Genomic DNA, 53,709 nt, shown 5'->3' with positions numbered 1-53,709 from the left:
TCAGTGTCGCCACGTCAATCACTCCAGTGCTCCTGCCGCAAATCGCGGCAGGCTAGGTTGATACGTGGGTCAGGTTTGAACGGAAATCAGTGTGAGAGGTGGGTCAGGTTTCGGAGGAAATCAACACAGAGCCGGGTGCGTGGGCTTCGCTTCAAGCTTGCGGGTGGTTGCAGCCTCAACCGCGCCCCATCCCGTCAAACACCGTCTTCCGCAGCTCAACCATGACCTCGGCGAGGCTGGGCGCCAACTCTTCCCAGGCGACGGCATCGAAGTGCCGGGGGCGGCGAAGCTGCGAGGTCTGGGCGCGCTGCAGCCGGCGGCCGTTGCAGCCGAAGACGATGCTGTTGCCGCAATCCCGGTCACGCAGGACGAGGACGCGGCCGTCGAATGCGCGGCTGATCCGCTCGACGTGCAGGGCGTAGTCGCAGTGGCCCATGTGCAGGTTGACGACCAGCAAGCCTTCCGGCTGCAGTGATTCGCGGCAGTCGTCGTAGAAGGCTTGCGAGCACAGGGCGGGCGGGATGCCATCGGGGTCGTAGCCGTCCACCATCAACACGTCCAGCCGATGCGGCGGCGAGCGCACGAAGTCGGCGCCGTCGCCCCGGCGCACCGCGAAGAGGCCGTCGTCCGGCGGCACGTGGAACACGTCTCGTAGCGCGATCACGTGCGGGTTGATCTCGACGACGTCGATGCGCGCCTTCGGCAGGTAGGCGCGGCAGAACTTGGCCAGCGAACCACCGCCGAGACCGACCATGCCGATGGTGTCCGGCCTGTCGTTGAACAGCAGGAAGCCCATCATCGTGCGGGTGTAGTCCAGGTCCAGCGCCAGCGGCTTGAGCGACTGCATCCGGCTCTGGATCTCACCGATCGAGAAGTGAAGCGCCTTCGTCGTCAGCGTCTCGTAGATGAAGGGCTTGACGTGGTCCTCGGCATTGGCGGTATCGGGCATGGTCAGCGAAGTTGTCGGCGATGGAGTGGGCTGCGCCGGGCGGCACGGGCAGCCACCGGCATGCCAAGCCTGCGGTGCCGTGTCCGGATTGACCCCGGCGGCAGGCCAATATTATTGGCATTCGATTCGCTCACGATTATCATGCCGTTAACATAGAAAGCACACCATGGAGCAGAAAACCGCACGGCTGACCGTCCTGATCGACCCGGACAAGAAGAAGGCCTTCGAGACGCTTTGCGCGCAGCAGGACGTCACGCCATCGCAGGTGGTCCGGCGCCTCATCCGCGATTACCTGGCGGCCCACGGCGTCGACTTCGGTGCTGCTGGCGCCAAGGCGCCGGAAGCCGGCTGACCCGCTGCCGCACGGAGCGCCGGCCTGTCAGGCCCCCACGGGCATGCAGCCTTCACGGAGATACAGGCACCTCCCGAGCACGGCCGATGTCAGCCCCTGTGCCCCAAGGCAGAACCCGGTCGGCCTGCCGGCCCGGCGAACTCGCCTGCGTCCGGCACGTGACGCGCTTCCATTCGACACACTGAACCCCTACTGAACCCCATGAGCACCCTGCCCGCCTGCCCCAAGTGCCAGTCCGCCTACACCTACGAGGACGGCGCCCAGCTCGTCTGCCCCGAGTGCGGCCACGAATGGTCGGCACAGGCAGCCGAGGCGGCTGCAGAGGAAGCCCGCGTCATCAAGGACGCCGTCGGCAATGTGCTTCAGGACGGCGACACGGTGACCGTCATCAAGGACCTGAAGATCAAGGGCTCGTCGCTGGTCGTGAAGGTGGGCACCAAGGTCAAGAACATCCGCCTGACCGACGGCGACCACGACATCGACTGCAAGATCGACGGCATCGGCGCGATGGGGTTGAAGTCGGAGTTCGTGAAGAAGGTCTGAACGGGTGAGCGGCGCCTTCGCGCGCCGCCCGGTTCAACGTCACGAGAAATCGCGCGCCTCGTCGTCCGGCGTCCACGGGATGACCTTGTCATCGGCCAGCCGGTCCACGTCCGCCAGCCCGATGGACTCAGCCACGTCGCGAGGCACCGCGTCGAACAGCGCGGTGCCTTCGATGTCCAGCTCGTGCACGCGTGCGCTCCAGCAGGACAGGTACAGCAGGCTGGAGAACGCCCGGTCGTTGCTGTCCTGCGGATCGCACTGGTGGCGGATGGCCTCGATCACCTGCTCCGGGAACAGCCAGCGCGACGCGAAGGCGGCGCCGACCTCCGGGTAGGCGTAGCCCAGGTCCGCGATCTGCGCCTCGTAGCGGTGGTCGTCGGTGACGAAGTTCGGCTGCAGGCTGGCGCGGTCGGGCATCGCCATCTTGAGGATGAGGTCGCCCGTACCGTGCAGCAGCCCGGCGGTGAATGCGATGCCGGGGTCGAGCCGCAACTCTTCGGCCAGGGACTGCGCGATCTTGGCGACGTCCAGGCTGTGGCGCCAGAAGTCGGTCATGTCCGCGCCTGGCACGCCCTTGAAGATGCCCCCCACGGCTGCCGCCTGCACGAGCTGGCGCGTGGCCTTCAGCCCGAGCCGCGCCGTGGCCGCCTCCACCGTCCCGATACGCGCACCGCCAGCGCTGTAGCGCGCGGAGTTCACCAGCCGCAGGATGCGCACCGTCAGCCCGACCTCGCTGGACAGCAGCTGATTGACCCGGCGCATGTCGGGATCATCGTTCTGCAGTTCGCCAAGAATCCGGTTGACCGCCTCCGGCAAGGAGGGGATCAATGCGTCGGTAGCGAGCAGGTCTTCGAGTTTCATGGAATACCTCGCGGGTGATGCGCAATGCTAATGCCCGCGCCTCCTCTTCAAGTAACCGCCGCCTGACACGCGAGAACCCGAGACGCACCACCCGGCTCCCTAGAATTCCAGCCCCGCCCCCTACCTGACCCCTTGCATCGGCTTGCCGCCAACGCCAAGCCGGGTCGGGCCGACCGAACAAGCCCCGGCAACCCGCACGGATGGGGCAGCGCCCGAGAGATCACGTTTGAACACCCTGGAGCAACTCCGCGCCGGCGCCCTGCGCGGCACACAACGGCTGACCCTGCGCGAGGGCCTGCGCGAACTGCCCGCCGAGGTCTACACGCTGGCCGACACGCTGGAGGTGCTGGACCTCTCCGGCAACGAACTGGAAGACCTGCCGGCCGACCTGGCCCGGCTGCACCGGCTCAAGGTCATCTTCTGCTCCAATAACCGCTTCACGCGGCTGCCCGAGGCGCTGGGCCGCTGCGAGGCGCTGGAGATGGTGGGCTTCAAGGCCAACCGGATCGACGACGTGCCGGCCGCCGCGCTGCCGCCACGGCTGCGCTGGCTGATCCTGACGGACAACCGCGTCGCCACGCTGCCCGACGCGCTGGGCCGCCGGCCGCTGCAGAAGGTGGCGCTGGCCGGCAACCGCCTGACCGCCCTGCCCGCCAGCCTTGCGGCCTGCGAAACGCTGGAGTTGCTGCGCATCTCGGCCAACCGGCTCGACGGCCTGCCCGACTGGCTGCTGACACTGCCGCGGCTGACCTGGCTCGCGCACGGCGGCAACCCGTTCAGCATGGCGCACGAAGCGTCGGCGCTGGCCAGTGCTGCCCTGCCGCGCGTGCCCTGGTCACGGCTCGCCGTGCAGGCCCTGCTCGGCGAGGGCGCGTCGGGCCACATCTACCGCGCGGTGACTGCCGATGGCGGTGCGGTCGCGCTGAAGGTCTTCAAGGGCGAGGTCACGAGCGACGGCCTGCCGTCGACGGAGCTGGCCGCCTGCCTGCAGGCCGGCTCGCACCCTCAGCTGATCCCCGCCATCGGCCGCCTGAGCGGGCACCCCGCCGGCGCGGACGGCCTGCTGATGCCGCTGGTCGGCCCCGAGTTCCGCGCGCTGGCGGAACCGCCGAGCCTCGCGTCCTGCACGCGCGACGTCTACGACGCCGCACTGCGCCTGACACCCACCGCTGCGCTGTCGATGGCCACCGGTCTGGCCGACGCACTGGCGCACCTGCACGAGCGCGGTCTCTCGCACGGCGACCTGTACGCGCACAACACGCTGCACGACGGCCACGGCCAGGCCCGGCTGGGTGACTTCGGTGCTGCATCCTTCCTCGCCAGCGTGCCGCCGCAGCAGGCGGCACGGCTGCAGGCGCTGGATGTGCGAGCGCTGGGCTGCCTGCTGGAGGAACTGGCCGGCTGTTGTGACGTGCAGGCCCCGGGGCTGCAAGCCATGCGGGCTGTCGCACAGGACTGCCTGCAACCGCAGGTCGACCGGCGGCCACGCGCCGGTGACGTGGCACAACGGCTGCGCGGCGCGGCGATGGGCTGAGCCGGCGAACCGCCGTCACCGCGCTTCAGCGTCGGCATCGCCGCGGTCCGGCATCAGCCCTCGTGGCGCGCGGCGCTAGAACATGCCGTGCAGCTCGGCAAAAGCCTGGCGCCGGTTGTCCGTCGCGTTCTGCGGGATGCCGCCGAACTTGCGCATGCCCGCGCGCAACTGCACGAAGGCGATCGGCGTGTACTCGTAGACCAGGCTGTAGCGCACCTTGTTGTCGTGCGCCACGCGGCGGTCCGGGTCGAGGTACTCGCTCGTCAACTTCAGGTTGTGGCCCTGCCGGACCAGCCAGTTGGCCTCCAGCAGCGTGGCGAGCTGGCGCCGCGTGCCTTCGGGGTAGCCGGCGTCGCTGACGAGGTCGAGCTCCGCCAGCCAGGCCACCGGGCCGGTCGCCGTGCCTGCGAACAGGCCCCAGGCCTGCCGGTCTCCCGCCGAGGACTTGACCTGGGCCGCTGCCGCGCCCACGCGACCCCAGGGCTGAATCCAGATGGCCTGTGCGGTCGTCTGGTGGCCGCTGACACCGCCCTTGTTGCCGGGGCCGCCGCTGCGCACCAGCTGGACGGACCACTCGTCGCTCTCGTGGCCCAGCTCCAGGCCCTTGTCCGGCTCGGTCATGTTGATGCCGCTGAGCTGGCGCACGAAGGCCTGGCTGTCCTGCAAGCGCCAGCCGAAGGGCAGGTAGAACTGCCCCGCCTTCGCATACCAGCCCAGGCCCGGCGTCGACAGGCGCACGTAGGCTTCCTGACGCTCCGACTTGCCGGGCGCCACCTGCTGGTCGAGGTAGGCGCCGAGGTAGTCCTTGACGAGTTGCACGTCGGCATAGAGCCTCACCTGCTCGGTGCCACCGACGCTGCTTGTGGGCTGGCCGGCGACGGCAGTGCGCGTCGTCGCGGTGCGCAGGTCGCCGCCCAGGCGCAGGCGGTCGTCCAGCAGCGAGCCGTTCCAGCCTTGCAGTGCCTCGGGCAACGCGTTGGCCGGGATGGCGCCCTGCGCGAAGGCGTTGCCCACCGCGTTGCGCAGGCCACCGCCCGTGGGGTTCACGTGGCAGGCCACGCACTTGAGACCCGTGCGGATGGCCAGGTAGGGCTCGGCGTGCACGCCGCTGAACAACAGCGCCAGGGCCAGCCCCAGCCACAGTCGCCAGGCCCTCATTGCGGGGCCCCGTTGTTGATCCACTGGCGGATGAGGGTGATGGTCGCGGCGTCGAGGTAGGGGCCGCCCAGCGGCATGCGCGCGCCCACGGCCTGGTGGCCTTCGAGCTTCTGGATGATGTAGCTGTTGTCGGCATCGCCCGGCGCCACGCGCTTGAGCGACGGCACCTCGACACTGGGCACCCCCACCAGCAGCGCAAAGCTGTTGGTGGCATCCAGCCTCAGCCCACGCGGCGCCGACGCGCCCGCGTGGCAGGCGGTGCAGATCGGCGTGAACACGTGCGACTGGATGGACGCGAAGCTCGCCGTCATCGGGCCGTTCGGGTCGCTGCCGTCACCCACCGGGCGGCCATTGCTGTCCAGGCCCGAACCGCTGCCGCCACCGCAACCGGCAGCCATCGCCACCACCACACCCGCGGCGGCCATCCATGGTTTGAAGATCCTCATCGTCATTGCCCTTTCATGGCGTTCACTGCGACATGAGTGCCGGGCTGCGGCGTGCAGGTTCAAACGCGATGAGGAATTCGCGCGACGCGCGCGCTCAGAAGGCCGTGGTCAACGTGAGCTGCAGCGTGCGCCGACGCGACGAATCCGTCCACGTGTAGGGGTCGCCACGGCTCGCGGCAACCCACGCGAGCTGCAACTCGCTACCAGTACCCAGCAACCGGGAGGCGCCCAGGCGCAGGTCCTGCCGCGTCGAGCCGGGCAGGCTGCTGTAGGGCACCACCTGCGACCCGAAGCCGCGCAGCACGCCGACATGGCCGACGGCCGACCAGCCCGAGTCCAACGGCCAGCGCGCGTTCAACTCCGCGTAGAGGCTGCGCTGGCCGACACCGTAATAGTCCGGCGACGCGTAGACACGCAGCTGCCAGCCGTCGCCGAGCAGGCCGCAGTAGGCCTCCTGGTAGTCGTAGCGCGACACGCTCTCGAAGACATGGGCGACGACGCCCGCCTCACCATCCAGCCCCGGCGCCAGCCCGAACACGCGACCGCCGTAGACCTGCAGCCAGCCGCCGCGGTGCTGCGCATCGAAGCGTGCATACCCCAACTGGCCGCCGCCATACCAGCCGCCATCGCCGTCCCAGGCCAGGCTCACCTGGGCGCTGGGCCGGTTGCCGCTGTAGGACATGCCGCGGCTGCGCGCATCGGTCTGCAGCGACAACGTGCCTCCGACGTCGGCGCCGGCCGGCAGCGCAGCACCGAAAAAGACGGCAAGAGCGGCGGTCAGCCTGGCCAGGCGCGCGGAAGGCATCAGTCGGCAGTGTGCCCCAGCCCTGCGCAGGCCGGCCCACGCGCCCCCGCCTGTCGCGCCAGCGTCGCGCAGCTGTCGATGCGGTCCTGGCCCGTGGTGACGAAGGCCGTCTTCAACAGCATGCCTCCGCTGCGCGAGCCGCCCAGTTCGCGCATGAGGGCCAGCAGGCCAGCCGCATGCGCCGCGGAAAACGACGAGCCTGACACCAATCCCCAGCCGCCACCGGGCAGCGTGCTCGGCACATCGCGGCCCGGCGCGATGAGCGTGCCCGCCGGCAGCGGCGGGCCGCTGCCAACGACCAGCACGCCGGGATGGTTGGCCGGAAACGGCCCGCCCTTCGCCGGCTGCGCCGCGACGATGCTGACGCCGCGCGCCTGGGCCTGATCCAGCAGCAGCGCCAACAGCCGGTCGTCCGGCCCGCCCAGGCTCATGTTGATGATGTCGGCGCCCTGCTGGATGGCCGCATACAAGGCCTTGGCCAGGCCGAGGCTGGTGCACAGCGTCTGCCCGCCGTCCGTCTTGGCTGCCTGCCAGCACGCCCGCAGCGCCAGCAGCCGGGCCTGCGGCGCGATGCCGGCGATGCCGGCGCCGTTGTCGGCGCGCGCCGCGATGATGCCGGCCACGGCCGTGCCGTGGTTCTCGGCCGGCGGCGGGCGGTCGTCGACGAAGTTCTGGTTGAACACGACCTGCCCGGCCAGGTCGGGATGACCGACCTCCACGCCGCTGTCCACCACCGCCACGCGCACGCCGCGGCCCGTGGCGAGCCGGTGCAGCTCGGCCAGGTGCCACTGCTGCGCCGCCGGCTGCGCGGCGTAGAGCGGCTCCTGCTCGCTGCCCTGGGCCTGGTACAGGCCCACCGGCTGGGCCCAGGCGACACGGCGGTCCTCGGCGACGGCCCGGGCCACGTCGGCCGCAGCGCGCCGGTCGCCATCAGGCACGCGCATGACGAAGCAGTCCACGCCGGCCAGCGGCATGGGCCACTCGCTGCTCATCTGCAGGCCATGCTTGTCCGCCAGGCTCTGCGCCACCTGCTGGCGCGACTGCCGCCCCACGCCGGCGCCGTAGCTGCCGGCGTAGCTGCCATCGGGGCGGTAGTGCGCCTTGGGCAGCTGCAGCATGACCAGCACCTGCCGCTGCGCCTCCTCGGCCTGCGCCACCGCGGGCCGGCCGGCGATGCAGCAGGCCAGCAGCACCAGCAGCCGCAGCCAGGTCCGCAACTGCTTCATCGCCCCGGTCCTGGTGGCGCTGGCTGCAGTGGCTCGGCCAGCTGCACGATGGGCGCCGTGCGCAACGCCGCCAGCCCGCGGGCGTCCACGCGCAGCAGCCAGGCGCCGGTCTCGGTCGGACCGGCCACGACGCTGGCGCCCTGCGCCTGCAGCAGCCTGCGCAGCGCCAGCTCGCTGGTGCCGGGCTTGAACATGACGAGGGCATCCGCCACCACCGGCGCGCTGCCGGCCGCCGACAAGCCTTCGTAGGCCGGCATGTCCTGGCGGGCCTGCAGCCACAGCCCCAGCAGCAGCGCGACAGCCCCGCCCTGCAGGCCCAGCGCCCAGGGCATCCAGCGCGGTGCGGAGCGCTTGGCCGCCACCGGCTGCATGCGGGCGTGCAACTTCGCGAGGCCCGCTTCCGCGTCGCCCGTGTCGGCATCGCCGGCCGCGTGCAGCAGCGTCTGCAGCGGCTGCTCGGCGGCCAGCTCGTTGCGGCACAGCTGGCAGTGCAGCAAATGCCGCTGCACCTGCGCGACCTCGGCCTCGCCCAGCCGGCCGCGGGCGAACCAGGGCAGCAACGCCTGCACGGCCGCGTGTTCGTCGTGTTCCATCGGGATGACCACACTCATGACAGTTCTCCATGATGACCCGCCAGGTCATCCAGCAGCAGCCGCAGGCGGCGCCGCGCATAAAACATCCGCGTCTTCACGGTTTCCTGGGGGCAGCCCACCACCTCGGCGATCTCGCCGTAAGCCATGTCGTGGAAGTAGCACAGCTCCACGACGGCCCGGTGCTCCGGTGACAGCTCGGCCATCGCCGCCCGCAACCGGCCACGCAGCTGCACGAGGGTGAACTGCTGCTCCGGCCCGGGGCCCGGGTCGGCGGCCTCGGGCATGTCGTCCTCGTCCACCGGCAGGTCGAGCCGGCCCAGTGCCTTCAGGCCCTTGCGGTAGGCGATGCCGAAGATCCACGTCGACAGCTTGCTGCGCCCGTCGAAGCTGTCGGCGCGCTGCCAGACGACCAGCATCGTGTCATTCAGCGCCTCCTCGATGGCGGCCGACTGGCGCATCAGGTGCGTCAGGAAGCGCCACAGGCGGGGGTGGTAAAGGCGGTAGAGCGTGTCGAAATCCGCGCGCCGGCCGCGCCTCACCCCCGCCAGCAGGGCCAGTTCGGCGGTTTCCGAGGCCACCCCGTGCGCCGGCGGCGGGGCGGACTCGCGCTTGTTTCGGAGGCTGGACCAGATCGACATGCCGCGTGAGTACCCTGCCAATTCCCAAAGGTTCAAACGGCATCCTAGCCAGCGCGGTATCGTGTCGCCATGAGCGAAGCTGGCGCCTTGTCCACGCCCCACCTGCCCACCCCGCCCGAGGCGTGGGGGGCCGGTCCGGCCGACGCCGAACCCCAGCTGCTGGCCAGCGGCCCCCGGGAGTGGCGCGTCAGCGGCGACTGGACGCTGCTGGCGCTGCGCGGGCGCTACGAGGAGTTCCGCCAGCGCATCGCCGCGGCGGTCGCCGACAGCGCCGACGCGCTTTGGGATCTGCGTGCCCTGAGCCGGCTCGACACCGCCGGCGCGCTGACGCTGTGGCAGGGCTGGGGCCAGAAGCCACCCGGCCGCCTGCTGTGGCTGCCGGAGCATGTGACGCTGTTCGCGCAATTCATGCAGCCCGGCACGCTGCCCAAGCGCAAGCCCGCGCTGGGCCCGGGGCTGGAACGTGCCAGCCTCAGCCTGCTGGCCTTTGCCCGCCACGGCGTGGACATCGTGGCCCTGACCGGCCGGCTGCTGCTGGACCTGGGCCGCGTGCTGCGCCACCCGTCGCTGATCGGCTGGCGCGAGATCTCTGCCAACGTCTACCGCACCGGCGCGCAGGCGCTGCCGATCACGGCGCTGGTGGGGTTTCTCGTCGGGCTGACGCTGTCCTACCTGATCTCCAAGCAGCTCAAAACCTACGGCGCTGACATCTTCGTCGTCAACATCCTGGGGCTGGCGGTGCTGCGCGAGCTGGGGCCGCTGCTGGCGGCCATCATCGTGGCGGGCCGCTCGGGCTCGGCGATGACGGCGCAGATCGGGGTCATGCGCGTCACGCAGGAGCTGGACGCGCTGTCGGTCATGGGCATCTCGCACACGGTGCGGCTGGTGCTGCCCAAGGTCGTCGCGCTGGCGATCACGCTGCCACTGGTCGCGCTGTGGACCAGCGCGCTGATGCTGATGGGCGGCATGGCCGCGGCCGGCGCGCAGCTGAAGCTGGACCCGACGCAGTTCCTGCGCCTGCTGCCCAGCGTCGTCGAGCCGGTGAACCTGTGGCTGGGCTGGACAAAGTCGGTGCTGTTCGGCGGCACCATCGCGCTGCTGGCCTGCCATTTCGGGCTGCGCGTGAAGCCCAACACCGAGAGCCTGGGCCAGAGCGTCACGCAGTCGGTCGTCACGGCCATCACGCTGGTCATCGTCGTCGATGCCATCTTCGCGGTCCTGTTTTCCAACGTCGGCGTATAGAGATGACCGCCCCCACGCCCGCTTCGCCCACGACGGACACCGTCATCGAAGTCGACAACGTGACCACCGCCTTCGACGGCCACGTCATCCATCGCCACCTCAACCTCACGGTGTACCGCGACGAGGTTGTCGCGCTCATCGGCGGTTCGGGCTCGGGCAAGACGACGCTGCTGCGACTGCTGCTGGGGCTGGAGGTGCCGCAGGCCGGCAGCGTGAAGATCTTCGGCCACCCGCTGGGCGCCTGCTCGGCCTGCGACCTGGAGCATGTGCGCTACCGCTGGGGCGTGCTGTTCCAGAGCGGTGCGCTGTTCTCGGCGCTGACCGTGTTCGACAACATCGCGCTGCCGCTGCGCGAGCTCAAGAGCGTGCCGCCGGACATGGTCAAGCCGCTGGTGCTGCTGAAGCTGGCGCAGGTGGGCCTGAAGCCGGAAGACGCGCTGAAGCGGCCGGCCGAGCTGTCGGGCGGCATGGTCAAGCGCGTGTCGCTGGCGCGGGCGCTCATCCTTGACCCGCAGCTGCTGTTCCTGGACGAACCCACCGCCGGGCTGGACCCTGACAGCGCCAAGCAGTTCGTCAAGCTGCTGCGCAAGCTGCGCCAGGAGCTGGCGCTGACCGTCGTCATGGTGACGCACGACGTCGACACGCTGTTCGCCGTCGTCGACCGCGTGGCCGTGCTGGCGGACCAGCGCATCATTGCCTGCGGCCCACTGCCCGAGGTCGCGCGGTTGCAGCATCCGTTCGTGCGCAACTTCTTCCTCGGCCACCTGGAGCGCTGCGCCGAGGAGGACGTGAAGCGCTTCCGCCTCAGCCTGGACGACACCAGCGACGAGGGTGGCGTGCCCGCGTTGTTGCGCGAGGACGCGCTGTGAGCCCCTCGCCCAGCCGCGCCTCGCTGAACGCGGGCTCGTCCGGTCGGTCCCCCACGGGGACGGCGATGCGCGCGGCATCGAGCCGCGCACACATCGCCAGAGCGGACCGGCTTGGGAGCGGCCCTGCGCTCGGTCCGCATTGAATACCGCCCGCTGACCTCACACACCTATGGAAAACAAAGCCCACGCCCTCGCCGCCGGCCTCTTCTTGCTGCTGCTGGGTATCGCGCTGGCCGCCAGCGTGTTCTGGTTCCAGGGCGACCGCACGGCGCGCGTGCACTACACCGTCGTCGCGCGCAGCGGCGTGCCCGGCCTCAACCTGAAGGCACCGGTCAAACTGCGCGGCGTGGAGGTCGGCTGGGTCGACAGCATCGGCTTCGACCCCGAGGACGCGCGCCAGATCCTCGTCGGCATCACCGTCGACGCGACATCGCCCGTGTCGACGACCACGCATGCGCAACTGGGCCTGCAGGGTGTCACGGGCCTGTCCTTCGTCAGCCTGGAAGAGGCCGACGGCAAGGCCGCGCTGACACGCGCCGCGCCCGGCAGCCGCATCGCGCTCAGGCCCACGCTGCTGGACCGCCTCGCCGAAAGCGGCCCGCTGCTGCTGGCCGGTTTTGCCGAGACGGCGGAGCGCCTCAACAAGCTGCTCAGCGACGACAACCGCCAGCAGTTGGGCCGCACCCTCGTGCGGCTGGACCAGACCGCCGCCGACACCAGCCGCCTGATGGCCGCGCTGCAGCCATCGGCCCGCCAACTGCCCGGCCTGCTCAAGGATGCCGACACCACAGCCCAGCGCGCGAGCAACGCGTTGCGCGAGATCGAGACGCTGGCCGCCGACAGCCGCGCGCTGGCGCAGGACCTCAAGGCGCGCATCGCCGTGCTGGACCGCATCGACGGCGCGGCCGTGCAACTGCAGACGACCTCCCGCAACCTGGAGCTCTCGCTGGTCGGCGACACGCCGCAGCGCACCCGCCCGCTGGTGGCCGACCTGTCCGCCGCCAGCCGCAGCGTGGAGCGTGCCGCCAACGACCTGGGCGACCAGCCGCAGAGCCTGCTGTTCGGCCGCGGCCCGCGCCCGCCCGGGCCGGGCGAGAGCGGCTTCGACGAACGACTGAAGGCGGCCACCAAATGAAGCGCCTCACCCCCGCCATCGCCGCGCTCGCCCTGAGCGCCTGCTCCCTCGCGCCGACCGCACCCAGCCGCGCCGTCTACGACCTCGGCCCCGCGCCCGCCGTCGCCGGCAGCACGCTGGCCTGGCGCATCGCCGACGTGACCGCCCCGCCCTGGCTCGCCACCGATGGCATCGCCTACCGCCTCACGTTCCAGCAGGCGCAGCGCCAGGAGCATTACCGCGACAGCCTCTGGGCCGCGCCGCCCGCCGCGCTGCTGACCCAGCGCCTGCGCGAGCAGCTCGCGGCCGTGCCCTCGTGCGCCGGGCGCCCGGCCGGCCTGCTGGCCGTCAACCTCGACGAGTTCGAGCAGGTCTTCGGCAGCACGACGAGCAGCCAGGCCGTGCTGCGCGTGCACGCCACGCTGTGGCCCGCCGGCACCGGCCCCGCGCTGCAACAGCACTGGCGCCTGGAGCGCCCCGCCGCACCCGATGCGCCGGGTGCCGTGCATGCACTGGCCCAGGCGGTGGACGACTGGCTGCCGCAGCTGGGCAGCTGGCTCTCGTCCAGTTGCCAGCAGTAGGCCACGCCGGCGATCACTTGCGGAACTTGCGCGGCAGGGTGCCGGTGGACTACCGTGCCGGTCGAGCGCCATCGACACCAGGGAGCAAGACATGGACCCGCTCCGCCCCTCGCCCGGCCCCGACGCCCGCCGCCGGCTGCTGGCCGCCGCGCTGGCGGGCCTGGCCCTGCCGCGCGCGTGGGCGCTGGAGACGCTGACGATCACCGCCGTCGGCCGTACGGGCGGCAGCGGCGTGGCCGCGAAGCTGCTGGCCGACATCTACCGCCGCGCCGGCCTGGGCCTCGTCATCGACGTGCTGCCGGCGCCACGCGCCAGCCTGATGGCCCTGAACGGCACCGCCGATGGCGAGCTGATCCGCATCGCCAGCTACGGCCAGACCTACCCGCAGCTGCTGCGCGTGGACCCGTCGTTCTACCGGGTCAGCGTGCGCGCCTACTCGCTGCCCGCGCGCGCTGCCAGCGTGCAGTCGACCGCCGACCTGAAGCACTACGCCGTGGGCTCGATCCGCGGCATGCCCTACGCGCAGGAGCTGACCGAAAACCACCCGTCCCTGACGCTGACGCAAAACGCGCTGCAGCTGTTCCGCATGCTGCTGGCCGGCCGCATCGACGTGGCCCTGTGCACGACGCTGGCGGCACAGTCGGCGCTTAACGACCTGGGCGCGAAAGCGCTGGACGAGTCGCCCGACCTCGCCCGCTTCGACCTGCACCACTACCTGCACATCCGCCGCAAGGCGCTGGCGCCACGCATCGGCGACACCATCCGCCGCATGCGCGACAGCGGCGAGCTGGGCCAGCTGACGCAGCGCTACGAGGCCGCCGCGGCGGCGGAACCACCAGCCTAGACATCCAGCTCGTAGACCGTTGCCGCCGCCCGCTCGGCCGCCGTGTGGCCGGCCAACGCGCGGTCCCACTCGGCCCCGGTGGCGCCGGTCGACGCGCTGGCGCCGCCGGTCATGTGGGTGACCTCCTCGGTGCCGGCGTCAAACTCGGCGACCTGGCTGCGGTCGGCCAGGAACAACCGCGCCACCGCACCGTCGGTCGAGCCGATGATGACGAGATAACGCGCGACGCCCCGGTGCATCTGCTGGGCGTGCCGGGACGGCACTTCGTGGCCAAAACCGTCGTTCATGGGGACCTCCTCAGGCCTTGTCGAGCGGGAGCGGTTCAGTGGCGGACCAGTCGGGCTGGGGCGCCTCGATGGTCGGGAACCGCAGGGGTTGCACGTCCACCTTGCGGGCGACCAAGCGGGCACACTGGCGCAGGCAGGCCAGCGCACTAGCCTGCAGGTCGGGCTTTGCTTCGTGACTGAAGCAGCACACGGTGCCGTAGACACTGCCGTCCGACAGCACGACGGGCGTGCTCAGGTGGGCCCCGACCTCCACGCCCACGTCCGGCAGGTCGCCGCTGGCGACGAGCGTGCGCGCGTCGGGCACCAGCTCGGGCATGCGGCCCTGCACGACGCGCTGGCAGTAGCTCTCCTCCAGCGGCGCGGCGTCGCCGGCATGGATGCCCAGCGCTTCACCACCATGCACGAAGCGGAACACCCGCTGGCCATCGACGAACTCGGAGACGAAGACCACGTCCATGCGCAGCTGCTTGCGCAGCATCAGCAGCACGTCGGTGATGCGCCGGTCCAGCGACGGATCATGGCTGTCGGCGGTGGCAACGAGCAGTTCCGAGATGCGCACCTCCAGCGTATCGAGTTCCAACGGGTCCGGCAGCGACATGGAGGCTCCTGAAACGACGAGCCCCCATCATCACCGCGCGCAGCGTCGGGCGTCGAGTAACTGCCGGTTTCCGTAGGGTTTCGGGCAGATCAGGGCTTCATCGGCGCATCGCCGGCGACAGGCAGCCCCGCGACGCGAACACGCTCGTCGACGTCCTTGCCGAGCCGGCGCGCGGCCTCGAGGTCGCTGCGGGCCGCGTCGGCCTGGCCCAGCCGCTGCTCGGCCAGCGCGCGGCCGTAGTGGGCGAACGGCAGGGCCTTCAGCTTGATGGCGGCGTCGAACGCCTCCACGGCCTTGCGTGCGTCGTCCAGCCGCAGATAGGTCCAGCCCAGGCTGTCCAGGTAGAGCGCCTCGCCGCCGTCCTTGTCCACGGCGGCCTTGCAGTCCTCCAGCGCCTGCGCCACGTCCTGGTTGAGCCGGGTGCGCAGCCAGCAACGGTCGTTGAGCACGCCGGCCAGGCGCACGTCGGTGCCATGCGCCGGCAACCAAAGCCCCCATTGCCGCAGCGCCTCGGGCGCCAGGTTCAGCCGGGCGTACAGGCCGGCCAGGCGTTCGCGCATCTGGTCGGACGGCGGCAGGCCGGCGTCCAGGGCGCCCAGGTCGGCCAGCGCGCCGTCACGCTGCCCGGCGGACACGCGCAATGCGGCACGGGTCACGCGGGCCTCGCTCAGGTCGGGCTTCAGGGTCAGCGCCTGGTCCAGGTCCAGCCGGGCCTTGGCCGCCTGACGCAACGCCAGATGCACCCGCGCCCGCGCCAGGAAGTTGTCGGCGGAGGACGGCGCCAGCTCGCAGGCGCGGTCCAGGTCTTCCAGCGCCTTCGCCAGTTCGCCGCGGGCTGCGGCAGCCTCGCCGCGCCGGGCCAGCGCGTCGGCATCGTCGGGAGCGACATCCGCCGGGCGCGCCGCGTAGCGCGGGTCGTCGGCACGGTCCGAAGCGTTGCGTGCGAACACGGGGCCACCATTCCAGGTCGCGTAGACCTTCTTCTGCAGCCGCGACACGTAGATGCGGTGCGACAGGAAGTAGTCCAGGCCGAGCAGCATGTCGTTGCGGCTGTAGTCGACCTCGTCGATCTTCACGACGTTGTCGACGATCTTCTCGCCCCCCAGCTCGAACGATGCCATCGGGCCGGTCCAGGACCGCGCCCGGCCTTCGCCGATGCCGCTGGCCCAGCCCGACTGCTTCAGATCACCCTCCTTGATGTCGGCACGCCTGGCCGAGGCCAGCCGCAACGACGTGGTCGGCGCGCCCGTGTCCATCAACGCGCGCAGTTCCACGCCGTTGATGCGCACGGCGACGCGGACTTCGTTGGCGTACTCGCGGGCGTTGCTCTCGAGTGCCGTCACGATGACCGGCGCGTCGCCGGCCCAGTCGGCGAGGTTGGTGGCCTTGCACTCGCCCTTGGGGAACACCAGCCGCACGACGCCGTGGGCCAGGTCGTACTCGGTGTCGGCCATGGACAGGAAGTTGCGGCCCAGCACGCCCTGGATGCCGGAGCCCAGCTCATTGCCACCGACGACGAAATCGACATCGGCAATCTCGCTGTCGCGGAACCCGACCTTCTCCACACGGGTCATGCGCAGGTCCTCGACCTTGCCGGTGTAACCCCGCACCACCAGCCCCCGGGGCGGGTTCTGCAGCGGCAAGCCGAGCTGCGTCGCGGTCGACGCGGGCAGCATGCTGAAGAAGGCGCCGCTGTCCAGCAGCATCGGCACCTCGGTGCCGTTGAGCGTCAATGTGGCGATGGGCCGGTGATTGACGATACGGACCGGGATCTCCAGCTGGCTCAAATGGCAATCGGCCCAGGCGGCCTGCGCGCCCACCAGCAGCGCCGCCCCCGCGGCACTCCAGCGCCAACTGCGCTTCTGACTTGCATTCATCTCTGTTCTCCCTGACGCCGCTCGTGACGGCGGCCGCACTCTACCCAAAAGCGCCCAACGGCTTGAGCGCTCCCGCAGCAGCGCCTGGGTAAACCAGAGGCCTCGCTCCGAACCGGGTAAGCTATCTTTATTGAACCACTGTTTCATTTTTAAATCGTGACTCCCACCTCCTCGGCCGCGACGCGGCCGGTGTCCATCGCGGCGCTGGGCGAATGCATGCTCGAACTGCAGGGCCAGGCCTTCGGCACCCTGCGCCAAACCTTCGGCGGCGACACGCTGAACACGGCCGTCTACCTGGCCCGCTGCGGCGGTGCCGACCTGCGCGTGCACTACGCGACGGCGCTGGGTGACGACTCCCTGAGCGCCGGCATGCTGGAGCGCTGGCAGGCCGAAGGCGTGCTGACCGGCCTTGTGCAGCGGCTGCCCGGTCGCGTGCCGGGCCTGTACCTCATCGAGCTGGACGAGGGCGGCGAGCGGCGCTTCCACTACTGGCGCGGCCAGGCGGCGGCGCGGGCGTACTTCGACACGGCCACGACGGCGCTGGAGGAGCAGGCCGACGCGCTGGACGCGCTGTACCTGTCGGGCATCAGCCTGGCCATCCTGCCTCAGGCCGGCCGCGAGCGCGTGCTGGCGCTGATGACGCGCATGCGCGCCGCCGGCAAGGTCGTCGCCTTTGACAACAACTACCGTCCGCGGCTGTGGGAGTCGGCAGTCGACGCACGCTACTGGTACGGCCGCGCGTTCGCCGCCGCCTCCGTCGCGCTGATCACGGCCGACGACCACCAGGCCCTGCACGGCCTGCCCGACCTGGCCAGCGCCGTCAGCGCGGCCCAGGCGCTGCCGGTGGACGAGATCGCCATCAAGCGCGGTGGCCTGCCGGCCATCGTCGGCGGTGCCGACAGCGAGGGCCGCTGGCAGGAGGTGGCAACCGAGACCGTGCCGCGCATCGTGGACACGACGGCCGCGGGCGACTCCTTCGCGGCCGGCTACCTGAGCCGGCGCCTGCGCGGCGCGTCGCCGACTGAAGCGGCCGCCTTTGGCAACCGCCTGGCCGCGCGCGTCATCCAGCATCCCGGCGCGCTGATTCCGCGCGACGCGATGCAGGACCTGCTCTGATCCCTCCCGAGGCTGCCACGGTGCCACTCACGCAGCTCTGCAAATGACGCCGAACCGCCGTGCATTGCTGATGGCGGGCCTGTGGCCGCTGCTGGCTGGCGCAGACACGCTGGACGCCACGCTGGCCGGCCTGCAGAAGCGCTGGCGCCCGCGCCTGGCCTGGCGGCCCGACGCCGGCTGGCGCCCCGAGGCGCTGGCCACCGCGCGCCGCCTGATGCTGCTGCCCGGCGACGACGGCAGCGCCTTCGCCACCGAAGTGCTGGCCGAGCAGGACCGCGGCAGCCACACGGCCCTGCAGCTGACGCTGCGCGGCGCGCTCGGCGACCGCGTGCCGGCGCTCTACCTGCGCCCGAACGGCCCGGGGCCTCACCCGGCCGTGCTCGTGCTCCACGACCATGGCGCGCGCTTCGACATCGGCAAGGAAAAGCTCGTCCGGCCGCTGCAGCCCAACCCGTCGGCCGATGCCTGGGCCCGGCGCTACTTCGAGGGCGTCTTCGTCGGAGACACCCTCGTCGACGCCGGCTTTGCCGTGCTGGCCATCGACGCGCTGGGCTGGGGCGAGCGCAGCCGCCCGGGCTTTGCCAAGGACGACCAGCAGGCGCTGGCCAACCACCTGCTGCAACTGGGCCAGGGCTGGGCCGGCGTCATCGCCAGCGACGACCTGCGCTCGCACCACTGGCTGCGCGAGCGACCGGAGATCGACGCGAAACGCGTCGCCGTGCTGGGCTTCTCGATGGGCGCCTTCCGCGCCTGGCAGCTCGCAGCCGTCTGCGACGACGTCAGCGCCTGCGTCGCCGCCCACTGGATGTGCACGCGCGACGGCCTGCTGCGCGACGGCGAGCACACGCTGCAGGGCCAGTCGGCCTTCAGCATGGTGCACCCGGGGCTGGCGGCCGAGCTGGACCACCCAGACGTGGCCGCGCTCATCGCGCCACGGCCGCTGCTGCTGTTCGGGTCGCCGGACGACAAGCTGTTCCCCTGGGACGCGACGCAGGCCGCCTGGACGCGGCTGGCCCGCGCCTGGGACGGCCGCCCGGCTGCCTTCAAGACACAGGCCACGCCGGGCGGGCACCGCTTCGACCTCGCCCAGCAGCGCGCGGCGACGGCGTGGCTGAAGCAGCAGGCCGGCTGAGCGCAGCACGGCTTCTTTGGCATAGTCGCGCCGCAAAGGAAGGATCGCCGTGTCGACAGGCGGGCCATGGCAAGGCATGCGGCAGCAACGCTCCAGACTCAGGGTGACATCGTGGTTCCTCGGCACCGCGGCCATCGTCGTGCCGGGCGCCTTCCTGCAATACCAGCTCGGCCGTTTCGACGACTGGGCCAAGACCCAGGCCGGCGGCGTCTGCGGCACGCCCCTCGCGGCCATCTGTCTGCTGGCCGGGCTGCTTTGCGTCGCGCTGTCGCTCTCGGCATCCGTGCTCAACGGCATCCACCTCTACCGCTCGACGGCACCGTCCGCCGGGCGCCGGGCAGAACTCGCGCTGGTGCTGGCCCCGGCCCTGCTGATCGGCGTGTCGCTGGTCACGATGACGGTGCTCTGACCCGCCGCACCGGCCAAGCCAACGCCAGAGACCACACGTGAACTGCAGGCCCCGGCGTCGAGAGGGATGGAGATCACGACGGCGTGCCGTGCAAACAGAGCAGTGGTGCGCATCGCTTCTCGAGCAACATCCCTCACGATGAAAGCAACGTTGACGGCGCTTCTGCTGCACGCCCTCGCCGCGCCCACTCTCGCTGCCGACAGCCAATGCTTCGGCACCACCAGCCACGGCCACATCGAAGGCAGCGTCGCGCTGCCGGTCAGTGGCCCCAACTTCTCGCCCTACAGCCGCCTGGGCGTGTCGCTGGGCCGCACGCATGTGCACGCCAAGGTGGCCGAGATCGTCGCCGACGCCTACGCGGAGCTGGCCCGGCAGACACCCGACGTTCACTACGTCTACGGCGAGACGGGCTGGCCGTCGGGCGGGCGCTTCAAGCCACACCGCTCGCATCAGAACGGGTTGTCGGTGGACTTCTTCGTGCCGGTGCGCAACGGCAGCGGCCAGTCCGTGCCGCTGCCGACGGACGTCGGCGACCGGTTCGGCTACGACATCGAGTTCGACAATCAGGCCCGCTGGGACGACTACCGCGTCGACTTCGCCGCACTCGCCGAGCACCTCTACCAACTGCACCGTGCCGCCGCGGCACGCGGCTTGGGCATCAAGCAGGTCATCTTCGACAGGCCCTACCTGCCGCAGCTGTTCGCGACGCCCCGCGGCGCCTGGCTGCAGCAGCACGTCACGTTCATGAAGGCCCGGCCCTGGGTGCGGCACGACGAGCACTACCACGTGGACTTCGCTATTCCCTGCAAGCCATGAATCCTCCGGCAGGTTGAGGATGCCCGGCCCCGCGAGCGGACGAGGCGGGGCTTGCGCTGGTGGTGTTCCCGCCCGCGCGGCGCCACACTGCGACCCATCCGCCTGCCGACGCCCACCATGAACGAACTGCTCGCCGCCTACCGCTACACGTCCAACAACTATGGCCAGATCGAAGGCAGCCGGCTGTGCGGCTGCTGCAACTGCGTGGAGATCTTCCGGCCCGACGAGATCGTCGGCTGGACGGGGCTGACGATGGACAACATGACCGACCCCAGGGCCGTCAACGAGCAGACCGCCATGTGCCCACGCTGCGGCTCCGAGGCCGTGCTGGGCGACGGCTGCGGCTTCCCGATCAACGCCAACTTCCTGGCGCGCATGAACGAGGCCTGGTTCCAGCGCACGATGATCCGCCGGCCGGCCGGCAAGACCTGAGGCCGCGCCAGAATCGGCGACGTCAACGCCGGAGTCCGCCATGATCGTGACCGTCTTCCGTTCCCGCCTGCGCGACGAGGGCCGCGAGGCCTACTTCGAGCTCGCGCCCCGGATGGGCGAGCTGGCCCGCACGATGCCAGGCTACAAGTCGCACAAGGTCTTCGTCGCCGAGGACGGCGAGCGGCTGACGCTGGTCGAGTTCGACAGCGCCGAGGCGCAGCGCGGCTGGTCCACGCAGCTGGACCATGTCGCCGCCAAGAAGCAGGGCCGGCAGGACTTCTACGCCGAGTACCGCCTGCAGGTCTGCGAGGTGATCCGCGAGTCGCGCTTCCAGGCGGACGACGCGGCCACGAACCACCCGTGAACACGTCCGCGACGCGGCGCCTGACCATCAGGCAGCCGCGCTTCGGCTGCGGCCATTTGCGCCCCTAACCTCCGGGGTTGCCGGTCCGCGGTGCCGCCGCATACTGCCGGCATGGCCCTCCAACACGCCTCACCCGGTCAAGCCATCGACATCCAGCCTGCCGCCACCGAGGCGGGCGATGCCAGGACCGTAGCCCTGTTCAAGTCGCGCGACCTCGAGGTCATGCGCCTCGTGCTGCCGGCCGGCAAGGGGCTGCCCCCGCACAAGGTGGCGCGGGAGATCACCATCCAGTGCGTCAGCGGCGCGCTGGCCGTGACGACGCCCGCAGGCCGCCATGAACTGCAGGCCGGCCAGTTGCTGTACCTGGACCGCGAGGCCATGCACAACGTGCTCGCGCTGCAGGACGCCGTGGCCCTGGTCACGGTCGCGCTGCCGGGCTGAGCCCCCAGGGCCGGAGGGCGGCGGGCGGGGTCAGCACCCCGCGCTCGCGCCCGCTTCAAGCACGCGTCAAGGGGCGGGCACCCAGCCGCCGGGTGCGCCGGTGGCGATGGTCGAGTTCTGGAACACCTCGGCCCGCGTCGACAAGCCGGTGGCGGAGCCGAGCAGCTTGGCCAACGCCAGGCTGGTAGCCACGCTGTTGACCTTGACCGAGGCCACGCCCAGCCGGGCGCTGACGTCCAGCGGCGCGCCGCTCGCATCCATGCTGCCGAACTCGCGCCAGCCGGCCGTGTCGGTCACGGCGCCATCCGTCGTGCCGGACCACGGCGGCGGGTTGCTGCCGCAGCTGCCGGTGCCCACGCCGGTCTTGCTCGTGCCCGTGCCCACGCACCAGCCCACCGGCAGGATGTGCGATCCCATCCTGGTGTTCGCGAACGCGACGTTGTCGACGTAGGTGGTGGACGTGGTGCCGCCACTGCGGGCCAGGTAGGCCTGGCTCACCGCAGGGTCGGCGGTCAGCGTGCTGTTCAGGAACACGAAGCCCTTGTCGCCCGCCGTGGCGCGCGACTGCACCACGTAGCCGGGCGAACTGCTGGCCGGATCAGGGACGGAGCGGATCTCGCTCTCCTCGAACAGGCTGGCCATCACGTTGCCCCAGATGAAGTCCACGTTGCCGGCGATCAGCGACTGGTAGAACCAGTTGTAGCCCTTGAGCTGCAGCGTGTCCTGCTGGCTGTAGAAGGCCATCTGCTTGGCCACCAGGCGCGCCGCCGCGGCGGTGGTGCTGGTGTTGAAGTAGATCGTCTCGGCCTGGTTGTCCCACGACGAGCTGCGCTCGTGCGGGTTCTTCAGCGTGAAGTTCTGCAGCGTCAGCAGGTCGGCCGTCTCGATGAGGAAGGACGCCCGGCCGCCGCCCAGCACGCGGTGGCCCAGCGTCTTGCCCGACGTGCTGAGCGCCGTGGCGGCCGAGGCCGCACTGGCGCCACTGCCCGAGTTCAGCGACTCGAAGTTCTCGTCGCCCACCACCACGCCGTCGCGGCTCTCGCCGACGATGCTGAGGTTGGACACCTTGCGCAGGACGTTGAACTCCGGGTAGTTGCCATTGGCCACGGAGATGACCTTGGGCGTCGCCACCGTGTTGCAGCCGTAGCTGGACGGGCTGTTGGTGGAGCAGTACTTCATGACCCAGTTCAGCGCGCCCTGCAGCGTGCGGAAGTTGGCCGTGGTGCCGTTGTCGTCCACGCTGAGCTGCGTGTAGCTGGTGGGCGCGGCGCGGGTCGTGAACTTCCAGCCATCGGCCTTGGTGATGCCCGCGAAGGCGGCGCCCTTGATGGTGCCGGACAGCACCGAGGCGTCCATCGTCACGTAGTAGGCGGTGCCGAAGTCGAGCTTGTTGTTGTGCAGCTTGACCGTGGCCGTGCTACCGGTGACCGACACGGGGCGGTACCAGACGTAGCGCGCAAAGGTCGCGCCGTCGGGCATGGCGCCCAGGCCCAGCGCGTCGATCTCGAGGTTGGTGCGGGCCAGCACGGTCTGCGTGTCGGTGGAGGACGGCGCGCTGCTGACGTCGATGCTGTCGACCAGCACGTCGTCGCTGGCGCGGTAGACGTTGATGCGGCCCGTCGTGCCGATCAGCGGCGCGGCGTCGAACGACAGTGCCAGCCGCGTGTCGGTGTACGCACCGGTCTCGTTGGCGGCGGGCACCTTGGTGCCGGCGACGTCGCCGACGTTGCCACTGCCGCTGATCTGCGTCGTCAGCTTGCCAGCACCGGCCTGGGCCAGCGCATTGGCCTTGACGAGGGCAGCCGGGCGCGGCTTGAAAACGTAGCCCGGCACGAAGGCCGTGCCGGGAGCCACGCTGCAGCTGCCCAGCGCGGCGCCGTTCAGCATGGAGCCGCTGTCCTGGAAAACGCCGGTGTGATCGGAGCTGGGATAGGTCACGACGCTGTCGCAGCCCGCGGCGCCGTCCACGGCGAAGACGTTGGCCTGCGACAGGATGTTGGACGCCTTGCCCGCGCCGATGCTGTAGAGATGCGGGTAGGGGGTGGCCGTCTTGCTGCCGACGAAGTAATTGTTGAAGACATGGACCTGGCCGAAGCGCACGCGCGGCACGCGCTGGGTCACGCCGTCGAAGACGTTGTTGGCGATCGTCACGCGCAGCTTGCCGGCATCGCTGGTGAGGCTGTCGGAGCCACCGATCAGCATGGTCTTGTCGTGCGCCGTGAGGACGTTGTAGGAGACCGTGATGAGGTCCGCGCCCTTGGTGATGTCGATGGCGCCGTCGTGGCACTGCTTGGTCTTGCCGTTTTCGATGGGCAGCGTGTCGTCGGTGACGGGCGCGTCCGTGATGGTGTTGCGGTCGATCCAGACCTGCGTGGCGGAGACGATGCCGATGGCGTCGTACTGCGAGTTCCAGTTGCCGGTGGCGCCGTCGGTCGGGTCCCAGATGGGGCCGACGTCGCAGGGCGCGACGAGGTGCAGGTTGCGCACGATGACCTGGCTGACGCTGCTGATGTCGATCCACGCGTTGACGAAGCCCGCGCCGGGGCCTTCGCCGATCAGCGTGGTGTTGCTGGTCAGGCGCACGCGCGCCCTCACCTTCTGGTCGGCCGTGCTTGCGAACGGCGTGCCTTCGGTCATGTCGATGGTCCCGGCCACCTTGATGATCTTGGGCGCCGTGCCGCCGTTGGCCAGCGCGTTCAGCAGCTCGGCGCGGTTGTGCACGGTGTAGATGTGGTCGGGCGTGGCGGCGCTGCCGCCGGTGGTGCCGGCACCCCAGCCGTCGGTGGGGGCGGTCTGCAGCGCGGCGTCCAGGCCCCAGGCCGGCAGGCTGGCGGCCAGCAGCGCGGCGATGCAGCTCAGGCGTTGGGCGGTCCTCATGCGGCAACCCTCCGGTTGCGGCGCAGGGCCAGCGCGCCCAGGCCGGCGCCCAGCAGCGCGAGGGTGCCGGGCTCGGGAACGGCCGCGGCGGCGCCCAGCTGCGCGGTGAAGCTGCCGAAGCTGTCGGTGAAGCTGAGGTTGTTCAGCGTCAGGCTGATGCTGTGGTCATCGATGAGATTCAGGCTGACGTCGCCGCCGTTGATGCCGCTCAGGTCCAGCCCCACGAAGCTGGACAGCGAGGGGCTCAGGCCCGCAAAGCTGAAGGTGAACATGTAGCTGCCCGGCAGGCCGGTGTCGCCGCTGTTGTTCCAGACCTGCAGCAGGCCGCTGCTGAGGAAGTCGAGGCCGACGGCGAAGTCGCCGGTCAGGAACTCGACGTCGCCGAAGCCGTCACTCAGCTTCGTGACGTTGCTGCCGTCGTCCAGGCCGACCAGCGTCGTGCTGGCGCCGCTGACCTGGCCTGTGATGACAGTGCCGACGGGCACGGTGGCGGCCAGTGCAGCGGTGCTGCCCAGCCATGCGGCGGCGATGACCGCCAGGGTCTTGAAGGTCTTCATCAGTTGTCTCCGTTGTTGATGCATGGCCGCTCTGGGAGGCGGCTCGACTTCTGTGGCGCAGACCTGCAGGGTCCCGCAAGCAAAAAAGGGCACAGACGACAGGTCTGTGCCCTTTGCTGTCTAGGCCATGCGCGGCTTAGAACTTGTAGCGTGCGCCGACGACGTACTCGCGGCCGGTGTAGTTGTTGACCACGACGTTGTTCATCGCGCGGGAGATGAACTGGTCGTTGGGCTGGTTGGTCAGGTTGGTCGCCTCGAAGGTGACTTCCAACTGGCTGTTGATCTTGTAGCCCAGCGACATGTCGACGTTGAGCGTCTTGTTCTTGCCCTGCTCCAGCTGGTTGTTGGTCAGCAGCACGGTCTGCAGGAAGGCCGCACGCGCCGAGGTCGAGACGCGGCCGCTGAAGGTGCCGTCGTCGTAGTAGATCGACGCATTCCACGAACGCGGTGACAGGTTGATCAGGTCCTCGGTGATGTAGGTCGTCGTCGTGGCGGTCGCCGAAGACGGGTACTTCATCTTGGACTTGACCTGCGTGTAGTTCGCCAGCAGGCCGAAGTTCTTGCCCCAGCTCGGCAGGAAGCTGAACGGCTGCTGGACGTTGATCTCGAAGCCCTGCAGCTTGCCGCCGTCGGTGTTGACCGGCGCGCTGACGGTGAAGATCTCGTCGCCCGTGAAGTTGGCCGGCAGCAACGACAGCGGCAGGCCCGTGTCCTTGTAGGCGACGTTGCGGCCGTTGGTCACGACGAAGCTCTTGATGTTCTTCTGGAACAGGCCCAGGCCGATGAAGCCGTCCTTGGAGTGGTACCACTCGCCGCTGAGGTCGAAGGTGGTCGCGCGGTACGGGTCCAGCGCCGGGTTGCCACCGGTGTAGCTGAGCGTGCCGACGGTGGAAATCGTGCCGCCCGGGTTCAGGCTGGGCAGCGGCGGGCGCGACATGACCTTGGCCGCGGCCGCACGCACCATCACGTCCTTGGTCAGGTTGACGGCCACGTTGGCGGCGGGCAGCCAGTCGTTGTACTGGCGCGTGGACGTGACGGGGCTGCCGCCGCCGGTGGCCAGGTAGCCGGAGGCGACCAGGGACGTCTTCACGTAGCGCGTGCCGACGTTGCCGCGCACCGGCAGGCCGCCCAGGCGGGTGTCGAAGTCGGCCATCAGCCAGGTGCCCGTGTCGGTCTCGGTGATGGCGCGGTTGTTGCCGCGGGCATTGCCGTTGGTGATGGACGACAGCGTGAAGTCACCGGAGCCACCGGCCTGGCCGGTCTTCAGGCAGTTGCAGTAGATGTCGTAGGCGCTGGTGATGGCGTCCAGGTTCGGGATGACCCAGGAGGTGACGGAGCCGGCCGGCAGGCCCTCGCCCTTGCCGAAGCCCGTCAGCGTCTTCACGAGGCTCAGCGGCAGCGTGCCCGAGGGCAGCGTGTTCATCGTCTCGACGGCACGACGCGATTCGTAGCTGGTGAAGCTGAACTGCTTGTAGCTCACGCCGCCCTTCAGCGTCAGCGCGTCGGGGATGATTTCCCAGGCGACGTCGGCGGTCGCCACATCCTCGCGGTTGGTCGCGCCGTTCGGGCGGATGCGGATCTCGCTGGGCGTGAAGTTGGTGATGCCGGTGGCACCGACCGGCACGCCGTAGATGCCCAGGCCACCGTTCACGTCGCTCGGGTTCAGCGTTCCATAGGTGATCAGCGGCTTGCGGTCGCTGTAGCCCTTGCTGGCGCGGGCGTCATAGACGTAGCCGTTGACGTTGGGAGCGTCCAGCGTCGTCGTCGTCTGGATGGGGTTGCGGAAGCGCGACGTGGCACGGCCGCCCTTGAGCGTCACCTTGATGGCGTCGGTGACGTCCTGCTCCACCGTCAGCATCGGCTGCGTGAACTCGGTGCTGAGGTGGTCGAAGCGCGACTCGGAGCGGATGTCCACGCCGTTGAACTTGCCGTAGGTCATCTGGCCGCTGGGCGCGAACTCGGCTTCCACGACGCTGGTCTGCGGCTTGCCGCCCTGGGCCAGCGTGCGGCTGAAGGAGATCGCCTCCAGGAAGTCTTCCTGACGGGTCGCGTCGAGCTTGCTGTAGAGCATGTCGAACGTCATCAGCGTCGTGTCCGACGGGCGGACCTGGATGGAGCCGGTCAGGCCCGTGCGGTCCTGGTCGTGCGTCAGGCGGCCGTAGCGCGGCAGGCGCGGATGGAAATTGGTGGCCAGCGACGCGGCGGTGTAGGCGTCGGTGGCGGCCTGCGAGGCCGGCAGGCGGGCCACGCCCTGAGCGGCCGGGCCGCAGGTGGTGGCCGTGGACGTGCTGGGGTTGGCCGTCACGCCGATGGGGGCACACCAGCCGCCGCTGGACGTGCCGTTGTCCCAGCGCACGGTGCTGAAGCCTTCTTCGTAGACCTGGCGCTTCGAGTACGCGCCCGACAGCAGCACGCCGATCTTCTTGTCGGCAAAGGTGTTGGAAATCAGGAACGACGCCTTGGGCGTGGCCTTGCCGCGGATGTCGTTGTAGGTGCCCTTCACGGTCGCCGTGGCGACGAACTTCTTCAGGTCGAACGGACGGGCGGTCTGCAGGTCCACCGTCGCACCCAGCGAGCCCTCGTCGACGTCGGACGAGCTGCTCTTGCGCACGGTCAGCGAGCTGAACAGGTCGGCGGCGAACACGTTGTAGTCGAACGCGCGGGTGCGGTTGGCACCGCCCGAGCTGTCGGTACCGCCGGTGGTGGCCAACGCCTCGATGCCGTTGATGCGGGTGCGGGTGAAGTCACCCCCCAGGCCGCGCACGGTGATGTTGCGGCCTTCGCCGGCGTCGCGGTCGATGACCACGCCCGGCACGCGCTGCAACGACTCGGCGAGGTTGGTGTCCGGGAACTTGCCCATGTCCTCGGCCTTGATGACATCGACGATGCCCTTGTCCTGACGCTTGGCGTTCAGCGCGCTTTCCAGCGAGGCCCGGATGCCGGTGACGGTGACGGTCTCGAGCTGGTTGGTCGGGGCTGCCTCCTGTGCCCAGACCGGGGCGGCAACGAGGGTGACGGCCAGGGCCACCGGGCGCAGCGCCAGGCGGTGGGACGGACGGAATGCGGGCATGAAGAGTCTCCTGGTGCAAGGCCGCCTGGGCGCGTCAAGCGCTGGCTGCTCTGGGGTCTTGGGTAGGGTGGTTACCCGGGCGCACGCAGGGCACCCGTCGATTCTGAATGCCGGCTTCGCTGCAGTGCGAGTGCCGGGGTTGCGTTGACAGCGACAGGTCGCCGTCAACGCAGAGGGAACGCTGGCCCACCGGAATCACGCCGTCATCCGGCGCGAGGCAGTTGCTCACGCTTCTGCTTTTTTCGGTGGCTTGTGGACGATGATAGGGGGAAGATGACAAAATCGAAACAGTGGTTCACTAAATAGAAACCATGATTCCGCAACACTTCTCGCCTGTCCTAAGCTTCGTTCACCCGAAATTTGGAACCGCGTTTCAACTCTAACGATCTATCGCGGCAACTCCATCGGAACGACCCCTAGTCCGCACCCATCAAGGCGGCAGTCGCCCGTTAGGCCAGCTTCATCCCTCGCAACCGGTGCCCCCGCACCTCGGACAAAAGACATGGTTCTCCAGAATTTCAATCTCGCCGGCAAGACGGCCATCGTGACGGGCTGCAACACCGGCCTCGGCCAGGGCATGGCCCTCGCGCTCGCGCAGGCCGGCGCCGACGTCGTCGGTGTCAACGTCTCCGAACCCGACGAGACCAAGGCCGGCGTCGAGGCCCTGGGCCGCAAGTTCCTGGACCTGCGCGCCAACCTCGGCGACGTCAGCTGCATCCCCGATCTGGTCGCTCAGGCCAAGGCGCTGAATGGCGAAGTGCACATCCTCGTCAACAACGCCGGCATCATTCGCCGCGAAGACGCCATCAAGTTCACCGAGGCCGACTGGGACGACGTGATGGACCTGAACCTGAAGTCGGTGTTCTTCCTGTCGCAGGCCGTGGCCAAGGTCTTCATGGCCCAGGGCAAGGGCGGCAAGATCATCAACATCGCATCGATGCTCAGCTTCCAGGGCGGCGTGCGCGTGCCGTCGTACACGGCCAGCAAGAGCGGCGTCATGGGCATCACGCGCCTGATGGCCAACGAATGGGCCTCGCACGGCATCAACGTGAACGCCATCGCCCCGGGCTACATGGCCACCAACAACACCGCCGCGCTGCGCGCCGACGAACAGCGCAACAGCGCCATCCTCGAGCGCATCCCGGCCGGCCGCTGGGGCAAGCCCGAGGACCTGGCCGGCCCCGTCGTGTTCCTGGCCTCGCCGGCGTCCGACTACGTCAACGGCTACACCGTCGCCGTCGACGGCGGCTGGCTGGCCAGGTAAGAAGCCCCTCGCCCAGCGAGGGGACGGCGATGCATGCCGGTTCGACCGGCATGCACATCGCCAGATGGACCAGTTCGGGTGCGGCCCAGCGCTCGGCCCGCACAATTCCTGCGCCGTTCTGCCGCGCATGCGGAATGACCGGTGCGAACGAGGATCACGCCATGAAGTCCACCGAACGCAAGTTTGAATTCGTCACCCGCGAGGACCCCGACACCGGCGCCCGCGTCACCCGTCTCACGCCTCCGGACGTGACTTGCCATCGCAACTACTTCTACCAGAAGTGCTTCACGAACGACGGCTCCAAGCTGATGTTCGGCGGCGAGTTCGGCCCCGAGCCCAGCCCGAACTGGAACCTGCACCTGCTGGACCTGCCGTCGCAGACGGCCATCCAGCTCACCGAGGGCGCAAGCGAGAACACCTTCGGCGCCTTCATGAGCCCCGATGACCGCTTCGTCTACTTCGTGCGCGGCGACCGCAACCTGATCCGCCTGGAACTGGCGACGCTGAAAGAGGAAGTCGCCTACGTCGTGCCCGACGGCTGGGTGGGCTACGGCACCTGGGTCAGCAACAGCGCGTGTACCAAGATGGTCGGCATCGAGATCGCCGCGGCCGACTGGTTCCCGCTGAACACCTGGCAGAAGTTCAACGAGATGTTCCACAAGAAGCCGCTGTGCCGCCTGTTCAGCGTCGACCTGGCCTCGGGCAAGCGCACCGTCATCCTGGAACAGCGCGGCTGGCTGGGCCACCCGCAGTACCGCCCGTTCGACGACAACACCGTCGCCTACTGCCACGAGGGCCCGCACGACCTCATCGACGCGCGCATGTGGTTCATCAACGAGGACGGCACCAACCGCCGCTGCGGCAAGGAACACCTGAACGGCGAGAGCTGCACACATGAGTTCTGGGTGCCGGACGGCAGCGCGATGATCTACGTCAGCTACCAGCACGACTCGCCGGACCGCTCGATCTACAGCCTCGACCCCGTCACACTGGAGAACAAGCTGCTGACCGCCATGCCGCCTTGCTCGCACCTGATGAGCAACCACGATGGCACGCTCATCGTCGGCGACGGCTGCGGCAAGGCCAGCAGCGGCGACAACGAGATGCTGGTCGGCGACCCCTACCTGCACCTGTTCGACCTGAAGACCGGCACGACGCGCCCCATCGCCCGCCACGACAGCGGCTGGGACGTCTACAAGGACAGCCGCCAGGTCACGCACCCGCATCCCAGCTTCACGCCGGACAACAAGCAGGTGCTGTTCAGCTGCGACAAGGAGCGTGCGAACGGCGTCGAGCCGGCCCTCTACCTGGCCGACCTGTGAGGCTGGCGCTGGCGCTGTCGGCATGGCTGGCCGTGACGGCGGCGCACGGGCAGGCACGCCCTCAGCTGTCGGCCGAGCAGGCCGCCGCGCACACCGCGGCGGCCTACCTCGGTGACTGGACACCCGCGCCGCTGGCCGACCTGGCCGCCACGCCGCCGGACTTTGTCGTCCAGCCCGGCGAATCCGTGCAGGCCGCCGTCAACAAGGTTCCTGGCCACGGCAGCAGGCGCTGGGTCATCCAGATCCAGCCCGGCACCTACCGTGGCCCGATCTGCATCAAGGACAAGGCGCCGCTCGCGCTGGTCGGCACGCCGCTGGACGCCGCCGCCGTCGTGCTGGTGGACAACCGCTTCTCCGGCAAGCCCAAGGGCGAGCGCGAGGCCGCCCACCCCTGCATTCCCGAGCTGGGCAAGCCCACCATCGGCACCAGCGGCAGCACGACGATGCTGGTGCAGAGCGACGACGTGCAGCTGATCTCGCTGACCGTCGCCAACGACGCGATGGACGGCGTGCGCCGCGGCGAGGCCTACCCGCCCGGCGTCGGCGAGAGTGGCGGCGCACAGGCCGTCGCGCTGACGCTGGCCGGCGACCGCATCCAGCTCGACAACGTGCGCCTGCTGGGCCACCAGGACACGCTGTTCGCCAGGCGCCCCGGCCCGAACGAACCCGCCCGCCAGCTGATCCGCCACAGCCTCATCGCCGGCGACGTGGACTTCATCTTCGGCAACGCGGTGCTGGTCATCGAGCACTCCACGATCCTGACCCGCGCCAACCGCCGCACGCCCGGCCACGGCGGCATCATCCTCGCGCCCAGCACGGCGCCAGACGTGAACCAGGGCTTCCTCGTCACGCGCAGCCGCCTCGTCGGCGAGCCCGGCATCGCCCCCGGCGCCACGTCCCTCGGCCGCGCCTGGGATGCCGGCGTGAAGGCGGGCACCTGGCAGGCCGGCTCCAGCCCCAACGGTCTGGCGGTCGTGCGCGACAGCGAGATCGGCGCCCACGTCGGCCCCTGGAACGCCAGCACGTCGCGCCGCCTCTTCGACGCCGCGACGAACCGCCTCAGCGAGTTCAACAACCGTCCATGACCCTGCACCGCCGTCACGTTCTCGCCCTCGCGGGCGTCCCCGTCCTGGGCGCCTGCGCCAGCACAGCGCCAGCGCCAGTCGAGCAGCCGCTGGGCTGGGCCGGCGTCGGCGCCACGACGGGCGGCGCGCGTGCCATCCCCGAACACATCTTCGACGTGCACGACCGCGCCGGCCTGGACGCCGCGCTGCGCGTGGGCGACAAGCCCAAGATCATCCGCGTGCACAAGTTCATCAACCTGTGCCCGTGGGGCCCGGAGGCCTTCGCCGACCCGGGCTTCGACTTCGACGCCTTCGACCGCGCCTACGACCCGGCCACCTGGGGCCGCGACGACCCGCACGGCACGCTGGAAGCCGCCCGCAGGCGCTCGGCCAAACGCCACGCCGCGGTGGCCCAGGTGCGGCTGCCGTCCAACACGACGCTGATCGGCGTGGCGCCCGGCGCCGGCTTCGAGCGCGGCGGCTTCATGCTGGACAAGGTCAGCAACATCGTCATCCGCCACCTGCGCTTCTCCGACGCCTACGACTACTTCCCCGAATGGCAGCCGCGCGACAACGGCCACGGCGAGTGGAACTCGGAGTACGACAACGTCTCGCTGCGCACCGCCGACCGCGTGTGGGTGGACCACTGCCATTTCGACGACGGCAAGCGCCCCGACAAGCTCGAACCCATCCGCCTGGGCCAGCGCGTGCAGCACCACGACGGGCTGCTGGACATCACCAACGAGAGCGACCTCATCACCGTGTCCTGGTGCCGCTTCCAGTCCCACGACAAGACCATGCTGATCGGCAGCGGCGACGGCAAGACCGGCGACGACGGCCGGCTGCGCGTGACGCTGCACCACAACCATTTCCACGGCTGCAAGGAGCGCACGCCGCGCGTGCGCTTCGGCCGTGTGCACGTCGTCAGCAACCTGTTCAGCGCCGACACGGCCGAGGACTTCGGCTACTCGCTGGGCGTCGGCATGCAGTCACGCCTGTTCAGCGAGCACAACCGCTGGGAGTTGCCCGCCGGCATCACGCCCGACCGGCTGATCCGCCGCCTCAAGGGCAACGCCTTCTTCGACCGCGACAGCCGCCTCAACGGCCAGCCGGTCGACATCCTGGCCGCCTGGCGCGCCGCCCACCCGGACGAGAGCCTGGTCGGCGAGCTCGACTGGCGCCCCGAAGATGCCTACGACGCCGCCGCGCTGCGACCGCTCAATCCCGATCATCTTGCTGAGCAAATCCGCGCAGGTGCGGGACCCCGCCCGGCCTGAGGGACAATCTCGTTTCTCATATCGCGGAACAAGCACCCGAAAGAATCAAAACGATGGATGAAGACATTGGTGATTCAAAGCAACCCGAATCGGTTGCAGCGGTGCTCAAGGTGTTCGCCATCCTGAACGCCCTGGGTGAGCGCAGTGACATCGGCATCACCGACCTGTCGGTGCGGCTGGCCATGCCCAAGGCGACGGTCTACCGCTTCCTGCAGACGATGAAGAGCCTGGGCTACGTGCGCCAGGAGTCCGACAGCGAGCGCTACGGACTGGCCATGCGCATGTTCGAGATCGGTGCCAAGGCCCTGCCCTCGCCGGACCTCGTCGAACTCGCCAAGCACCCCATGCAGATGCTGGCCGACGCTACCGGCGAGACGGTCCACCTGGGCAGCCTCATCGACAGCGAGATCATCTACATCCACAAGGTCGACTCGCGCCACATGCTGGGCATGTACTCGCGCGTCGGCCGCCGAGCACCGCTGCACTGCACGGCCATCGGCAAGGTGCTGATGGCCTGGGAGCACCCCGAACGCCGCGACCGCATCCTCGACGGCGCCGAGTTCAAGCGCTTCCGCGACAAGACCATCACCGACCGCGACGCCTTCCTGGCCGAGCTGGCCCAGGTCAAGAGCCAGGGCTTCGGCGAGGACCGCGAGGAGTTCGACGACCACATCCGCTGCCTGGGCGTGCCCATCTTCGACCGGCTCGGCCAGCCCATCGCCGGCATGAGCGTGTCCTTCCCGACCTTCCGCTTCGATGCCGAGAAGGCACCGGAGTACGTGCGCCTGCTGCAGGCCGCCAGCCGCGACATCTCCGCGAAGCTGGGCTGCACGAACTACCCGATCAAGACGGCGGCCTGACCCGGCGCGGCCGGCGCCTGCCAGCGCCCGGGGTACGAAAAGCACGACCGTGCTTTTCTGTCGCCCACGAGACGGGGCACGCCGCATGCCCCATGCTTCAATGCCCTCCGCTGGCCGGGACAGACCCGGCCTGGAGACCCGCATGAGCAACACCAACCGCCAGATCGTCCTCGCCTCGCGCCCCAAGGGCGAGGTCACGCCAGACAACTTCCGCCTCGTCGAAGCCGCCCTCAGCCCCCTGGCCGACGGCCAGGTGCGCGTGCGCAACCACTTCCTGAGCCTGGACCCGTACATGCGCGGCCGCATGAACGACAGCAAGAGCTACGCCGCGTCGCAGGCCATCGACGAAGTCATGATCGGCGGCACCGTCGGTGAAGTCGTCGAGTCGAAGAACAGCCACTTCGCCGTCGGCGACAAGGTCGTCGGCATGGGCGGCTGGCAGGAGTTCCAGACCGTCGATGCGAACCAGCGCGGCGTGCTGCAGAAGGTAGACACGACGCACATCCCCCTGTCCGCCTACCTCGGCGCCGTCGGCATGCCGGGCGTGACGGCCTGGTACGGCCTCGTGAAGATCATCAATCCCAAGGCCGGCGAGACGGTCGTCGTCAGCGCCGCCAGCGGCGCCGTCGGCTCGGCGGTGGGCCAGCTCGCCAAGGCGCGCGGCGCCCGCGCGGTGGGCATCGCCGGCGGCACCGACAAGTGCGCCTATGTCGTCAATGAACTGGGCTTCGATGCCTGCATCGACTACAAGCAGCATGCCGACGTGCGCTCGCTGTCTGCCGCGCTGAAGGTCGAGTGCCCCAACGGCATCGACGGCTACTTCGAGAACGTCGGCGGCTACATCCTCGACGCCGTGCTGCTGCGCGCCAACGCGTTCAGCCGCGTGGCCATGTGCGGCATGATTTCCGGCTACGACGGCCAGCCCATCCCGATGGCCGCGCCGCAGCTCATCCTGGTCAATCGCATGAAGGTCGAAGGCTTCATCGTGTCCGAGCACATGGACGTCTGGCCCGACGCGCTGAAGGAGCTGGGTGGACTCGTCGCCACCGGCAAGCTCAAGTACCGCGAGTCCGTCGCCCAGGGCCTGGCTGCTGCGCCCGAGGCTTTCATGGGCCTGCTGAAGGGCAGGAACTTCGGCAAGCAGCTGGTGAAACTGATCTGATGCGCTGGACCTGCGTCCCGTTCGCCGAGCTGGGCGTGCAGCAGCTCTACGACGCGCTGGCCTTGCGCTCCCAGGTCTTCGTCGTCGAGCAGAACTGCGTGTTCCTCGACATCGACGGCCTGGACCCGCAGACGCTGCACCTGCTGGGCCACGGCGACGACGGCGCGCTCAACGCCTACGCGCGGCTGATCCCGCCCGGCGTGAAGGCGCCCGACGCCCTCATCGGCCGCGTCGTCACGTCGCCCGCCGCACGCGGCGGCGGCACGGGCCGCGCCCTGATGGCCGAGGCCGTCGCGCGGTGCGAACGCCTCTGGCCCGGCCACGCGATCGCTCTGCACGCGCAGGCCCACCTCGAACGCTTCTACGCCAGCTTCGGCTTCGTGCCGGCCGGCGAGCCCTACATCGAAGACGGCATCCCGCACATCGAGATGCGCAAGGAGACATGACATGACCCAGAAGACCGCCATCATCACCGGCGCCGGCTCCGGCTTCGGCCTGGAGACCGCCCGCCTCGCCGCGAGACGAGGCATGAACCTCGTCCTCGTCGACGTGCAGGCCGACGCGCTGGAGAAGGCCGCCGCCGAGTTCACGACCGTCGAGGTGCTGTCCCGCGTCGTCGACGTCGCCAAGGCCGACCAGATGGAGGCGCTCGCTGCCGCCGTGCAGGAACGCTTCGGCGCGCCGCACTTCGTCTTCAACAACGCCGGCGTCGGCTCGGGCGGCCTGGTGTGGGAGAACGCCGTCACCGACTGGGACTGGGTCATGGGCGTCAACGTGATGGGCGTCGTGCACGGCGTGCGGCTGTTCACGCCGATGATGCTGGCCGCTGCGAAGGTTGACCCCGCCTACCAGGGCCACATCGTCAACACCGCCTCCATGGCCGGACTGCTGGTGCCACCGATGTCCGGCGTCTACAACGTCAGCAAGGCCGCCGTTGTGGCGCTAACCGAGACGCTGCACCATGACCTGCGCATGGTCACGGAGCAGGTCCACGCCTCGCTGCTGTGCCCCTTCTACGTGCCGACCGGCATCAACCAGAGCCAGCGCAACCGGCCCGGCGACCTGCCCGGTGCCCAGCCCACGCAGAGCCAGTTGGTCTCGCAGGCTCAGACCGACAAAGCCGTGACCTCCGGCAAGCTGACCGCGGCGGATGTGGCGGCCATGGTGTTCGACGCCATCGACAACGACCGCTTCTGGATCTTCAGCCACCCCAAGGCGCTGGCCGGCCTGCAGACGCGGATGGAAGACGCGATGCTGCATCGCAACCCCACCGATCCCTACGCCGCGCGGCCCGAGATCGGCGAGGCGCTGAAGGCCAAGCTGCGCGCTGAGTAAGCGGCTGGGACAATCGGGGCATGAGTTCCCCGATTTCCATCGCCGTCATCGGCGGCGGCCCCGCCGGCCTGATGGCCGCCGAGGTGCTGGCCGCTGCGGGCCAGGCCGTCACCGTCTTCGACGCCAAGCCCAGCGTCGGCCGCAAGTTCCTGCTGGCCGGCAAGGGCGGCCTCAACCTCACGCACTCCGAGCCTCTCGAGCCCTTCGTCGGCCGCTTCGGCGCGCGCGCCGCGCAGATAGCCCCGCTGCTACGTGGCTTCGATGTCGACGCGCTGCGCGCCTGGGCGGCTGCGCTGGGCGTCGACACCTTCGTCGGCACGTCGGGCCGCGTTTTCCCCAAGGATCTGAAGGCCGCACCGCTGCTGCGCGCCTGGCTGCAGCGCCTGCGCGCGGCTGGCGTCAAGTTCGCGATGCGTCACCGCTGGACCGGCTGGACCGACGACGGCGCACTGCGCTTCGACACGCCCGACGGCGAACGCCTCGTCACGCCCCGGGCCACGCTGCTGGCGCTGGGCGGCGCGTCCTGGCCGCAACTCGGCTCGGACGGCGCCTGGGCACCCTGGCTGGCCGCGCGTGGCGTGGACGTCGCACCGCTGCAGCCGGCCAACTGCGGCTTCGACGTCGGCCCCACGGCGGCCCACGCCGGCGGGCCGGGCTGGAGCGAGCGCTTCGCGACCGAGTTCGCCGGCCAGCCCGTCAAACCGGTGGCGCTGGAGACGGCCGGCTTCGCCGCCCGCCCCGGCGAGTTCGTCATCACGGCCAGCGGCATCGAGGGCTCGCTGGTCTACGCCGCCAGCGCCGCGCTGCGCGAGCAGATCGCGCGTGACGGCAGCGCCAAGCTGCACCTGGATCTGCTGCCGCAGCTGACACCCGAGCGCGTGCTGGCCGACGTGAAGCACCCACGCGGCAGCCGCTCGCTGTCATCGCACCTGAAGAGCCGCCTGCACCTGAGCCCGCTGAAGCTGGGCCTGCTGCACGAACTGCTGACCCGCGAGCAGATGCTCGACGCGCCCACACTGGCCGCAGCGCTCAAGCACCTGCCGCTGACGCTGCACGCCGCCCGCCCGGTGGCCGAAGCCATCAGCACCGCCGGCGGCGTGCGCTTCGAGGCGCTGACCGACGGCCTGATGCTGCGCGCGCTGCCCGGCGTCTTCGTTGCCGGCGAGATGCTGGACTGGGAGGCTCCGACCGGCGGCTATCTGCTGACGGCCTGCTTCGCCAGCGGCCGCGCGGCCGCGCAAGGCCTGCTCGCCACGCTCTGACGGCCCGACCGCGTCAGCGCGGACCGCTGGTCCGCGCGACCTGGTCTTCGAGCTGGCTCACGTCCTTGCCCAGTTCAGCCAGGTAGCGGTCGCGCTCCTCGCTGCTCCACTCGGCATCCGAGAACGCCTTCAGCGCGTAGCTGGCGCTACGGTAGACGACGCCCTCGCGGCGCGCCAGCATCGCGCGGTCCGGGAAGCGATCGGGCAGCAGCAAGAAGCCCTGCAGGTCGCGCAGCCGCAGCGGCATCGTCGGCGCGCCGTCGCGCAGCAGCTTGCCGAACACGCGCAGCCGCGCCACCTGGGCACCGGTTCCCAGTTCGTCGTTGAACGTGACCAGCGCGAACGGCTGCCCCTGCGCGTCGTCGACGCGGGCGGTGACGACGTAGCGGCCGGACTGCTTCACGTTCAGGCCGACGAGGAAGTCCAGCGAGCCGTCGGCCACGCGGTCCGTGATCACGCCCCACTCGGCGGGCACCGCCGGCTGGTAGACGACGTCGAAGTTGACGACACCCTGGCGCCCGTCCTGGTTCAGCGTGACCTGCAGCCGCAGCGTGCCGGCGAAGTCGGCGAAAGCCGTCTGCGAGGGCTGGAACTGCGCGCTGTAGACGCCATCACCGGAGCTCGTGAAATCCAGCGCCAGCTGCGGCCGGCCGGCGGCCTGTCGCGGGTCGGGCAGGTCGAAAGCCACGGCGCGCGTGACCAGCAGCGGCAGCGTCTGGCCACCATCGTCCTGCGCGCTGACGCTGACCTTGACGACCTCGTCGCCGCTCATGAAGACACGGTCCTGCTGGGTCAGGATGTGCACGCCCGGCACGGCGGCCTTGGTGCCGGGGAAGCGCAGCGGTAGGCGCTCGCGTATGGGCGCGAATGGCCGCACCTGGTCCGGGTGCTCGGCGATGGGCCGCGACTCATGCGGATAGCGCGTCTGCTCGCGGTAGGTGGCCAGCGTCACCTTGGCGCGCTCCAGACGCTGCAGCAGCGCCTCGCGCTGCGCCAGGCGCGCGCCTATGGCGGCGTCGGTGAGCGGCGACCCTTGAGGTCGCAAGGCGGCAGCTTGCGGCTTCGTCACGGGCAGCGCCTGATGCGCGGGGCGGCTGTCCGCAACCGGCTCCGGCAGTGCCGCCGCGCGCGGCCAGGCCCACCAGGCGAGCAGGCCGGCCAGCACGATCCCGGCCAGCCAGAGCGTGGCCTTCACTGCGCGTTGGTGACCATGTCGGCCCTCACCAGGCCCACGGTGCCCTGCCAGTTGCCGTTGGTGTAGTGGTTGTAGGCCTCTTTGTCGTCACGGAAGACGACCGAGTGGTTGCTCCACTTGGCCGTGCCGCCCTCGTTCACCGCGGTGCCCATCGTCAGGTCGTTGCAGAACCAGTCGCTGGGGTTGCAGTAGGCGCCACCGCCCGAGCCCGACACGCCACCGGCCGAGTGGTAGGCCACGGCCTCGTCGTCCTGGCCCGGCAGGATGAAGGAGTACAGCGTGCCCTTGGCGCCGGCGTACATGTAGAACATCTTGGCGCGCGTGTTGTTGTGGTCGTACATCGCGCGGGCCGTGCCGGTCTTGAGGTCGCTGACCAGCGGCTCGCTGAGTGCCCAGTCACCCGCGTTGGCCAGTTCGCTGCCGCCACCGGCGCCGGCGGCCACGTCCACCCACTTGATGTTCCAGCCCGTCTGCGTCGAGCCGTCGCTGTTGGCGCAGCTGCCGTCGCTGCCGGGCGTGGCGTTCTTCTTGTAGCGCGTGCTGCCGCCGTACAGCGACAGCGTGTAGCCGATCATCAGGTCGCCCGCGCTGTGAGCGGCGACGTAGCACCAGTTGCTGCCGGTGCAGTAGCAGTCCAGCGCGTTGCGGATCAGGTAGTTCTGGTCCGAGATGTGGTTGTAGCCGTCCCAGTTGACGGCCTTCTTGTTGACGCCGGCGGCCGTCGAGGACGGCCCCCAGTACGTGAAGTCGGCGTAGTTGCCGGCCACACCGCCACCGGTGCGGCCGTTGATCCACAGCGAGTAGTTCGTCGCCCAGGCGGCGCCGGCCAGCAGGGCCGCGCCAAGCACCATCAGAAACCGGCGAGAAAGCATGTTCCGCATCGTTGTCTCCTGTTGTTGTCTGGTACTGCGCCGCGGACTGTATTGAGCAGCCGCCGCTGGCAAACCCTCGGTAACCCGCAGAAACGCCGCGGACGCTCGGGATGCAGGCGACAGGAAAACCCGTGTGGAAAAATGATGGGCTTTTTCGCCTGCGTCGAGCCCCGCTTTGAGCCAATTGATCGTTTCCCAGATTGCCGCTGAACTGAAGGTCAGGCCCGCCCAGGTGCAGGCCGCCGTGGAGTTGCTGGACGGTGGCGCCACCGTGCCCTTCATCGCCCGCTACCGCAAAGAGGCCACCGACGGCCTGGACGACATCCAGCTGCGCGAGCTGGACGCGCGCCTGGCCTACCTGCGCGAGCTGGCCGACCGCCGCGAGGCCGTGCTGAAGTCCATCGCCGAGCAGGGCAAGCTGACGCCCGAGCTCGAAGCCGCCATCAAGGCCGCGCCGACCAAGCAGGAGCTGGAAGACCTCTACCTGCCCTACAAGGTCAAGCGCCGCACCAAGGGCCTGATCGCCCGCGAGGCCGGCCTGGAGCCGCTGGCCGACGCGCTGTTCGCCGACCCGTCTCTGGACCCGCAGGCGGAAGCCGCCAAGTTCCTCAACGCCGAGGCCGGCTTTGCGGACACCTTCGCCGTGCTGGACGGCGTGCGCGACCTGCTCAGCGAGCGCTGGGCCGAGGACGCCGTGCTGGTGGGCAAGCTGCGCGAATGGCTGTGGGAGGAAGGCCTGTTCCAGTCCAAGCTGATGGACGGCAAGAACGGCGAGCTGCCCGACAACGCCAAGTTCCGCGACTATTTCGACTACGCCGAGCCCATCAAGACCGTGCCGTCGCACCGCGCGCTGGCCGTGTTCCGCGGCCGCACACAGGAGCTGCTGGACGCCAAGCTGGTGCTGGACGAAGAGCCCGTCGCCGGCCAGCCCGGCCTGGCCGAGGGCCGCATCGCGTCGCACCTGGGCTGGCGCCACGCCAACCGCCCCAGCGACGCACTGATCCGCAAGACCGTTGGCTGGACCTGGAAGGTCAAGCTGAGCCTGAGCCTGGAGCGCGACCTGTTCGCCCGCCTGCGCGAGGCCGCCGAGGCGACCGCCATCAAGGTCTTCGCCGAGAACCTGCGCGACCTGCTGCTGGCAGCACCCGCCGGCAAGCGCGTCGTCATGGGACTGGACCCGGGCATCCGCACCGGCGTCAAGGTGGCCGTGGTGTCCGACACCGGCCGTGTGCTGGACACGGCCACCGTCTACCCGCACGAGCCGCGTCGCGACTGGGACGGCTCGCTGCACACGCTGGCCAAGCTGTGCGCGACGCATGGCGTCAACCTCATCGCCATCGGCAACGGCACCGCCAGCCGCGAGACCGACAAGCTGGCCGGCGAGCTCATCAAGAAGCTGCAGGCGCTGGACGCCAACGTGCAGATCGAGCGTGTCGTCGTCAGCGAGGCCGGCGCGTCGGTCTACTCGGCCAGCGAGTTTGCCTCCAAGGAGCTGCCGGACCTCGACGTGTCGCTGCGCGGCGCCGTGTCCATCGCCCGCCGCCTGCAGGACCCGCTGGCCGAGCTGGTCAAGATCGACCCCAAGAGCATCGGCGTCGGCCAGTACCAGCATGACGTGAACCAGAGCGAGATGGCCCGCGCGCTGGACGCCGTCGTCGAGGACTGCGTGAACAAGGTCGGCGTGGACCTCAACACCGCCTCGCAGGCGCTGCTGGCTCGCGTGTCGGGGCTGTCGGCCTCGGTCGCCAGCAGCATCGTGCGCTGGCGCGACGCCAACGGCGCCTTCCGCAACCGCCAGCAGCTGCTGGACGTGACGGGCCTGGGCCCCAAGACCTTCGAGCAGTCGGCCGGCTTCCTGCGCATCCGCGGTGGCGACAACCCGCTGGACTTCAGCGGCGTGCACCCCGAGACCTACCCCATCGTCGAGAAGGCCCTGGGCCTGCTGAAGCGCCCGGCCGAGGAGATCATCGGCCGCAGCGAGGTGCTGCGCGCCCTCAAGCCCGAGTTGCTGGCGGACGAGCGCTTCGGCCTCATCACCGTGAAGGACGTGCTGGCCGAGCTGGAGAAGCCCGGCCGCGACCCGCGCCCGGACTTCAAGGTCGCCCGCTTCAACGACGGCGTCGAGGACGTGAAGGACCTGCAGCCGGGCATGCTGCTCGAAGGCACGGTCAGCAACGTCGCGCAGTTCGGCGCCTTCGTCGACCTCGGCGTGCACCAGGATGGGCTTATCCACGTCAGCCAGCTGAGCAACAAGTTCGTCAACGACGCCCGCGAGGTCGTGAAGACCGGCGACATCGTCAAGGTCAAGGTGCTGGAGGTGGATCTGGCCCGCCAGCGCATCTCGCTGACGATGAAGCTAGATGCGCAGGCGCCGCGCGGCCCGAAGCAGGACAACAGCTACCGGCCTGCGGCCCGCAACGAGCGCGGCCCGCGCGAATCGCAAGCACCCGCAGGTGGCAATGCGATGGCAGCGGCCTTCGCGAAGCTCAAACGCTGACCTTCGTTATCCGCAAGGCGCGCTGTCAACATGCGCGCCGCGCGGCACGTTGCCGTCGATTGACGTACCGCAAACCGCATCCGGTCGCAGCAGGGCTGTGGCCACTCGATGTGCTGGTTATGGTGCGCGCCGCCCAAGAATCCTCGGAGACCCGATTGAAAACCCCCGCCCTCGCCTCGCTGCTTCTGCTCTGCCCCGCCCTGGTGCTGGCCCAGCAGGAGGTCGACCGCGCCGCCACGCAGCCCACGCAGAACAACCAGCTCGAGCGCGTGTCCGTCACGCGCACGCAGACCGACACCGACCTGCGCCGCCGCGAGCCCATCGCCAAGCAGCTCTACGGTCGCGAGGAACTGGACAAGTACGGCGACACGCAGCTGTCCGACGTGCTCAAGCGCCTGCCCGGCATCAACGTCTCCGGTGGCCAGCTGCGCATGCGCGGCCTGGGTGGCGCCTACACGCAGATCCTCGTCAACGGCGAGCCGGCGCCCCCGGGATTCAGCCTCGACAACCTGAACCCCGCCCAGGTCGAGCGCCTGGAGGTGACCAAGGCCCCGACGGCCGACCAGAGCGCCCAGGCCATCGCCGGCACGCTGAACATCATCCTGAAGGACGCGCCACGCGTCGTGCAGAAGGACCTGCGCATCGGCACGACGTACTCGAGCGAAAAGCCCGTCATCAACGCCGGCTTCACCTATGGCGACCGCATCGTCGGCGGCCTGGGCTTCGTGCTGCCGATCTCGGTCTACCAATGGAACTTCGTCAACGAAACCGACAGCGACCGGCTGCGTGACGCCGGCGCCACCCACCTGACCAGCAACGGCTGGGACCGCGCCCACGGCCGCGGCTTCAACATGTCGCCGCGCCTGAACTGGAAGCTGGGCGACGACGAGACGCTGACGCTGCAGGGCTTCTTCGTGACCAATCAGTTCCGCAACGAGGGCGAGAACACGACGGAGATCCTGCAGTCCACGCCCGGCCAGAGCGTGCTGCCGCCCAGCGTGCTGGACAGCACCCACAACCGCGGCACCTTCTCGGCGCAGCGCGTCAACCTGCAATACAACAACCGCTTCGGCGAAGACCGCCGCATCGAGTTGCGCGCCGGCGTGGGTAGCGGCGGCGCGGACTTCAACTACGACTTCTACGGCCGCAACCAGGCCGGCACGCCCGTGATCGAACGCGTGACCGCGGGCGACAACAGCAACCGCAACGCCACGCTGTCCGGCAAGTACAGCCAGTACGCCGGCGAAGCGCACACGGTGACGGTGGGCGGCGAGCTGGAGCGCCGCACGCGCGACGAGACCCGCAGCACCGTGGAAACGGATCTGGTCACCAACACGACCAAGCCCCTGCTGCCCGGCGTTGAAGGGCTGCCCTTCAACGCCGTCATCACCCGCACCGCCGCCTACGCGCAGGACGAGTGGGAGATCAACAAGCAGTGGTCGGCCTACTTCGGCGTGCGCCAGGAGCAGATCAAGACCGTCAGCGAAGGGGCTGGCAGCGAGTTCAACAGCACCAGCAAGGTCACGACGCCGCTGCTGCACCTGAACTTCAAGCCCGACCCCAAGGGCCGCGACCTCATCCGCGGCAGCCTGACGCGCAGCTACAAGGCGCCGGACGTGCAGCAACTCATCGCCCGCCCGACGATCAACACCGACTACCCGGTCACCGGCCCCAACGTGGTCGTCAACACCGAGTCCACGCCCGACCGCATCGGCAACCCCAACCTCAAGCCCGAGCTGGCGACCGGCCTGGACCTCGCCTACGAAAGCTACCTGCCCGCCGGTGGCCTGGTGTCGATCGGCGTGTTCCACCGCAGCATCACCAACCTGATCCGCACCGACCGCCCCCGCCTGCAGGCGGTGAGCTGGGCCCCCACGCAGCGTTGGGTCATCACGCAGGTCAACCTCAGCAAGGCCACGACGCAAGGTCTGGAACTGGAGGTCAAGGGCCGCGCGGCCGAGCTGTTCCCGAGCCTGTTCGAGCCCACCACGGCGCTCAGCCTGCGCGCCTCGCTGAACTTCTACCGCTCCTCGGTCGGCGACATCCCCGGCCCCAACAACCGGCTGGAAGGCCAGCAACCCTGGCAGTTCAACTTCGGTGCCGACTACCGCATGAAGAGTCTGCCGATCAGCATGGGCTTCAGCGCGCAGATCGCCCCGAACTTCGATGTGCAGCAAAGCGCGCTGACGAGCCAAGAGTCGCTGGCATCGCGCTCGCTGGACGCCTTCGCGGCCATGCAGCTCAGCAAGGAAGACAGCGTGCGGCTCAGCGTCAACGGTCTGCTCCAGCCCAAGCAGGGCACGCTGGTGACCTATGCCAGCCTGCCCGACTACAACCTCAACGAGCGCAAGCCCGTGGCGTGGTGGGCGATGAACTGGGAACACAAGTTCTGATCCCGGCTATCTTCTCGGCATGAACTTGGGTGCACTGCAGGTCTACGCCGGTCCGGCCGCCCAGGCGCGGCTGGCCGAGCGGGGCCTGCGCGCTGAGGACGTCGGACTGATCCCGGCCGCAGCCGGCGGCCCGAAAGGGCTGATCCTCAACGGCCTGGATCGCTTCGTCTTCGGCGACTGGCTGGCGCCGAGCCGCCACCCCATCCACCTCGTCGGCGCCAGCATCGGCGCCTGGCGCATGGCGACCGCCGCCCTCGCGCATCGCGAAGTCGCCACCGCGTTCAACGCGATGGCCGAGGCCTACGTGACGCAGGAATACGACGTGCTGCCCGGCGAGAAGCGCCCGCGGCCCGAAGGCGTCAGCCAGCGCTTCGGCGAGATCCTGGCGGAGATCTTCGAAGGCCGCGAGGCCGACGTGCTGGCGCACCCACGCTACCGGCTGCACGTCGTCACGTCGCGCGGCCAGAACAAGGGTCTGGGCCTGCTGGCGCGCGAAGGCCGGCTGCGCACGCCGCTGGGCTACCTCGGCGCATTCGCGGCCAACGCCGTGTCGCGTCCGCTGCTGGGCCGCTTCCTGGAGCGCGTCGTCTTCTCCGACCCGCGCGACCGCCTGCCGCTGAAGCTCAACGATTTCACGACGCGCGAGGTGCATCTGTCGCGCGCCAACCTCCGTGGCGCGCTGCTCGCGAGCTGCTCCATCCCGTTCTGGCTGCGCGCGCAGCAGGACCTCCCCGGCGCGCCGCGCGGCGCGTACTGGGACGGCGGCATCACCGACTACCACCTGCACCTGGACTACCGCGCGCTGCAGGCCTCGGGCGCACCGCTGGTGCTGTACCCGCACTTCCAGCGCCAGGTCGTCCCCGGCTGGCTGGACAAGGCGCTCAAGCACCGCCACCGCTCGACTGCCTTCCTCGACAACGTCGTGCTGCTGTGCCCGTCGCCGGCGTGGATCGCCCAACTGCCGGGCGCGAAGCTGCCGGACCGCAACGACTTCATGACGCTGGACGCCGACGAGCGCCGCCGCCGCTGGCACGTGGCTGTGGCCGAGAGTCAGCGACTCGCCGACGAATTCGCCTCGTTGGCGCAGCGCGACTCGATTTCGGCGTTGCCGCTTTAGAATCGCCGCTCCCTCCCCTCACAAGAGCGAGAAAGGCACCCTGGTTATGACACCGCGAACTACGACCACCTTCACAGGTACCTAGTCGGCCGCGGCTCGTCACGCCAGTCCTTTTCGGACTTCACCAATCAAGCGCGGCAAGTGGCCGCGCTTTTTTGTTTCTCGCTCCCGGAGCACCCCATGATTTCCATCCAACTCCCCGACGGCTCCCGCCGTGAGTACCCCGCCGCGCTGACGGTCGGCGATGTCGCCGCCAGCATCGGCACGGGCCTGGCCAAGGCCGCCCTCGGCGGCAAGGTCGACGGCAAGGTCGTCGACCTGAGCTACGTCATCGACAAGGACGCCAGCGTCGCCATCGTCACCGACAAGGACGCCGATGGCCTGGAGCTGATTCGCCACTCGACGGCCCACCTGCTGGCCTACGCCGTCAAGTCGCTCTACCCCGAGGCCCAGGTCACCATCGGCCCGGTCATCGAGAACGGCTTCTATTACGACTTCGCGTACAAGCGCCCCTTCACGCCGGAAGACCTGGCCGCCATCGAGTCCAAGATGACCGAGCTGGCCAGAAAGGACGAGAAGGTCGTCCGCCGCGTGCTGCCGCGCGACGAGGCCGTGGCCCACTTCAAGACCCAGGGCGAGGCCTACAAGGCCGAGATCATCGAAAGCATCCCGGCCGACCAGGACGTGTCGCTGTACGCCGAAGGCGCCTTCGAAGACCTGTGCCGCGGCCCGCACGTGCCCAGCACGGGCAAGCTCAAGCACTTCAAGCTGATGAAAGTGGCCGGCGCCTACTGGCGCGGCGACCACCGCAACGAGCAGCTGCAGCGCATCTACGGCACGGCCTGGGCGACCAAGGACGACCTGCAGAAGTACCTGACGATGCTGGAGGAAGCCGAGAAGCGCGACCACCGCAAGCTCGGCAAGGAACTGGACCTGTTCCACATCGACGAGCATGCACCCGGCGTCGTCTTCTGGCACCCCAAGGGCTGGACGGTGTGGCAGGAGGTCGAGCAGTACATGCGCCGCGTCTACCGCGACAACGGCTACCAGGAGGTCAAGGGCCCGCAGTTGCTGGACAAGACGCTGTGGGAAGCCACGGGCCACTGGGACAAGTACCGCGAGAACATGTTCACGACGGAGTCGGAGAAGCGCGACTACGCGCTGAAACCGATGAACTGCCCGGGCCACATCCTGATCTTCAAGCAGGGCGTCAAGAGCTATCGCGACCTGCCGCTGCGCTTCGGCGAGTTCGGCCAGTGCCACCGCAACGAACCCACGGGCGGCCTGCACGGCATCATGCGCGTGCGCGGCTTCACGCAGGACGACGGCCATATCTTCTGCACGGAAGACCAGATCCAGGGCGAAGTCACTGCCTTCACTGCACTGCTGCAGAAGGTCTACAAGGACTTCGGGTTTACCGAGATCATCTACAAGCTGTCGACGCGCCCCGAAAAGCGCATCGGCAGCGAAGAGAGCTGGGACAAAGCAGAGCATGCGCTAGCCGAAGGCCTGCGCGCGTCCGGCTGCGAGTTCACCTACCTGCCCGGCGAAGGCGCCTTCTACGGTCCCAAGATCGAATACACGCTGAAGGACGCGCTCGGACGCGAATGGCAGTGCGGCACGATCCAGGTCGACCCCAACATGCCTGAGCGCCTGGATGCGGCCTTCGTCGACGAGGATGGCGAGCACAAGCGCCCCCTGATGCTGCACCGCGCCATCGTCGGCAGCCTGGAGCGTTTCATCGGCATCCTGATCGAACAGCACGCCGGCGCGCTGCCCACCTGGCTGGCTCCGACGCAGGTTGTCGTCGCCAATATCACGGATGCGCAGGCCGATTACGTGGGTGAAATTGTGAAATCGCTGCAAAAACAAGGGCTTAGGGCCTCGGCCGATTTGCGCAACGAGAAGATCACCTATAAAATCCGCCAGCATTCCATGCAAAAGCTGCCGTACATCCTCGTCGTGGGTGACAAGGAAAAGGCGAATGGCAGCGTTGCGGTACGCGCCCGTGGCAACCAGGACCTCGGCGTGATGCCCCTGCAGGACTTCCTCAACCGGATCTCCGCAGACATCACCAACAAGGTCTGAAAGAGCCGTCCGGGCGCTATTTGTTTTGTTTGGGCCCCTCGCCTTGGGGCCCGTTGAAAGGTCCACACCATCGCTACGTTTGCCGACCGTCGCGCGATTCCGGAGCGCAAGCACCGTCTGAACCGCGAAATCATGGCTCCCGAAGTCCGTCTGAACGGTCCCGAGAATGAACCCATCGGGATCGTCAGCATCCAGGAAGCCCTGCGTATGGCGGGCGACTTGGACGTGGACCTGGTCGAGATCTCTGCCACCGCCAATCCGCCGGTCTGCCGGTTGATGGACTACGGCAAGTTCAAGTACCAGGAACAAAAGCGCGCTGCCGAAGCCAAGTCCAAGCAGAAGATCATCGAAATCAAGGAAGTCAAGTTCCGTCCGGGCACGGACGAAGGCGACTACCAGATCAAGATGCGCAATCTGCGCCGCTTCATTGCCGAAGACGGTGACAAGGGCAAGGTCACGCTGCGCTACCGGGGCCGCGAAATCACGCACCAGGACATCGGCATGCGCCTGCTGGAGCGGATTCGCGACGAACTGGCTGACGTGGCGATCGTCGAGAACATGCCGAAGCTCGAAGGTCGGCAGATGATCATGGTCCTGGCGCCCAAAAAGCGCTGAGATCAACACAGGTTTAACCGGCAGGTTTGGTCACCTGCCGGTTCACAAGTCTCCTGAGGCCAACAAGCGTGATGGGCTCACCGTCACCGCCCCAGGGACACACTTAAAAGGAGCATTCACATGCCCAAGATGAAGACCAAGAGCAGCGCGAAAAAGCGTTTTCGCGTTCGTCCGGGTGGCACCGTCAAGCGCGGTCAGGCGTTCAAGCGCCACATCCTGACCAAGAAGACCACGAAGAACAAGCGTCACCTGCGCGGCGCTGTGAACGTGCACGAAACCAACATGGGCCACATGGCTCAGATGTTGCCTTTCGCCGGCCTGTAATCCACCACCAAGACTAGAAGGAGAAACATATGCCTCGCGTCAAACGTGGTGTTACCGCTCGCGCCCGTCACAAGAAGGTCCTGGCCCTGGCCAAGGGCTTCCGCGGTCGTCGTAAGAACGTCTTCCGCATCGCCAAGCAGGCGGTGATGAAGGCGGGCCAATACGCCTACCGTGACCGCCGCACCAAGAAGCGCGTGTTCCGTCAACTGTGGATCGCCCGTATCAACGCCGCCTCGCGTGGCCTGGGTCTGTCCTACAGCAAGTTCGTGGCGGGTCTGAAGAAGGCCCAGATCGAGATCGACCGCAAGGTCCTCGCCGATCTGGCCGTCAATGACCCGGCTGGTTTCGCCAGCATCTTCGCCAAGGTGAAGGCCGCGCTCGCCTGATTGCGGTCCATCCCGACTTGCGTCGGGATACGCAAACTTTCGGGGCCGGTCACGTTGTGACCGGCCCTTTTTGTCTTCGACGCAAGGGCTTCGCCCTTGTCATTCCGAATTCCGAATGTCTGATCTCGACGCATTGCTGGAGTCCGCCAAGGCTGACTTCGCCGCCGCTCCCACGCCTGCCGAGCTTGAAAACGCCAAGGCCAAGTACATCGGCAAGTCCGGCCGCGTGACCGAACTGATGAAGGGCCTGGGTGCGCTGAGCATCGAGGAGAAAAAGACGCGCGGCGCAGAGATCAACCAGCTCAAGGTCGGCATCGAAACCGCCCTGACCGCCCGCCGTGACGCGCTGGCCGCCGCCGAGTTGGAGAAGCAGCTGAAGGCCGAGGCGCTGGATGTGACCCTGCCCGGCCGCAGCCGTGGCACCGGTGGCCTGCACCCGATCACGCGCGCGATGGAGCGCATCGAAGCCATCTTCGGCTCCATGGGCTTCGACGTCGCCGACGGCCCCGAGATCGAGACCGACTGGTACAGCTTCTCGGCGCTGAACAACCCCGAGAACCACCCCGCCCGCTCGATGCAGGACACGTTCTACGTCGACATGAAAGACGAGAACGGCAGTTGGCTGAATCTGCGTCCGCACACCAGCCCGATGCAGATCCGCTACGCCCAGGCCCACGCCAAGCGTTATGCAGGGCAGGACACGATGCCCGAGATCCGCGTCATCGCGCCGGGCCGCACCTACCGCGTCGACAGCGATGCGACCCACTCGCCGATGTTCCATCAGGTCGAGGGCCTGTGGGTCGGCGAGAACATTTCGTTCAAGGACCTGAAGGCGGTCTACCTGAACTTCATCACCGCCTTCTTCGAGACCGACCAGCTGCAGCTGCGCTTCCGGCCCAGCTACTTCCCATTCACCGAGCCCAGCGCCGAGATCGACATCATGTTCGAGAGCGGCCCGCTGAAGGGCCGCTGGCTGGAAGTCTCCGGCTCGGGCCAGGTGCACCCGCAGGTGATCCGCAACATGGGCCTCGACCCCGAGCGCTACATCGGCTTCGCGTTCGGCTCCGGCATCGACCGCCTGGCCATGCTGCGCTATGGCGTCAACGACCTGCGCGCCTTCTTCGACGGCGACCTGCGCTTCCTCGCCCAGTTCAAGTAATTCGAGAAGAACAAGACCATGCAATTCCCCGAGTCCTGGCTGCGCGAGTTCTGTAATCCGCCGCTCAACACCCAACAGCTCGCCGAGCTGCTGACCATGTCCGGTATGGAAGTCGAAGAGCTGCGCCCTGTCGCGCCGCCCTTCCACGGCATCGTCGTCGCCGAAATCCTCGAAGCCGAGCAGCACCCCAATGCCGACAAGCTGCGCGTCTGCAAGGTCAACGCCGGCGCTGCGTTCAACAATGGGGAACCGCTGCAGATCGTCTGCGGCGCACCCAACGCCCGCGTCGGCATCAAGGTGCCGCTGGCCACCGTCGGCGCGGAGCTGCCGCCCGGTGAAGACGGCAAGCCCTTCAAGATTGGCGTCGGCAAACTGCGCGGCGTCGAGAGCTTCGGCATGCTGTGCTCGGCCCGCGAGCTCAAGCTCAGCGAAGACCACGGCGGCCTGCTGGAGCTCGCTGCAGACGCAGTCATCGGCGAAGACATCCGCAAGCACCTGAACCTCGACGACACGCTGTTCACACTGAAGCTGACACCCAATCTGGGCCACGGCCTGAGCGTGTTTGGCGTCGCGCGCGAGGTGTCTGCACTGACTGGATCGCCGCTGTTGAAGGCTGAGTTCCGGGCCGTGAAGCCGACGCTGGACGACATGCTGCCCGTGCGCATTGAAGCCACCGACCTGTGCGGCCGTTTCTCTGGCCGCATCGTCAAGGGCATCGACACCGCCGCGAAGACGCCCGCCTGGATGGTCCAGCGCCTGGAGCGCTGCGGCCAGCGCTCGGTGACGGCCCTGGTCGACATCTCGAACTACGTGATGTTCGAGTACGGCCGCCCGTCGCACATCTTCGACCTGGACAAGATCAGCGGCGAGCTGGTCGTGCGCTGGGGCAAGGCCGGTGAACAGCTCAAGCTGCTGAACGGCAACACCATCACCGTTGACGACAAGGTCGGCGTCATCGCCGATGCGCGCGAGGTCGAGTCCCTCGCCGGCATCATGGGCGGCGACCACACCGCCGTGTCCGACGGCACGAAGAACGTCTACGTCGAAGCCGCCTTCTGGTGGCCCGAGGCCGTCATGGGCCGCGGCCGCCGCTACAACTTCTCGACCGACGCCGGCCATCGCTTCGAGCGCGGGGTGGACCCATCCCACACCGTCGAGCACATCGAGCGCATCACGCAGCTCATCCTCGACATCTGTGGCACCCCCGACACCCAGGTCGGCCCGATGGACGACCAGTCGCCCAACGTGCCGGTGCGCAAGCCCGTGGCCCTGCGCGTCGCCCGCGCCGCCAAGGTCATCGGCATGCCGGTCATGCAGGCCGACTGCGAACGCGTCTTCACGCGCCTGGGCCTGCCGTTCACCACAGCCGACGGCGTTATCACGGTGACGCCGCCGAGCTGGCGCTTCGACATCCAGATCGAGGAAGACCTCATCGAGGAAGTCATCCGTGTGATGGGCTACCCGACGCTGCCATCCACCGCTCCGCTCGCCCCCATCGTCGGCCGCACGGGTTCGGAATCACGCCAGGCCAAGCACGCACTGCGTCGCGCGGTCGCCGCACGCGACTACTTCGAGACCATCAACTTCAGCTTCGTCGAAGAGCGCTGGGAGCGCGAACTGGCCGGCGTCACCGACCCGATCAAGCTGCTGAATCCCATCGCGGCGCCGCTGTCGGTCATGCGCACCAGCCTGATCGGCAGCCTGGTGCAGGTGTTGCGCCACAACCAGGCGCGTCGCGCAACGCGCGTGCGCGTGTTCGAACTGGGCCGCGTGTTCAAGCGCGACGCCTCGGTCGCCAACGGCCCGCTGTCGGTTGCCGGCATCGAGCAGCCGCTGCGACTGGGCGGCCTCGCCTGGGGCCCAGCCGATCAGCAGCAATGGAGCCAGAAGGACCGTGCCGTCGACTTCTTCGACGTCAAGGGCGACCTTGAAGCGCTGTTCGCGCCGCAGACGCTGAGCTTCGAAGCCACCGAGCACCCGGCCCTGCACCCGGGCCGCAGCGCGCGCGTCAGCCTGAACGGCGCCGTCATCGGCGTCATCGGCGAACTGCACCCACGCTGGCGCCAGGCCTACGAGATCAGCGGTGGCGCGCCCATCGTGTTCGAGTTGGAACTGGAGGCCGCCCTGACCCGCACGCTGCCGCAAGGCCGCCCGCTGCCCCGCCAACAGGCCGTGCAGCGCGACTTGGCCCTGGTCGTGAAGGACAGCGTCAGCCACGACGCGCTGATGGCCGCCATCTCGGCCACCGGCGGCGCGCTGCTGCGCTCAGCCAAGCTGTTCGACGTCTTCAAGCCCGCGGCCGGTGCCACGACCGACCTGCAGGCCGACGAGCGCAGCCTGGCCGTGCGCCTGGAGTTGCTGGATGACGAAGCCACGCTGACCGACGAACGCATCGAGGCCGCCGTTGCCGCCATCGTCGCCGCGGCAACCAGCCAACTCGGCGCCCGCCTGCGCGGCTGACCGGAGAACGAGAACCCATGGACGCCAACGACACCAAGAAAGACGCGGCTGCCGTCGTCATCGGCAGCCTCGAGACGCCCACGCTGACCAAGGCCGAACTGGCTGAACTGCTGTTCGACAAGCTCGGCCTGAACAAGCGCGAGTCCAAGGACATGGTCGAGGCCTTCTTCGACATCCTGCATGACAGCCTCGTCAAGGGTCAGGACGTGAAGCTATCGGGCTTCGGCAACTTCAACATCCGCCGCAAGGCGCCGCGCCCGGGTCGCAACCCACGGACCGGCGAATCGATCCCCATCAAGGCCCGAAATGTCGTGACTTTTCACGCCAGCCACAAACTCAAGGGGGCAGTGCAAGGCGATACGCCTGCCGGGGAAGACTTCGAGTAGAGTCTGCCCTCCCCTCGCGAACTTGTTGATTTGCAATGGAAAAGGCGCTTCCCGCCATACCCGCCAAACGTTACTTCACCATTGGTGAGGTGAGCGATCTTTGCGGCGTGAAGCCCTATGTGCTGCGCTACTGGGAACAGGAGTTCAGCCAGCTCAAGCCCATGAAGCGGCGCGGCAACCGTCGCTACTACCAGCATCACGAGGTACTGCTCATCCGCCGCATCCGCGATCTGCTCTACGACCAGGGCTTCACGATCAGCGGGGCACGCAATCAGCTCAGCGAAGGCCTGCCCCCTGCCTCGGCGCAGAACTTCCGCGACGAGGCCGAAGCAGCCCAGGCGCTGGACGCATTGGACGATGGCGCACCGGACGATGAGGGTGATCTCGTTGTCCCCACAGAATTGGCACACGTGCCGGCGGCACGCGGCCAGGTTTCGCACGCGCAGCCGCTGAAGGCTGCCGAGGCATCCATCACGCTGCCGGTCCTGGCCGTCGAGCCGATCACGTCACTGGAGCAGATTCGCACCGAGTTGCTGGCGATTCGCGCCAGCCTGCTCTGAAAGTTTGTTCGATTTCGCCGGGAGAAGGCGGAATCCTGGGTTATACTTTCTGGCTCAGTCGGGGCGTAGCGCAGCCTGGTAGCGCACTTGCATGGGGTGCAAGGGGTCGCGAGTTCGAATCCCGCCGTCCCGACCATTTTTTTCCTTATAGAACAACGGCTTAGCAGCTTCGGCAGCTAAGCCGTTTTTCTTTGCCCGCTTCAGAATGTCGTTCATGGGGATACCCATGGGGATACCGGCGAAAAGCTGCCTTGGTGTTGGCGCCGATCTAAATTTGACCCACCCTGCCGATTGAACTTTGACCCAGGGCTTGGGGCCGGCATCGGCTGACGCCGGCTGTGGACAACTGTAGCGCTGAGCTCGGTCAGCCCGCCTCGTCG

General features: G+C 68.8%; 51 protein-coding genes and 1 tRNA gene. 36 read left to right on the top strand and 16 right to left on the bottom strand.

Translation table 11 applies throughout. The annotated features are described in order from the left end of the window. Nucleotides 1-175 precede the first annotated feature (175 nt). Nucleotides 176-949 (bottom strand): spermine/spermidine synthase domain-containing protein, encoded by a 774-nt coding sequence (locus ACG04R_RS27625; protein ID WP_394417741.1) that lies wholly within the window; start codon nucleotides 947-949, stop codon nucleotides 176-178. Between the two features lie 166 nt (nucleotides 950-1,115). Between ACG04R_RS27625 and ACG04R_RS27620 the strand changes: the two genes are divergently transcribed. Then, nucleotides 1,116-1,301 (top strand): ribbon-helix-helix protein, CopG family, encoded by a 186-nt coding sequence (locus tag ACG04R_RS27620; protein ID WP_394417738.1) that lies wholly within the window; start codon nucleotides 1,116-1,118, stop codon nucleotides 1,299-1,301. Between the two features lie 201 nt (nucleotides 1,302-1,502). Beyond that, nucleotides 1,503-1,844, top strand: a complete 342-nt coding sequence (locus ACG04R_RS27615) for a zinc ribbon domain-containing protein YjdM (RefSeq protein ID WP_394417735.1) — start codon at nucleotides 1,503-1,505, stop codon at nucleotides 1,842-1,844. Nucleotides 1,845-1,883: 39 nt separating this feature from the next. On the opposite strand, the gene ACG04R_RS27610 is transcribed toward ACG04R_RS27615, so the two are convergent. Beyond that, nucleotides 1,884-2,705: an HDOD domain-containing protein gene (locus tag ACG04R_RS27610; RefSeq protein WP_394417732.1), complete on the bottom strand. Its 822-nt coding sequence runs from the start codon at nucleotides 2,703-2,705 to the stop codon at nucleotides 1,884-1,886. 226 nt (nucleotides 2,706-2,931) lie between these two features. Here ACG04R_RS27610 and ACG04R_RS27605 point away from each other — a divergent pair, with 226 nt between their 5' ends. Beyond that, complete coding sequence (locus ACG04R_RS27605; protein WP_394417729.1) at nucleotides 2,932-4,239, top strand: leucine-rich repeat-containing protein kinase family protein; 1,308 nt, start codon at nucleotides 2,932-2,934, stop codon at nucleotides 4,237-4,239. 75 nt (nucleotides 4,240-4,314) lie between these two features. On the opposite strand, the gene ACG04R_RS27600 is transcribed toward ACG04R_RS27605, so the two are convergent. The 6 genes from ACG04R_RS27600 to ACG04R_RS27575 all read right to left on the bottom strand — a co-directional run bounded on the left by ACG04R_RS27600 (nucleotide 4,315) and on the right by ACG04R_RS27575 (nucleotide 9,105). Then, nucleotides 4,315-5,397, bottom strand: coding sequence for a hypothetical protein (locus ACG04R_RS27600; protein ID WP_394417726.1), 1,083 nt, complete (start codon nucleotides 5,395-5,397; stop codon nucleotides 4,315-4,317). Next, entirely contained in the window at nucleotides 5,394-5,843 is a 450-nt protein-coding gene (locus tag ACG04R_RS27595) for a hypothetical protein (protein ID WP_394417723.1), read from the bottom strand. The genes ACG04R_RS27600 and ACG04R_RS27595 overlap by 4 nt, the downstream gene beginning before the upstream one ends. A gap of 94 nt (nucleotides 5,844-5,937) precedes the next feature. Beyond that, nucleotides 5,938-6,648 (bottom strand): TorF family putative porin, encoded by a 711-nt coding sequence (locus ACG04R_RS27590; RefSeq protein WP_394417720.1) that lies wholly within the window; start codon nucleotides 6,646-6,648, stop codon nucleotides 5,938-5,940. Continuing rightward, nucleotides 6,648-7,874 carry a S8 family peptidase gene (locus ACG04R_RS27585; RefSeq protein ID WP_394417717.1) on the bottom strand — a complete coding sequence of 409 codons (1,227 nt, stop codon included), beginning with the start codon at nucleotides 7,872-7,874 and terminating at the stop codon, nucleotides 6,648-6,650. Before ACG04R_RS27585 ends, ACG04R_RS27590 begins: the two co-directional genes overlap by 1 nt. Further along, nucleotides 7,871-8,485 (bottom strand): zf-HC2 domain-containing protein, encoded by a 615-nt coding sequence (locus ACG04R_RS27580; protein WP_394417714.1) that lies wholly within the window; start codon nucleotides 8,483-8,485, stop codon nucleotides 7,871-7,873. The genes ACG04R_RS27585 and ACG04R_RS27580 overlap by 4 nt, the downstream gene beginning before the upstream one ends. After that, on the bottom strand, nucleotides 8,482-9,105 hold the full coding sequence (locus ACG04R_RS27575; RefSeq protein WP_394417711.1) for an RNA polymerase sigma factor: 624 nt from the start codon (nucleotides 9,103-9,105) through the stop codon (nucleotides 8,482-8,484). Before ACG04R_RS27575 ends, ACG04R_RS27580 begins: the two co-directional genes overlap by 4 nt. Before the next feature lie 87 nt (nucleotides 9,106-9,192). Here ACG04R_RS27575 and ACG04R_RS27570 point away from each other — a divergent pair, with 87 nt between their 5' ends. From ACG04R_RS27570 to ACG04R_RS27550, 5 genes are all read left to right on the top strand, one after another. After that, nucleotides 9,193-10,347, top strand: a complete 1,155-nt coding sequence (locus tag ACG04R_RS27570) for an MlaE family ABC transporter permease (protein ID WP_394417708.1) — start codon at nucleotides 9,193-9,195, stop codon at nucleotides 10,345-10,347. A 2-nt stretch (nucleotides 10,348-10,349) separates the two neighbouring features. Further along, a complete protein-coding gene (locus ACG04R_RS27565; RefSeq protein WP_394417705.1) occupies nucleotides 10,350-11,216 on the top strand; it encodes an ABC transporter ATP-binding protein in 867 nt (288 codons plus the stop codon). A 169-nt stretch (nucleotides 11,217-11,385) separates the two neighbouring features. After that, complete coding sequence (locus tag ACG04R_RS27560) at nucleotides 11,386-12,351, top strand: MlaD family protein (RefSeq protein ID WP_394417702.1); 966 nt, start codon at nucleotides 11,386-11,388, stop codon at nucleotides 12,349-12,351. Next, nucleotides 12,348-12,911 (top strand): ABC-type transport auxiliary lipoprotein family protein, encoded by a 564-nt coding sequence (locus ACG04R_RS27555; protein ID WP_394417699.1) that lies wholly within the window; start codon nucleotides 12,348-12,350, stop codon nucleotides 12,909-12,911. Before ACG04R_RS27560 ends, ACG04R_RS27555 begins: the two co-directional genes overlap by 4 nt. A 91-nt stretch (nucleotides 12,912-13,002) precedes the next feature. Beyond that, nucleotides 13,003-13,755, top strand: a complete 753-nt coding sequence (locus ACG04R_RS27550) for a substrate-binding periplasmic protein (protein ID WP_394417695.1) — start codon at nucleotides 13,003-13,005, stop codon at nucleotides 13,753-13,755. Here the strand turns inward: ACG04R_RS27550 and ACG04R_RS27545 are convergent. The 3 genes from ACG04R_RS27545 to ACG04R_RS27535 all read right to left on the bottom strand — a co-directional run bounded on the left by ACG04R_RS27545 (nucleotide 13,752) and on the right by ACG04R_RS27535 (nucleotide 16,517). Next, entirely contained in the window at nucleotides 13,752-14,042 is a 291-nt protein-coding gene (locus tag ACG04R_RS27545; RefSeq protein ID WP_394417693.1) for a hypothetical protein, read from the bottom strand. The two genes, ACG04R_RS27550 and ACG04R_RS27545, sit on opposite strands and share 4 nt — an antisense overlap. A 10-nt stretch (nucleotides 14,043-14,052) precedes the next feature. Next, nucleotides 14,053-14,640 (bottom strand): GAF domain-containing protein, encoded by a 588-nt coding sequence (locus ACG04R_RS27540; protein ID WP_394417690.1) that lies wholly within the window; start codon nucleotides 14,638-14,640, stop codon nucleotides 14,053-14,055. An 89-nt stretch (nucleotides 14,641-14,729) separates the two neighbouring features. Then, a complete protein-coding gene (locus ACG04R_RS27535; protein WP_394417687.1) occupies nucleotides 14,730-16,517 on the bottom strand; it encodes an aspartyl protease family protein in 1,788 nt (595 codons plus the stop codon). Nucleotides 16,518-16,673: 156 nt separating this feature from the next. Here ACG04R_RS27535 and ACG04R_RS27530 point away from each other — a divergent pair, with 156 nt between their 5' ends. The 7 genes from ACG04R_RS27530 (at nucleotide 16,674) to ACG04R_RS27500 (ending at nucleotide 21,227) form a co-directional block, all read left to right on the top strand. Further along, nucleotides 16,674-17,633: a sugar kinase gene (locus tag ACG04R_RS27530; RefSeq protein WP_394417684.1), complete on the top strand. Its 960-nt coding sequence runs from the start codon at nucleotides 16,674-16,676 to the stop codon at nucleotides 17,631-17,633. Nucleotides 17,634-17,676: 43 nt separating this feature from the next. After that, entirely contained in the window at nucleotides 17,677-18,765 is a 1,089-nt protein-coding gene (locus ACG04R_RS27525; protein WP_394417681.1) for an alpha/beta hydrolase family protein, read from the top strand. A 103-nt stretch (nucleotides 18,766-18,868) separates the two neighbouring features. Next, nucleotides 18,869-19,174, top strand: coding sequence for a hypothetical protein (locus tag ACG04R_RS27520; RefSeq protein WP_394417678.1), 306 nt, complete (start codon nucleotides 18,869-18,871; stop codon nucleotides 19,172-19,174). Nucleotides 19,175-19,312: 138 nt separating this feature from the next. After that, a complete protein-coding gene (locus tag ACG04R_RS27515; RefSeq protein WP_394417675.1) occupies nucleotides 19,313-19,990 on the top strand; it encodes a penicillin-insensitive murein endopeptidase in 678 nt (225 codons plus the stop codon). Nucleotides 19,991-20,107: 117 nt separating this feature from the next. After that, the gene (locus ACG04R_RS27510; RefSeq protein WP_394417672.1) at nucleotides 20,108-20,422 is read left to right on the top strand and encodes a hypothetical protein; all 315 of its coding nucleotides are present in this window, start codon (nucleotides 20,108-20,110) and stop codon (nucleotides 20,420-20,422) included. A gap of 40 nt (nucleotides 20,423-20,462) precedes the next feature. Further along, nucleotides 20,463-20,786, top strand: coding sequence for an antibiotic biosynthesis monooxygenase family protein (locus ACG04R_RS27505; RefSeq protein WP_394417669.1), 324 nt, complete (start codon nucleotides 20,463-20,465; stop codon nucleotides 20,784-20,786). Nucleotides 20,787-20,897: 111 nt separating this feature from the next. Further along, nucleotides 20,898-21,227 carry a cupin domain-containing protein gene (locus tag ACG04R_RS27500; RefSeq protein WP_394417666.1) on the top strand — a complete coding sequence of 110 codons (330 nt, stop codon included), beginning with the start codon at nucleotides 20,898-20,900 and terminating at the stop codon, nucleotides 21,225-21,227. 66 nt (nucleotides 21,228-21,293) lie between these two features. On the opposite strand, the gene ACG04R_RS27495 is transcribed toward ACG04R_RS27500, so the two are convergent. The 3 genes from ACG04R_RS27495 to ACG04R_RS27485 all read right to left on the bottom strand — a co-directional run bounded on the left by ACG04R_RS27495 (nucleotide 21,294) and on the right by ACG04R_RS27485 (nucleotide 27,731). Further along, a complete protein-coding gene (locus ACG04R_RS27495) occupies nucleotides 21,294-24,104 on the bottom strand; it encodes a pectinesterase family protein (protein ID WP_394417663.1) in 2,811 nt (936 codons plus the stop codon). After that, on the bottom strand, nucleotides 24,101-24,661 hold the full coding sequence (locus tag ACG04R_RS27490; protein ID WP_394417660.1) for a PEP-CTERM sorting domain-containing protein: 561 nt from the start codon (nucleotides 24,659-24,661) through the stop codon (nucleotides 24,101-24,103). Before ACG04R_RS27490 ends, ACG04R_RS27495 begins: the two co-directional genes overlap by 4 nt. A gap of 136 nt (nucleotides 24,662-24,797) precedes the next feature. Beyond that, the gene (locus ACG04R_RS27485; protein ID WP_394417657.1) at nucleotides 24,798-27,731 is read right to left on the bottom strand and encodes a TonB-dependent receptor; all 2,934 of its coding nucleotides are present in this window, start codon (nucleotides 27,729-27,731) and stop codon (nucleotides 24,798-24,800) included. A gap of 502 nt (nucleotides 27,732-28,233) precedes the next feature. On the opposite strand from ACG04R_RS27485, the gene kduD reads away from it, so the two are divergent. From kduD to ACG04R_RS27440, 9 genes are all read left to right on the top strand, one after another. Beyond that, nucleotides 28,234-28,995, top strand: coding sequence for a 2-dehydro-3-deoxy-D-gluconate 5-dehydrogenase KduD (kduD, locus tag ACG04R_RS27480; RefSeq protein ID WP_394417654.1), 762 nt, complete (start codon nucleotides 28,234-28,236; stop codon nucleotides 28,993-28,995). 161 nt (nucleotides 28,996-29,156) lie between these two features. Beyond that, the gene (locus ACG04R_RS27475; protein WP_394417652.1) at nucleotides 29,157-30,317 is read left to right on the top strand and encodes an oligogalacturonate lyase family protein; all 1,161 of its coding nucleotides are present in this window, start codon (nucleotides 29,157-29,159) and stop codon (nucleotides 30,315-30,317) included. Further along, nucleotides 30,314-31,402: a pectinesterase family protein gene (locus tag ACG04R_RS27470; RefSeq protein ID WP_394417649.1), complete on the top strand. Its 1,089-nt coding sequence runs from the start codon at nucleotides 30,314-30,316 to the stop codon at nucleotides 31,400-31,402. Before ACG04R_RS27475 ends, ACG04R_RS27470 begins: the two co-directional genes overlap by 4 nt. Beyond that, nucleotides 31,399-32,658, top strand: a complete 1,260-nt coding sequence (locus ACG04R_RS27465; protein ID WP_394417646.1) for a pectate lyase family protein — start codon at nucleotides 31,399-31,401, stop codon at nucleotides 32,656-32,658. The genes ACG04R_RS27470 and ACG04R_RS27465 overlap by 4 nt, the downstream gene beginning before the upstream one ends. Nucleotides 32,659-32,711: 53 nt before the next feature. Beyond that, nucleotides 32,712-33,518: a DNA-binding transcriptional regulator KdgR gene (kdgR, locus tag ACG04R_RS27460; RefSeq protein WP_394417643.1), complete on the top strand. Its 807-nt coding sequence runs from the start codon at nucleotides 32,712-32,714 to the stop codon at nucleotides 33,516-33,518. 142 nt (nucleotides 33,519-33,660) lie between these two features. After that, nucleotides 33,661-34,680 (top strand): NADP-dependent oxidoreductase, encoded by a 1,020-nt coding sequence (locus tag ACG04R_RS27455; protein ID WP_394417640.1) that lies wholly within the window; start codon nucleotides 33,661-33,663, stop codon nucleotides 34,678-34,680. Further along, nucleotides 34,680-35,126 (top strand): GNAT family N-acetyltransferase, encoded by a 447-nt coding sequence (locus ACG04R_RS27450; protein ID WP_394417637.1) that lies wholly within the window; start codon nucleotides 34,680-34,682, stop codon nucleotides 35,124-35,126. Before ACG04R_RS27455 ends, ACG04R_RS27450 begins: the two co-directional genes overlap by 1 nt. Before the next feature lies 1 nt (nucleotide 35,127). After that, the gene (locus ACG04R_RS27445; protein ID WP_394417634.1) at nucleotides 35,128-36,015 is read left to right on the top strand and encodes an SDR family oxidoreductase; all 888 of its coding nucleotides are present in this window, start codon (nucleotides 35,128-35,130) and stop codon (nucleotides 36,013-36,015) included. 20 nt (nucleotides 36,016-36,035) lie between these two features. Continuing rightward, complete coding sequence (locus tag ACG04R_RS27440) at nucleotides 36,036-37,277, top strand: BaiN/RdsA family NAD(P)/FAD-dependent oxidoreductase (protein ID WP_394417631.1); 1,242 nt, start codon at nucleotides 36,036-36,038, stop codon at nucleotides 37,275-37,277. Nucleotides 37,278-37,290: 13 nt separating this feature from the next. On the opposite strand, the gene ACG04R_RS27435 is transcribed toward ACG04R_RS27440, so the two are convergent. Continuing rightward, nucleotides 37,291-38,472, bottom strand: coding sequence for a hypothetical protein (locus ACG04R_RS27435; RefSeq protein WP_394417629.1), 1,182 nt, complete (start codon nucleotides 38,470-38,472; stop codon nucleotides 37,291-37,293). After that, on the bottom strand, nucleotides 38,469-39,353 hold the full coding sequence (locus ACG04R_RS27430) for a hypothetical protein (RefSeq protein WP_394417626.1): 885 nt from the start codon (nucleotides 39,351-39,353) through the stop codon (nucleotides 38,469-38,471). The genes ACG04R_RS27435 and ACG04R_RS27430 overlap by 4 nt, the downstream gene beginning before the upstream one ends. A gap of 166 nt (nucleotides 39,354-39,519) precedes the next feature. Here ACG04R_RS27430 and ACG04R_RS27425 point away from each other — a divergent pair, with 166 nt between their 5' ends. The 12 genes from ACG04R_RS27425 to ACG04R_RS27370 all read left to right on the top strand — a co-directional run bounded on the left by ACG04R_RS27425 (nucleotide 39,520) and on the right by ACG04R_RS27370 (nucleotide 53,465). Beyond that, nucleotides 39,520-41,841, top strand: a complete 2,322-nt coding sequence (locus tag ACG04R_RS27425; RefSeq protein ID WP_394417623.1) for a Tex family protein — start codon at nucleotides 39,520-39,522, stop codon at nucleotides 41,839-41,841. 155 nt (nucleotides 41,842-41,996) lie between these two features. After that, entirely contained in the window at nucleotides 41,997-44,234 is a 2,238-nt protein-coding gene (locus ACG04R_RS27420; protein WP_394417620.1) for a TonB-dependent receptor plug domain-containing protein, read from the top strand. Between the two features lie 25 nt (nucleotides 44,235-44,259). Continuing rightward, a complete protein-coding gene (locus ACG04R_RS27415; RefSeq protein ID WP_394417747.1) occupies nucleotides 44,260-45,351 on the top strand; it encodes a patatin-like phospholipase family protein in 1,092 nt (363 codons plus the stop codon). Nucleotides 45,352-45,531: 180 nt separating this feature from the next. Further along, nucleotides 45,532-47,439, top strand: a complete 1,908-nt coding sequence (gene thrS / locus ACG04R_RS27410; protein WP_394417617.1) for a threonine--tRNA ligase — start codon at nucleotides 45,532-45,534, stop codon at nucleotides 47,437-47,439. A 69-nt stretch (nucleotides 47,440-47,508) separates the two neighbouring features. Next, complete coding sequence (gene infC / locus ACG04R_RS27405) at nucleotides 47,509-48,054, top strand: translation initiation factor IF-3 (protein WP_394417744.1); 546 nt, start codon at nucleotides 47,509-47,511, stop codon at nucleotides 48,052-48,054. 120 nt (nucleotides 48,055-48,174) lie between these two features. Continuing rightward, nucleotides 48,175-48,378: a 50S ribosomal protein L35 gene (rpmI, locus tag ACG04R_RS27400; RefSeq protein WP_009517525.1), complete on the top strand. Its 204-nt coding sequence runs from the start codon at nucleotides 48,175-48,177 to the stop codon at nucleotides 48,376-48,378. 29 nt (nucleotides 48,379-48,407) lie between these two features. Further along, a complete protein-coding gene (rplT, locus tag ACG04R_RS27395) occupies nucleotides 48,408-48,764 on the top strand; it encodes a 50S ribosomal protein L20 (RefSeq protein WP_025564000.1) in 357 nt (118 codons plus the stop codon). A gap of 115 nt (nucleotides 48,765-48,879) precedes the next feature. Beyond that, the gene (gene pheS / locus ACG04R_RS27390) at nucleotides 48,880-49,923 is read left to right on the top strand and encodes a phenylalanine--tRNA ligase subunit alpha (RefSeq protein ID WP_394417612.1); all 1,044 of its coding nucleotides are present in this window, start codon (nucleotides 48,880-48,882) and stop codon (nucleotides 49,921-49,923) included. A gap of 18 nt (nucleotides 49,924-49,941) precedes the next feature. After that, entirely contained in the window at nucleotides 49,942-52,383 is a 2,442-nt protein-coding gene (pheT, locus tag ACG04R_RS27385) for a phenylalanine--tRNA ligase subunit beta (protein ID WP_394417609.1), read from the top strand. A 17-nt stretch (nucleotides 52,384-52,400) separates the two neighbouring features. Further along, nucleotides 52,401-52,769 (top strand): integration host factor subunit alpha, encoded by a 369-nt coding sequence (locus ACG04R_RS27380; RefSeq protein WP_394417606.1) that lies wholly within the window; start codon nucleotides 52,401-52,403, stop codon nucleotides 52,767-52,769. Between the two features lie 35 nt (nucleotides 52,770-52,804). Further along, the gene (locus ACG04R_RS27375) at nucleotides 52,805-53,329 is read left to right on the top strand and encodes a MerR family transcriptional regulator (protein WP_394417603.1); all 525 of its coding nucleotides are present in this window, start codon (nucleotides 52,805-52,807) and stop codon (nucleotides 53,327-53,329) included. Between the two features lie 59 nt (nucleotides 53,330-53,388). Continuing rightward, nucleotides 53,389-53,465, top strand: a tRNA-Pro gene (locus tag ACG04R_RS27370). The last annotated feature ends 244 nt before the right edge of the window (nucleotides 53,466-53,709 follow it).

This window comes from Pelomonas candidula (genome assembly GCF_043555985.1).
GTDB lineage: Bacteria > Pseudomonadota > Gammaproteobacteria > Burkholderiales > Burkholderiaceae_C > Pelomonas > Pelomonas candidula.
This window is presented reverse-complemented; position numbering and strand designations above follow the sequence as displayed.

Bases quoted from the DNA above. Each gene is read 5' to 3' on its own strand.
- ACG04R_RS27625 (WP_394417741.1), bottom strand. From the start codon at position 949: ATGCCCGATACCGCCAATGCCGAGGACCACGTCAAGCCCTTCATCTAC.
- ACG04R_RS27620 (WP_394417738.1), top strand. From the start codon at position 1,116: ATGGAGCAGAAAACCGCACGGCTGACCGTCCTGATCGACCCGGACAAG.
- ACG04R_RS27615 (WP_394417735.1), top strand. From the start codon at position 1,503: ATGAGCACCCTGCCCGCCTGCCCCAAGTGCCAGTCCGCCTACACCTAC.
- ACG04R_RS27610 (WP_394417732.1), bottom strand. From the start codon at position 2,705: ATGAAACTCGAAGACCTGCTCGCTACCGACGCATTGATCCCCTCCTTG.
- ACG04R_RS27600 (WP_394417726.1), bottom strand. From the start codon at position 5,397: ATGAGGGCCTGGCGACTGTGGCTGGGGCTGGCCCTGGCGCTGTTGTTC.
- ACG04R_RS27595 (WP_394417723.1), bottom strand. From the start codon at position 5,843: ATGAGGATCTTCAAACCATGGATGGCCGCCGCGGGTGTGGTGGTGGCG.
- ACG04R_RS27590 (WP_394417720.1), bottom strand. From the start codon at position 6,648: ATGCCTTCCGCGCGCCTGGCCAGGCTGACCGCCGCTCTTGCCGTCTTT.
- ACG04R_RS27585 (WP_394417717.1), bottom strand. From the start codon at position 7,874: ATGAAGCAGTTGCGGACCTGGCTGCGGCTGCTGGTGCTGCTGGCCTGC.
- ACG04R_RS27580 (WP_394417714.1), bottom strand. From the start codon at position 8,485: ATGAGTGTGGTCATCCCGATGGAACACGACGAACACGCGGCCGTGCAG.
- ACG04R_RS27575 (WP_394417711.1), bottom strand. From the start codon at position 9,105: ATGTCGATCTGGTCCAGCCTCCGAAACAAGCGCGAGTCCGCCCCGCCG.
- ACG04R_RS27565 (WP_394417705.1), top strand. From the start codon at position 10,350: ATGACCGCCCCCACGCCCGCTTCGCCCACGACGGACACCGTCATCGAA.
- ACG04R_RS27560 (WP_394417702.1), top strand. From the start codon at position 11,386: ATGGAAAACAAAGCCCACGCCCTCGCCGCCGGCCTCTTCTTGCTGCTG.
- ACG04R_RS27555 (WP_394417699.1), top strand. From the start codon at position 12,348: ATGAAGCGCCTCACCCCCGCCATCGCCGCGCTCGCCCTGAGCGCCTGC.
- ACG04R_RS27550 (WP_394417695.1), top strand. From the start codon at position 13,003: ATGGACCCGCTCCGCCCCTCGCCCGGCCCCGACGCCCGCCGCCGGCTG.
- ACG04R_RS27545 (WP_394417693.1), bottom strand. From the start codon at position 14,042: ATGAACGACGGTTTTGGCCACGAAGTGCCGTCCCGGCACGCCCAGCAG.
- ACG04R_RS27540 (WP_394417690.1), bottom strand. From the start codon at position 14,640: ATGTCGCTGCCGGACCCGTTGGAACTCGATACGCTGGAGGTGCGCATC.
- ACG04R_RS27535 (WP_394417687.1), bottom strand. From the start codon at position 16,517: ATGAATGCAAGTCAGAAGCGCAGTTGGCGCTGGAGTGCCGCGGGGGCG.
- ACG04R_RS27525 (WP_394417681.1), top strand. From the start codon at position 17,677: ATGACGCCGAACCGCCGTGCATTGCTGATGGCGGGCCTGTGGCCGCTG.
- ACG04R_RS27515 (WP_394417675.1), top strand. From the start codon at position 19,313: ATGAAAGCAACGTTGACGGCGCTTCTGCTGCACGCCCTCGCCGCGCCC.
- ACG04R_RS27510 (WP_394417672.1), top strand. From the start codon at position 20,108: ATGAACGAACTGCTCGCCGCCTACCGCTACACGTCCAACAACTATGGC.
- ACG04R_RS27505 (WP_394417669.1), top strand. From the start codon at position 20,463: ATGATCGTGACCGTCTTCCGTTCCCGCCTGCGCGACGAGGGCCGCGAG.
- ACG04R_RS27500 (WP_394417666.1), top strand. From the start codon at position 20,898: ATGGCCCTCCAACACGCCTCACCCGGTCAAGCCATCGACATCCAGCCT.
- ACG04R_RS27495 (WP_394417663.1), bottom strand. From the start codon at position 24,104: ATGAGGACCGCCCAACGCCTGAGCTGCATCGCCGCGCTGCTGGCCGCC.
- ACG04R_RS27490 (WP_394417660.1), bottom strand. From the start codon at position 24,661: ATGAAGACCTTCAAGACCCTGGCGGTCATCGCCGCCGCATGGCTGGGC.
- ACG04R_RS27485 (WP_394417657.1), bottom strand. From the start codon at position 27,731: ATGCCCGCATTCCGTCCGTCCCACCGCCTGGCGCTGCGCCCGGTGGCC.
- kduD (WP_394417654.1), top strand. From the start codon at position 28,234: ATGGTTCTCCAGAATTTCAATCTCGCCGGCAAGACGGCCATCGTGACG.
- ACG04R_RS27475 (WP_394417652.1), top strand. From the start codon at position 29,157: ATGAAGTCCACCGAACGCAAGTTTGAATTCGTCACCCGCGAGGACCCC.
- ACG04R_RS27465 (WP_394417646.1), top strand. From the start codon at position 31,399: ATGACCCTGCACCGCCGTCACGTTCTCGCCCTCGCGGGCGTCCCCGTC.
- kdgR (WP_394417643.1), top strand. From the start codon at position 32,712: ATGGATGAAGACATTGGTGATTCAAAGCAACCCGAATCGGTTGCAGCG.
- ACG04R_RS27455 (WP_394417640.1), top strand. From the start codon at position 33,661: ATGAGCAACACCAACCGCCAGATCGTCCTCGCCTCGCGCCCCAAGGGC.
- ACG04R_RS27450 (WP_394417637.1), top strand. From the start codon at position 34,680: ATGCGCTGGACCTGCGTCCCGTTCGCCGAGCTGGGCGTGCAGCAGCTC.
- ACG04R_RS27445 (WP_394417634.1), top strand. From the start codon at position 35,128: ATGACCCAGAAGACCGCCATCATCACCGGCGCCGGCTCCGGCTTCGGC.
- ACG04R_RS27440 (WP_394417631.1), top strand. From the start codon at position 36,036: ATGAGTTCCCCGATTTCCATCGCCGTCATCGGCGGCGGCCCCGCCGGC.
- ACG04R_RS27430 (WP_394417626.1), bottom strand. From the start codon at position 39,353: ATGCGGAACATGCTTTCTCGCCGGTTTCTGATGGTGCTTGGCGCGGCC.
- thrS (WP_394417617.1), top strand. From the start codon at position 45,532: ATGATTTCCATCCAACTCCCCGACGGCTCCCGCCGTGAGTACCCCGCC.
- rpmI (WP_009517525.1), top strand. From the start codon at position 48,175: ATGCCCAAGATGAAGACCAAGAGCAGCGCGAAAAAGCGTTTTCGCGTT.
- rplT (WP_025564000.1), top strand. From the start codon at position 48,408: ATGCCTCGCGTCAAACGTGGTGTTACCGCTCGCGCCCGTCACAAGAAG.
- pheS (WP_394417612.1), top strand. From the start codon at position 48,880: ATGTCTGATCTCGACGCATTGCTGGAGTCCGCCAAGGCTGACTTCGCC.
- pheT (WP_394417609.1), top strand. From the start codon at position 49,942: ATGCAATTCCCCGAGTCCTGGCTGCGCGAGTTCTGTAATCCGCCGCTC.
- ACG04R_RS27380 (WP_394417606.1), top strand. From the start codon at position 52,401: ATGGACGCCAACGACACCAAGAAAGACGCGGCTGCCGTCGTCATCGGC.
- ACG04R_RS27375 (WP_394417603.1), top strand. From the start codon at position 52,805: ATGGAAAAGGCGCTTCCCGCCATACCCGCCAAACGTTACTTCACCATT.